Source organism: Hymenobacter mucosus (assembly GCF_900188255.1).
Classification (GTDB): domain Bacteria; phylum Bacteroidota; class Bacteroidia; order Cytophagales; family Hymenobacteraceae; genus Hymenobacter; species Hymenobacter mucosus.
The window spans coordinates 1-57,671 of sequence record NZ_FZNS01000017.1 but is presented as its reverse complement, the minus strand read 5'-3'; the positions used below and the strand labels follow the sequence as shown (position 1 = coordinate 57,671).

The 57,671-nt window shown below is 56.5% G+C and carries 45 protein-coding genes and 1 tRNA gene (1 of these 46 running past the window's edge); 29 read left to right on the top strand and 17 right to left on the bottom strand.

The features are described from left to right. From CHB83_RS22015 to CHB83_RS21980, 8 genes are all read right to left on the bottom strand, one after another. Positions 1-1,486, bottom strand: the 5' portion of a protein-coding gene (locus tag CHB83_RS22015; RefSeq protein ID WP_045689147.1) for a DUF4350 domain-containing protein. The gene continues 452 nt to the left of window position 1, outside the view; only the first 1,486 of its 1,938 coding nucleotides appear in the window; its start codon is at positions 1,484-1,486; its stop codon lies beyond the left edge, outside the window. A 244-nt stretch (positions 1,487-1,730) separates the two neighbouring features. After that, complete coding sequence (locus tag CHB83_RS22010; protein ID WP_055562735.1) at positions 1,731-4,067, bottom strand: glycosyl hydrolase family 28 protein; 2,337 nt, start codon at positions 4,065-4,067, stop codon at positions 1,731-1,733. A 59-nt stretch (positions 4,068-4,126) separates the two neighbouring features. Then, the gene (locus CHB83_RS22005; protein ID WP_089334316.1) at positions 4,127-5,761 is read right to left on the bottom strand and encodes a RagB/SusD family nutrient uptake outer membrane protein; all 1,635 of its coding nucleotides are present in this window, start codon (positions 5,759-5,761) and stop codon (positions 4,127-4,129) included. A gap of 54 nt (positions 5,762-5,815) precedes the next feature. Beyond that, positions 5,816-8,782: a SusC/RagA family TonB-linked outer membrane protein gene (locus CHB83_RS22000; protein ID WP_089334315.1), complete on the bottom strand. Its 2,967-nt coding sequence runs from the start codon at positions 8,780-8,782 to the stop codon at positions 5,816-5,818. 305 nt (positions 8,783-9,087) lie between these two features. After that, the gene (locus tag CHB83_RS21995) at positions 9,088-9,315 is read right to left on the bottom strand and encodes a DUF2905 domain-containing protein (RefSeq protein ID WP_089334314.1); all 228 of its coding nucleotides are present in this window, start codon (positions 9,313-9,315) and stop codon (positions 9,088-9,090) included. A gap of 23 nt (positions 9,316-9,338) precedes the next feature. Continuing rightward, the gene (locus CHB83_RS21990) at positions 9,339-9,779 is read right to left on the bottom strand and encodes a hypothetical protein (RefSeq protein ID WP_055562736.1); all 441 of its coding nucleotides are present in this window, start codon (positions 9,777-9,779) and stop codon (positions 9,339-9,341) included. A gap of 5 nt (positions 9,780-9,784) precedes the next feature. Continuing rightward, positions 9,785-12,322: a type IA DNA topoisomerase gene (locus tag CHB83_RS21985; RefSeq protein WP_045689151.1), complete on the bottom strand. Its 2,538-nt coding sequence runs from the start codon at positions 12,320-12,322 to the stop codon at positions 9,785-9,787. A gap of 118 nt (positions 12,323-12,440) precedes the next feature. After that, positions 12,441-13,436 (bottom strand): hypothetical protein, encoded by a 996-nt coding sequence (locus CHB83_RS21980; protein ID WP_045689152.1) that lies wholly within the window; start codon positions 13,434-13,436, stop codon positions 12,441-12,443. Positions 13,437-14,068: 632 nt separating this feature from the next. On the opposite strand from CHB83_RS21980, the gene CHB83_RS21975 reads away from it, so the two are divergent. Continuing rightward, the gene (locus CHB83_RS21975; protein WP_045689153.1) at positions 14,069-14,497 is read left to right on the top strand and encodes an EamA family transporter; all 429 of its coding nucleotides are present in this window, start codon (positions 14,069-14,071) and stop codon (positions 14,495-14,497) included. Between the two features lie 63 nt (positions 14,498-14,560). Here CHB83_RS21975 and CHB83_RS21970 read toward each other — a convergent pair whose 3' ends face one another. The 5 genes from CHB83_RS21970 to CHB83_RS21950 all read right to left on the bottom strand — a co-directional run bounded on the left by CHB83_RS21970 (position 14,561) and on the right by CHB83_RS21950 (position 19,508). Continuing rightward, positions 14,561-15,538 carry an NAD(P)-dependent alcohol dehydrogenase gene (locus CHB83_RS21970; RefSeq protein ID WP_245855408.1) on the bottom strand — a complete coding sequence of 326 codons (978 nt, stop codon included), beginning with the start codon at positions 15,536-15,538 and terminating at the stop codon, positions 14,561-14,563. A gap of 193 nt (positions 15,539-15,731) precedes the next feature. Next, positions 15,732-16,508 carry a carbonic anhydrase gene (locus CHB83_RS21965; protein WP_089334312.1) on the bottom strand — a complete coding sequence of 259 codons (777 nt, stop codon included), beginning with the start codon at positions 16,506-16,508 and terminating at the stop codon, positions 15,732-15,734. Between the two features lie 105 nt (positions 16,509-16,613). Beyond that, complete coding sequence (locus CHB83_RS23670) at positions 16,614-17,231, bottom strand: hypothetical protein (RefSeq protein WP_143437246.1); 618 nt, start codon at positions 17,229-17,231, stop codon at positions 16,614-16,616. A 147-nt stretch (positions 17,232-17,378) separates the two neighbouring features. Next, positions 17,379-18,779 (bottom strand): sensor histidine kinase, encoded by a 1,401-nt coding sequence (locus CHB83_RS21955; protein WP_089334311.1) that lies wholly within the window; start codon positions 18,777-18,779, stop codon positions 17,379-17,381. Positions 18,780-18,830: 51 nt separating this feature from the next. After that, on the bottom strand, positions 18,831-19,508 hold the full coding sequence (locus CHB83_RS21950; protein ID WP_089334310.1) for a response regulator: 678 nt from the start codon (positions 19,506-19,508) through the stop codon (positions 18,831-18,833). A gap of 652 nt (positions 19,509-20,160) precedes the next feature. Between CHB83_RS21950 and CHB83_RS21945 the strand changes: the two genes are divergently transcribed. After that, complete coding sequence (locus tag CHB83_RS21945; protein WP_045689158.1) at positions 20,161-20,814, top strand: response regulator; 654 nt, start codon at positions 20,161-20,163, stop codon at positions 20,812-20,814. Positions 20,815-20,883: 69 nt separating this feature from the next. Here CHB83_RS21945 and CHB83_RS21940 read toward each other — a convergent pair whose 3' ends face one another. Further along, entirely contained in the window at positions 20,884-21,921 is a 1,038-nt protein-coding gene (locus CHB83_RS21940) for a chemotaxis protein CheB (protein WP_089334309.1), read from the bottom strand. 243 nt (positions 21,922-22,164) lie between these two features. On the opposite strand from CHB83_RS21940, the gene CHB83_RS21935 reads away from it, so the two are divergent. The 23 genes from CHB83_RS21935 to CHB83_RS21825 all read left to right on the top strand — a co-directional run bounded on the left by CHB83_RS21935 (position 22,165) and on the right by CHB83_RS21825 (position 47,476). Further along, entirely contained in the window at positions 22,165-25,203 is a 3,039-nt protein-coding gene (locus CHB83_RS21935) for a CheR family methyltransferase (protein ID WP_089334308.1), read from the top strand. Positions 25,204-25,286: 83 nt separating this feature from the next. Beyond that, positions 25,287-28,070 carry a PAS domain S-box protein gene (locus CHB83_RS21930; protein ID WP_089334307.1) on the top strand — a complete coding sequence of 928 codons (2,784 nt, stop codon included), beginning with the start codon at positions 25,287-25,289 and terminating at the stop codon, positions 28,068-28,070. A 100-nt stretch (positions 28,071-28,170) separates the two neighbouring features. Next, positions 28,171-28,542 carry an STAS domain-containing protein gene (locus CHB83_RS21925; RefSeq protein WP_089334306.1) on the top strand — a complete coding sequence of 124 codons (372 nt, stop codon included), beginning with the start codon at positions 28,171-28,173 and terminating at the stop codon, positions 28,540-28,542. 303 nt (positions 28,543-28,845) lie between these two features. Next, entirely contained in the window at positions 28,846-29,688 is an 843-nt protein-coding gene (locus tag CHB83_RS21920; protein WP_089334305.1) for a phosphatase PAP2 family protein, read from the top strand. Positions 29,689-29,771: 83 nt separating this feature from the next. Continuing rightward, the gene (locus tag CHB83_RS21915; RefSeq protein WP_089334304.1) at positions 29,772-30,188 is read left to right on the top strand and encodes an EamA family transporter; all 417 of its coding nucleotides are present in this window, start codon (positions 29,772-29,774) and stop codon (positions 30,186-30,188) included. A 1,069-nt stretch (positions 30,189-31,257) separates the two neighbouring features. After that, positions 31,258-32,598, top strand: a complete 1,341-nt coding sequence (locus CHB83_RS21910; protein WP_089334303.1) for a phenylacetate--CoA ligase family protein — start codon at positions 31,258-31,260, stop codon at positions 32,596-32,598. Positions 32,599-32,640: 42 nt separating this feature from the next. Beyond that, entirely contained in the window at positions 32,641-33,225 is a 585-nt protein-coding gene (locus CHB83_RS21905) for a TetR/AcrR family transcriptional regulator (protein ID WP_045689163.1), read from the top strand. 2 nt (positions 33,226-33,227) lie between these two features. Continuing rightward, a complete protein-coding gene (gene paaE / locus CHB83_RS21900; protein WP_089334302.1) occupies positions 33,228-34,307 on the top strand; it encodes a 1,2-phenylacetyl-CoA epoxidase subunit PaaE in 1,080 nt (359 codons plus the stop codon). A gap of 752 nt (positions 34,308-35,059) precedes the next feature. Continuing rightward, complete coding sequence (gene paaA / locus CHB83_RS21895; RefSeq protein WP_179225604.1) at positions 35,060-36,019, top strand: 1,2-phenylacetyl-CoA epoxidase subunit PaaA; 960 nt, start codon at positions 35,060-35,062, stop codon at positions 36,017-36,019. Between the two features lie 164 nt (positions 36,020-36,183). Further along, the gene (gene paaB, locus CHB83_RS21890; RefSeq protein WP_045689165.1) at positions 36,184-36,471 is read left to right on the top strand and encodes a 1,2-phenylacetyl-CoA epoxidase subunit PaaB; all 288 of its coding nucleotides are present in this window, start codon (positions 36,184-36,186) and stop codon (positions 36,469-36,471) included. Further along, positions 36,471-37,277 (top strand): 1,2-phenylacetyl-CoA epoxidase subunit PaaC, encoded by an 807-nt coding sequence (gene paaC / locus CHB83_RS21885; RefSeq protein ID WP_218823224.1) that lies wholly within the window; start codon positions 36,471-36,473, stop codon positions 37,275-37,277. The genes paaB and paaC overlap by 1 nt, the downstream gene beginning before the upstream one ends. Then, positions 37,271-37,783 carry a 1,2-phenylacetyl-CoA epoxidase subunit PaaD gene (gene paaD, locus CHB83_RS21880; RefSeq protein ID WP_089334300.1) on the top strand — a complete coding sequence of 171 codons (513 nt, stop codon included), beginning with the start codon at positions 37,271-37,273 and terminating at the stop codon, positions 37,781-37,783. The genes paaC and paaD overlap by 7 nt, the downstream gene beginning before the upstream one ends. Positions 37,784-37,976: 193 nt before the next feature. Further along, positions 37,977-38,762: an enoyl-CoA hydratase-related protein gene (locus tag CHB83_RS21875; RefSeq protein ID WP_089334299.1), complete on the top strand. Its 786-nt coding sequence runs from the start codon at positions 37,977-37,979 to the stop codon at positions 38,760-38,762. Further along, positions 38,759-39,937, top strand: a complete 1,179-nt coding sequence (locus CHB83_RS21870; RefSeq protein WP_089334298.1) for a 3-hydroxyacyl-CoA dehydrogenase NAD-binding domain-containing protein — start codon at positions 38,759-38,761, stop codon at positions 39,935-39,937. Before CHB83_RS21875 ends, CHB83_RS21870 begins: the two co-directional genes overlap by 4 nt. Further along, positions 39,915-40,346, top strand: coding sequence for a hotdog fold thioesterase (locus CHB83_RS21865; RefSeq protein ID WP_089334297.1), 432 nt, complete (start codon positions 39,915-39,917; stop codon positions 40,344-40,346). The genes CHB83_RS21870 and CHB83_RS21865 overlap by 23 nt, the downstream gene beginning before the upstream one ends. 56 nt (positions 40,347-40,402) lie before the next feature. After that, positions 40,403-41,608 carry a 3-oxoadipyl-CoA thiolase gene (gene pcaF / locus CHB83_RS21860; RefSeq protein WP_089334296.1) on the top strand — a complete coding sequence of 402 codons (1,206 nt, stop codon included), beginning with the start codon at positions 40,403-40,405 and terminating at the stop codon, positions 41,606-41,608. Further along, positions 41,605-42,204: an acyltransferase gene (locus CHB83_RS21855; protein ID WP_055562739.1), complete on the top strand. Its 600-nt coding sequence runs from the start codon at positions 41,605-41,607 to the stop codon at positions 42,202-42,204. The genes pcaF and CHB83_RS21855 overlap by 4 nt, the downstream gene beginning before the upstream one ends. A gap of 82 nt (positions 42,205-42,286) precedes the next feature. Then, positions 42,287-42,700, top strand: coding sequence for an Imm50 family immunity protein (locus CHB83_RS21850; RefSeq protein WP_089334295.1), 414 nt, complete (start codon positions 42,287-42,289; stop codon positions 42,698-42,700). Positions 42,701-42,771: 71 nt separating this feature from the next. Continuing rightward, on the top strand, positions 42,772-44,823 hold the full coding sequence (gene paaZ / locus CHB83_RS21845; RefSeq protein ID WP_089334294.1) for a phenylacetic acid degradation bifunctional protein PaaZ: 2,052 nt from the start codon (positions 42,772-42,774) through the stop codon (positions 44,821-44,823). Between the two features lie 137 nt (positions 44,824-44,960). Then, on the top strand, positions 44,961-45,740 hold the full coding sequence (locus tag CHB83_RS21840; RefSeq protein ID WP_089334293.1) for an enoyl-CoA hydratase/isomerase family protein: 780 nt from the start codon (positions 44,961-44,963) through the stop codon (positions 45,738-45,740). Positions 45,741-45,881: 141 nt separating this feature from the next. Then, positions 45,882-46,412: a TetR/AcrR family transcriptional regulator gene (locus tag CHB83_RS21835; RefSeq protein ID WP_045689173.1), complete on the top strand. Its 531-nt coding sequence runs from the start codon at positions 45,882-45,884 to the stop codon at positions 46,410-46,412. Positions 46,413-46,495: 83 nt separating this feature from the next. After that, the gene (locus CHB83_RS21830) at positions 46,496-47,038 is read left to right on the top strand and encodes a hypothetical protein (protein ID WP_143437245.1); all 543 of its coding nucleotides are present in this window, start codon (positions 46,496-46,498) and stop codon (positions 47,036-47,038) included. Between the two features lie 189 nt (positions 47,039-47,227). Beyond that, a complete protein-coding gene (locus tag CHB83_RS21825; protein ID WP_045689175.1) occupies positions 47,228-47,476 on the top strand; it encodes a hypothetical protein in 249 nt (82 codons plus the stop codon). A 209-nt stretch (positions 47,477-47,685) separates the two neighbouring features. Here CHB83_RS21825 and CHB83_RS21820 read toward each other — a convergent pair whose 3' ends face one another. Continuing rightward, positions 47,686-50,430, bottom strand: a complete 2,745-nt coding sequence (locus tag CHB83_RS21820; protein WP_089334319.1) for an alpha-L-rhamnosidase-related protein — start codon at positions 50,428-50,430, stop codon at positions 47,686-47,688. Positions 50,431-50,803: 373 nt separating this feature from the next. Further along, entirely contained in the window at positions 50,804-51,217 is a 414-nt protein-coding gene (locus CHB83_RS21815) for an STAS domain-containing protein (protein ID WP_055562741.1), read from the bottom strand. A 1,062-nt stretch (positions 51,218-52,279) separates the two neighbouring features. On the opposite strand from CHB83_RS21815, the gene CHB83_RS21810 reads away from it, so the two are divergent. After that, positions 52,280-54,511, top strand: a complete 2,232-nt coding sequence (locus CHB83_RS21810; RefSeq protein WP_089334291.1) for a bifunctional alpha,alpha-trehalose-phosphate synthase (UDP-forming)/trehalose-phosphatase — start codon at positions 52,280-52,282, stop codon at positions 54,509-54,511. 140 nt (positions 54,512-54,651) lie between these two features. On the opposite strand, the gene CHB83_RS21805 is transcribed toward CHB83_RS21810, so the two are convergent. Continuing rightward, positions 54,652-54,725 (bottom strand) — tRNA-Ile (locus CHB83_RS21805). Between the two features lie 160 nt (positions 54,726-54,885). On the opposite strand from CHB83_RS21805, the gene CHB83_RS21800 reads away from it, so the two are divergent. The 3 genes from CHB83_RS21800 to CHB83_RS21790 are packed head-to-tail and all read left to right on the top strand — an operon-like array spanning position 54,886 to position 57,425. Then, entirely contained in the window at positions 54,886-55,557 is a 672-nt protein-coding gene (locus tag CHB83_RS21800) for an HAD family hydrolase (RefSeq protein ID WP_052695487.1), read from the top strand. Next, the gene (locus tag CHB83_RS21795) at positions 55,517-56,758 is read left to right on the top strand and encodes a site-2 protease family protein (protein ID WP_245855407.1); all 1,242 of its coding nucleotides are present in this window, start codon (positions 55,517-55,519) and stop codon (positions 56,756-56,758) included. Before CHB83_RS21800 ends, CHB83_RS21795 begins: the two co-directional genes overlap by 41 nt. A gap of 37 nt (positions 56,759-56,795) precedes the next feature. Further along, positions 56,796-57,425: a hypothetical protein gene (locus CHB83_RS21790; protein ID WP_089334290.1), complete on the top strand. Its 630-nt coding sequence runs from the start codon at positions 56,796-56,798 to the stop codon at positions 57,423-57,425. The last annotated feature ends 246 nt before the right edge of the window (positions 57,426-57,671 follow it).

The window sequence follows — 57,671 nt, the reverse complement described above, 5'->3', positions numbered from 1 at the left end:
GCACATCGGCGGGCTGCACGAAATGAGGCGTGGGCGTTTCTTTCTTGGTATCGGGGTCCACAATAATGAACACGTCTACGTTCGCCAATGCGGCGGCCGTTGGGGCGATAGGAACAGTGACGGTTTTGGCCCCTAAGTCGCGGAACTGTTGGCCCCAGAAGTAAAAGCCGCCGTGCGTACGATCCTCCCAAGTGTAGTGCCAGGGCTCCTGCTGGCCGCCAGTGGGGTTCTTGCGCAGCTCGTGGTTGAAATAGTTGTCTATGGCTACTGTCCTGCCTTTGCCCTTGCTGCTTTCGGCGGCCACCTCCATTTCTACACTCGCCAGAATAAAAGGCCCTACGCCTTTCAGGTCGTTTTTACGCAGGGGCTCAGAGAGGTAGTACTCAAAGCTACCGTCGCGGTAGGGGTTGCCTCCCAGGCCTCCCACGCTTACCGTCCCGTTGAAAGCCAAGGCATCCCCGGTTTCGGTAGCCACAAAGGTTTTCACTAGCCCATCGTACCCTTTGCGCGCCACGTCGGCGTACTTCTTGTCGAGGTAGCCCATACGCACACCCTTTTGCAGGAAATACACAAACATGCTGCTACCCGAAGCCTCGGCGTAGTTGCCCTTGCGCGCGGCTTGATCGACCACCAACGACCAGGTGCCCGTTTTGGCATCCTGATACTTGGCCAGCACCGGAGCTAGGCGCTGTACGTCCTTAATGAGCTGTTGGCGCTGCGGGTGGTTCTGGGGGAAGTAGTCCAGCACATCAACCAATGCCATAGCATACCAGCCCATTCCCCGGTCCCAGAAATTCGGCGACTGGCCGGTTTGCTTGTTGGCCCACTTCTGCTCCTTGCTTTCATCGTAGCCGTGGTAGAGCAAGCCTGTTTTGGGGTCCACCAGGTTCTTTTCGATGAGAGCAAATTGCTTCGCTACGTCGTCGAAGCCGGCGGGCTGGTTGAAAACTTTGCTGTACTCGGCGTAGAACGGCTCAGCCATGTAAAGGCCGTCGAGCCACATCTGGTTGGGGTACACCTTCTTGTGCCAGAAGCCACCCGCCTTAGTACGCGGCTGCCCTTCCAGCTGCTTGCGCAGCAGCTGCGCCGCTTTCTGGTACTTCTCTACCTGGGGCACCGACATCTGGCTGAGGGTAAGCAGGGCGTGCCCCGTCGTCAGGTTGTCGAGGTTGTAGTCCTCCAGCTTGTAAGTGCGAATGGTGCCATCGGGCTGCACAAACTGGTTGAGGTCCTTCTGAATGTAGGAGAAGTAGCGCGCGTCACCCGTGCGTTGCCATACGCGCTCCAACGCCTTCAGCATTAGCCCCTGCTCGTAGTCCCAGCGGGCAGTTTTGCGGTTGCCAATAACAATGGAGTCGGGGTGCCAGCTAATAAAGGCATCGGCCATGCGCTGCGACATCGGCCGAGTGGTGGTGCTGGCAGTTTGAGCTTGCGAAGAAAGCGAGGCTACTACTAAACCGGAAAGGAGAAAGCGACGAGAGAGCATGAGTAGGGAAAGTTAAGCTAGAGCCCAAAGCCTGTTTTTCATCTTCTTGGACACAGGCTGAGGCATAGTTGATAGGGGTTGGGTACCAAAGAAGATTGGCTACGCATACCCACCCAACCAAAGCTGCGGGTGGAGCTGATGCTTGAGCCCACTTTACCGATGCTATTAGCAGCACACGGGCCCACAACCCAGTTGCGCCAAAGCGCAACCACCCCTTCTCCATGGAAAAGGGGTGGTTCTTTTTTTACAGTTTAGATACCGTTACAACCTTTTTAGACACCTTCTGACCGATTTCCACGTCCTTCTTGGCGGCTTTGGTGTTCGTGTTGCGCAACGTCACGGCCTTGCTCCGGTCACCGGTCACGCGCAGAAGCAGCTCGGCGCCGGGCGTGTAGCGAATGTTGTCGAGGCTGATGTTGCGGCTGTTTTGCACTTCTAGTACGGGCTTGGTATTATCCGAAATCAACGTCACGTTTTTGAGGCGGATGCCGTCTGCCTCCTGGCATACCAGACCTTTGTTGCACTCCAGCACGGTGTTTTCAATATCCACGTCCTGAATGGCCATTTCCGGCAAGCCCCGCACCAGAATACCGGTGTTGGCACCTTTGCAGGTTACATTCTTTATGCGGAAGCCCTTGAACTGCGGCGTACCAGCATTCAAGGGTTCCGCCTTGATTTCCGGAATGCCGTAGGCATCACCGTTCACCTGCACGGGGTCCTTGGCCGCGTAGTACATGTCGAAAAGAATAGCTTCGCCTGCAATGTCGGTCATGTCTACGCCGTCCACGAAGATGTTTTCGACTACCCCCCCGCGGCCCCGGGCCGTCTTGAAGCGCAGGCCTACGTCGGTGCCCATGAAGGTGCAGTTATACACGTACAGGTTGCGCGCCCCACCCGACATTTCGCTACCAATCACGAAGCCACCGTGGGCGTGGTACACTTTCGTATCACGAATGATGAAGTTCTCGGTGGGAATGCCCCGCTTGCGGCCCTCCTCGTCGCGGCCCGATTTGATGCAGATACCGTCGTCGCCCACGTCAAACGTGCAGCCTTCTACCAAGCCAGTACGGCAAGATTCCAGGTCGAGCGCGTCGGTATTTTGGCCGTACCAGGGGTTGCGCGCCGTCACGTTGCGCAGGGTAATGTTGTCGCAGAGCAATGGATGGATGGTCCAGGCCGGCGAGTTCTGAATGGTAAAGTCTTCCAGCAGAATTTGCTTGCAGCGCTGCAGACTTAGCATGTTGGGCCGCAGGAAATCCTTGAACTCTTGGTATTTGCTGTAATCGGGCTGCTGACCAGCCGGAATTGTCCAAGGTTTGCTGAGCGTAGAGCCCTTAAGCGAGCTAGCCGATGGATACCAGGTAGTACCCTTCTCATCCACTACCCCACCCGACTTCACCAAGCGCTGCCACTGACCGGCGTTTAGCTTTTCCTTTTTCACCATGCGCCACGCGTCGCCGGCACCATCAAAGGTGCCTTCACCGGTGATGGCAATGTTTTCCAGGTCGTAGCCAGAAATGGGCGACTGGTTACGTACGGCGTCCTCACCTTCCCAGTTGGTTTTGATGAGCTGGTAGTCGGAGAGCTTGTTGCTGAACTGCACCAGCGCCCCGCGCTGTACGTGCAAGTTCACGTTGCTTTTCAGTTGAATGGGGCCCGTGAGCCACAAGCCGCGCGGTACAAGTACTACTCCACCCTGCTGGCTGCAGGCCTCAATGGCTTTGCGGAAAGCTTCCGTGTTGAGGGTTTGGCCGTCGGCCACGGCCCCGTACTTACGGATGTCGAACGTGTCTTTGCGAAAATAAGGTTGCAGCACAACGGGCAGGTCGTAGCTGTACTTGCCCGTGAAAGCCAGGGGCTTCAAGTGGCTAGCTAAGCCTAGGTTGAGCTTTTTCACGTCTTGGGCTACCAGCTGCGCTACCCGCTCGGCACCGTAGGCCGAGAAGTGAGTGTTGTCGAGCTTGGTGTTGTTGGCGCCATTCTGGTAGCTCCAGAACAAGGGCTTAGAGCCGGCGTCGCCGAGTTGGGAGTACATGGCCCAGCTGGTTTCGTGCAAGTCAATCAGAGGCACTTTGTGGGCCTTGGCCACGGCCTTTACTACCGCCGGATACTCGCCGTGGTCGTCCTTGCGCTTGCCCTGGTCATCGAAGTAACGGCGGCCTACGGGCGTGAGCAGCACTGGATTGGCCCCCTTGGCACGGGCTTCCTGTACGTAGCGGGTCAGGTTTTGGCGGTAGGCCGTTTGGGGCGCAGCGTAGCGGGCCGTGTCCTCCTGCTTCGAATCGTTGTGGCCGAACTGAATAAACACCCAGTCGCCAGGCTTAAGCTGCTCCAGCACCTTGGCCCAGCGTCCTTCGTGGCGGAAGTTGCGGGTGCTGCGGCCGTTCATGGCGTGGTTTTGCACGGCCACGTTCTCGTCAAAATACTGGCGAAAGTACATACCCCAGCCGCGCTCCGCTTTGTCCAGGGGCTTGTCCGACATAGTTGAGTCGCCGACAAGGAAAATGGTGGGTTTCTTGTCCTCCGCCGGCCGGAAAGCCAGCAGCAATAGCGCGAAGAACAAAATGACAAGTTGTTTCATGGGAAAGAAAAAAGCCTGGCCGGACCAGCTTACAGCCAGCCCGACCAGGGTATGAAGGGTTATCTGTAACCGGGGTTTTGAGCGAATTCAGATTTGTTGATGACTGCATCCAGTTGGCGCTGCGGAATCGGTCGTACCAGGTGAAAATCTTGAATGCTGGCCCCGGCATCGGGGTTGTACTTTTTCACCCGCTCCAAGAGCTTACCGGTCCGTTTCAGGTCAAACCAGCGGAGTTGCTCACCGCCCAGTTCGCGGCCTCGCTCATCCAGGATAAAGTCCAGGGTTACATCGGTAGCCTTGATCAGCATGTCGGTTTCTTTGCCCGGAATGGCGGCGCGGCGCCGTACCACGTTTATCAGCTCGGCCGCCTTCGCCGAATTGCCCGCTTTGAACTCCGCCTCAGCCGCCGTCAAGTACACATCGGCCAGACGAATCACGTAGGCGTCGCGGGCGCTCTGCTCTTCGGCAATGGTGGGGCGCGTGGGGTCCATGAATTTCTTCATAGTCATGTAGTGAATCCGGTCGCCACTGATAATACCGTTGGGCCGATACACGGCGCTTTGGTCCCAAATGCGGTACTTCTTCTGGGCCTTCACCGAGGCCGGAATGATGTACTTGCTAGCTACCACGGCCGTGTCGCCCACGGCAATGCCAGCTACGGCCCGGTTTGCGAGCCACACCGTCTGGAAGGTAGCGGCGTAGCGGGCGTCAACCTTCTCATTGAACAGGTTCAGATAGAAGAGAGAAGGCATGAAGCGGTTGAAGGGACGACCGTAGGCAACGTCGCGGATGACGCCGGGCTGGTCGTCGTACTTCATCAGGAACAGCAGATGACCGTTGTTGCCCCCGCGTGAGTGCCCTTCCGGATAGAGTGCAGGGTCTACCCTGTCGTTTACGCTCAAATCCTTGGAATAATTGATGGCCCACAGAATCTCCTTGTTTTCAAGGTTGCTCATGGACCACAGATCGGCAAAGCGGGGCTGCAAGGCGTAGCTGTAGCTGCTAATCACCTTCTGGGCCAAGTCGGCGGCCTCACGATTCTGGCCGCGGGTAAGGTACATTTTAGCAAGGAAGGCCTCGGCGGCGGGCTTCGTTACCCGGCCGTAGTCGGTGGTGGTGGTAGGCAGGTTAGCCACGGCCACGTTCAGGTCTTCAAAAATCTGCTTGTAGAACGTTTCTACCGGCGTACGATTGGCCGTATTTTCGATGGCCGTTACTTCGGCCGTGCTCAGGTGCACGCCACCCCAGGTTTCTACAATCTGCCAGTTGTAGAAGGCCCGCAGAAAACGCAACTCCCCTTCGCGGGTTTTCTTCAGCGCATCCGTCATACCGGAATTTCCTATCCGCCCAATACCGGAATTGCAGATGTTGACGGCCGTATACAGCTTACCCCACAGCTCGTTGAGGGCGGCGGAGCTGCCCTGCAAGGTGGTGTACTCCGTCAGGTCGGGGTTTACGTCGCCGGCGCCGCGCTGCCACAGGTCGGTGCCCATTTCCGAAACACTGTAGCCGTTTTCCTTGCCATACCACCAGCGGGTGTAGGAATAGGCGGCATTCACCAGAGTTTCAAAACCGGCAGGTGTGCTGTACACCGCATCGGCAGTAAGGCCGGAGGGGTTATATTCTTCGAGCTGCTTTTCACAGGCGGGCAGCGTGAGCGAGAGTACTCCGGCGGCCAGCAGCAGTTTCAGCATATGTTGAGTGGAGAAGTTCATCTTTCTAGTCAGCGTTAAACTACCTCTATCCTCTTAAAAACCTAGGTTGATACCAGCGGTCAGCACCCGCGGAATGGGCGTGGTGATGGCGCCACCCCGCTCGGGGTCGTAGTTGTCGATGTGGCTCAGGGTGTAGAGGTTCTTGCCCTGCACGTACACCCGCAACGACGACATGTGCAGCCGCGAGGCCAGGCCTACTGGAAACGTGTACCCCAGCGTAGCGGCCCGCAGCTTGGCGTAGGAGCCGTTTACATAATCTAGGGTAGTGCCATACAGGGCGTTGCGCAGCGTAGACTTCGAGAGGCTGGCGTCGGGGCGGGGGTAGTCGTTAGAAGGGTTTTCGGGAGTCCAGTAGTTCTGGACGGAGCTGTTCTCGATGCCCTGCGGATCGAAGAAGCCGTTGTACTCGTAGTTCAGCGTCTGGCCCACGCGGGCAAACAGCTGCAACGACAAATCGAAACCTTTGTAGCTGAAGTCAGTGTTGAAAGACCCGCTCCATTTCGGCACGGTAGTGCCCACCACCTTACGGTCATCGGTAGCCGTAATGCGGCCGTCGCCGTTTAGGTCGCGCACCTTAATCTGGCCGGGTTTCTGCCCAAACTGCTTGGCCTGATCCGCCTCATCGGTCTGCCAGACACCAATCTTCTCGTAATCGTAGAATACGCTGACGGGTGAGCCAATAAACCACCGGTTGTTGATGTCGTTGCCCGAAACGGTCAGCTCCGTAATTTCCTCTTTGTTCTTAAACCAGGTCAGGCCCACGTTCCAGCGGAAGTCGTCCTTCTCAATTGCCAGTGCATTCAAGCCTACCTCAATGCCACGGTTGCGGGTGCGGCCGGCGTTTTCCGTCACCACCGAATAGCCAGTAGTGGCGGGCAGCACGCGGTTCAGCAGCAAATCTTTGGTGCGGGTGTCGTACACATCCACAGTACCCGTCAGGCGGTTGTTCAGCAGGGCAAAGTCGAGGCCGAAGTTGAGCGTATTCGACAGCTCCCAACCCAGTTCCTTGTTGCCGATGCGGTTGGCAAAAGCGTAGGCCGGCGAGGAAGTTTCGCCAAAGGCAAACGGTATGCGCACCAGCAAGGACTGCGTGGAGTAGGCCGGAATATCATAGTTGCCAGCGCGACCATAGCTGGCCCGCAATTTCAGGTCCGTCACGAGGGATAGGTCCTTCATGAAATCCTCTTCGATGATGCGCCAGGCCACGGCCGCCGAAGGGAAAAACGCCCACTTATTGCCCGGCGCCAGCACCGAAGAACCATCGGAGCGGCCCGTGAGCGTGAGGAGGTAGCGGCTCTTGAAGTTGTACTGCACGCGGCCCGTAAACGAAATCAGCTTACTGTCTACGTACCCACTGTTGATGCCTACTTGCTGATTGGCGTTGGCTAGGGCGTAGTACCCTTGGTAGTCCAGGAGCTGATTGCGGCCCTGCGCGGTTGAGTTTTCGGTGTTGAACGTAAGCAGAGACGTTACGCCCGTGGCAGTAAGGCTATGGTTGCCGAACGTTTTGCTGTAGTTCAGGATGTTCTCCCAGCTCCAGTTGGTCAGGAAGTCGGTACCGTAGGAGGACTGGGCCACCGACCCGTTGCGGTCCAGCGTATTGGCACCCTGGTAAATGCCGGTGCGGTTGTTGGAAAGCGTCAGGCCCAAGTTGGAACGCAGGTTCAGGCTAGGCAGAATCTGGTAGCTGGCGTAGGCCGTGGTGAACGTGCGCGTCGTGCGCACGTTGTTCTGGTAGTTGCCGGGCTGCTCATCAATGAGGGGGTTAATGAAATTGCCGGCGTTAGGAAAAACCTCCAGGTTGCCTTTCTCATCATAGGGCGTCAGCAAGGGGTTAATCTTGTTGGCCTGGTTGGTAGGGTCGCGGCGGCGGTTTTGGTTAAAGTAGGTCAGTTGGCTTTGCAGGCCTACCCGCACCTTGGCGTTGATTTCCTGATCGAGATTAAAGCGAATGGAATACCGGTTCAGGTCGTCCATCCGAAACAAGCCCTTCTCATTGAAGTAGTCGAAGGAGGTATAGAACTTGGTTTTATCGGAGCCGCCGGAGAGGCCAATCTGGTGCTCCTGCTGCACGCCCTGGCGCAGCAGCATATCCATCCAGTTGGTGCTCACACCATTGGCGATGTTCTGGATTTCCAGGGGGGTAAAAATCTTAGCGTCGTCGGCGGGGCTGCTCCAGGTACCCGTGGTGCGGTTGGCTTCGCGCTTCTGCGCCACGTAGGCCGCCGCGTCGCTCACCCGGGGGTAGTACACGGCATCCGTCACGCCGTAGTAGGAGTTCACGGTTACGCGTGGCTGACCGGCCGCCCCCTTTTTCGTAGTCACGATGATAACCCCGTTGGCACCCCGAGAACCGTAGATGGCGGTGGAAGCTGCGTCCTTGAGCACTTCCATGCTCTGGATATCATTGGGGTTGATGTCCTGAATGGAATTGTATTGCACCCCATCCACAATAAACAACGGCCCGTTTTGCGCCGTGATGGAGCGGTTGCCGCGCACGGCAATGTTCACGCCCGAGCCCGCCGATCCACTGGTCCGGGTGATATCCACGCCGGGCAAGCGGCCTTGCAGGGTTTCCATCACGTTGGCCGACGGTACCTTCTTGAGGTCTTCTTCCTTCACCGAAACAATGGCCCCGGTTACGTCGCTCTTCTTTACTTGGCCGTAGCCGATTACTACTACCTCGTCCAACGCCTTTTCGTCAGACTTCAGGGCGATTTTCAGCTGCGTTTGCGAGCCCACATTCACCGTTTGCGGCACGTAGCCAATGTAGCTGAAGGTTAGGACCACGTCGCCGGTAGCAGGCACGGCCAAACTAAATCGTCCATCGCCATCGGTGGTAGCACCAGTAGTAGTGTTTTTCACTACCACCGTCACGCCCGGCAATGTTTCGCCCGAGGCTCCGTCGAGTACTCGTCCCTGTAGCTGGCGGGTTTGCTGCGCTACCGCAGACACCGCAGTACCAAGCACCAGGGTACCTAGTAGTAAACTGTTTCTCATGGTGGGGAATTTTGATTAGTCGAAGAAAGAGCAGCCAGGCCTAGCAGAGTAAGCCCTCACTAATGTTAGAGGAAACCCCACCGTTTCCTACCCATCAGCTAGCTGATTATTTCCGCAATCGTTATCGGGAACGTTGCCAGTGCTCAAAAACGGGCTTTTTGACCGCTCACTTCGCGCTATTCCAGAGGCTCTCCACTACAAATACACCACTACGGGTACTTGTATAACGTCCTATCAAAATTGCATTTACACCATACTTCACATTCGCACCGGCCCGTACTATCTTGCTCTGTTCAGGGTCGGCATTACCCTAGCCGCCGCACCAGCCACAGGACTAGGCTGACCACTATACTCAGCAGCAGCATGGATACAATAGGTGCATACAAGCGGAAACCCGGCCGCTCCACCCGAATGTCGCCCGGCAGCCGCCCAAACCACCCCAGCAGCGAGCCGCCACCCAGCCATAGGAAGGCCCCGAAGGCTACCAGCACAAGGCCGAGGATAACGATAGTTTTACCGAGTTGAGGGTTCATAAGGAGTTACTGTTTGTAGACGATTACAGCCATTCAAAAAACCTGTCCCACCAAGTTATAATGGGGTCTATTCCAACTTGCGTTCCGGTATACGGCAAAGAATAAACGATTTTAGGGATATGGACATATCCGTGCAGCGGCAGTAGCTCCAATAGTATTTCTAGCAATTCTGGCGCAGTAACATCTTCTTCAGCAACCGCGGCCATAGACCCAAAATTGCTGAATCGCACTACACTCAGTTGGTCGTAGGAAGGCGACCGAATCTGGCTGTGGAAAGAGGCATCTTGAATCTGTTGTCCTGTCTCGACAGCAAAAATCAAATTAGTAGCCTTCTCTAAAGCCTCTACAAACTTTTGAAAACGAGCTATTTCTTGACTATACTGAAAACCAGCAGGATACTCCCAACTTTTGGAAGTATCCTGCTGCTTCAGTAACAAAAGCAATTGCTCAGAAGTCGGCGGCATACTCTTTACCCCTTATTATCAAACACTGGCTCTATCCTACCCTCCGCGCCTACCTGCAGGGCCGCTTCGTAGCGGTTGCCGGTTTTGGAGGAGATGAAGCCCCGGATGACGCCGGTTTTGCCTTTGCGTAGGAGCTGGTTCATTTGTGCGTCAGTGAGGGTCTTGCCGCCCCACTCAAACGGAACACGGAACTGGCAGTCCTCGCGGAAGCGGGAACAGCCCCAGGCACTTTTGCCTTTCAGCATCTGGCCCAGGCGGCACACGGGGCACGGAATCTGGCCGGGGTCGGTGGCGGTGGTGGGCTTGCTTTCGGCGGCGCGCACTAGCTCCAGCGTATGCTGAGGCGTGAGCTTGATGGCCGCACTATACTTGTTGCCCGCATCATCCAGAAACCCTTGCATCACCTGGGTACGGCCCTTCTTGAGCAAGTCTCCTACCTGCTTATCCGTAAGCTTCTTGCCTTCATAAGAGGTAGGGAGGCGCAACTGGCAGCCTTCGCGCCAACGCGAGCAGCCAAAGGCGGTTTTGCCGCGTAGCACATGACCGCTGCCGCAGGCCGGGCACGGGCCTAGCGCACCAGGCACAGCCGGGGTAGCCGCAGCAGCGGGCATTGGGCGAGGGTTTGCACCTTTAGCGGGGGTAGCAGCTTCGGCAGAAGTTACGGTTACGGCGCGGCCTGAGCCATCTTGCTTTACCTCGTGCACCATTTCGCGTACCAACTGCTTTAGCTCGCCCAGAAACTGCTCCTGGTCTAGCTGGCCGCTTTCAATCTGGCGCAACTTCTTTTCCCACTGCCCCGTCAGTTCCGCTGACTTCAGCGTGGGGTTGCGGATCAGGCCGATGAGTTCAACGCCGGTAGACGTGGGTACTATCTTCTTTTTGTCGCGGCGGATATAGCCCCGCTTGAACAGTGTTTCGATGATAGCGGCCCGCGTAGATGGTCGCCCAATACCATTCTCCTTCATGGCTTGGCGCAGTTCTTCGTCGTCTACGTTACGGCCCGCGGTTTCCATCCCGCGTAGTAGCATGGCCTCTGAGTACTCGCGCGGAGGCTGGGTCATTTTAGAGTCGAGCCGAGGCTTGTGCGGGCCGCTTTCGCCCTTCTCGAACGAGGGCAGCACGGTGTTTACCACATCGTCTTCGCCTTCGCCCGCCGCTTTCGGAGCCGAGGGTGCCTGCTGCTTTTCAGGGTCGCCGTACACTATCCGCCACCCCGGATTAAGAATCTGACGACCCCGTACCCGGAAGGTGCGGCCCGCCGCTTCCGCGGTTACGGTTGTGTTAGACACTTCACAATCGGGATAGAAGGCCGCCAGAAAGCGCCGTACGATGATATCGTACACGCTATGCTCGGTGCCGCCCAAGCCGCTAGCACTAGCCCCAGTGGGAATGATAGCGTGGTGGTCGGTGACTTTGTTGTTGTTGAATACCTTTCCTGATTTCTTGATCTTACCCGCCAGCAGCGGAGCAGTAAGGCTATGGTAGGCCCCCAGCCCGCGCAGAATACCCGGAATTTTGGGGTACTGGTCGTCGGGCAGGAAGGTAGTGTCTACGCGAGGGTAGCTTACCACCTTCTTCTCATACAGGCTTTGGACCGTCTTGAGCGTGTCTTCCGCCGATAAGCCCAATTGGTTGTTACACTGCACCTGCAAGGAAGTCAGGTCGAACAGGGCCGGCGGCGTTTCCAACCCCTTTTTAATTTCAACGCTGGTCACCGTCAGGGGCACGTCCTTTACGGCGGCCATGGCCGCATCGGCTTCCTCTTGAGTTACGAAGTAGCCACGCGCTTTCAGGCGAGCTTTCTCGTCGGGCTCATCATCTTCTGCCTTGCCTTTCTTGGGCGGAGCTACGTGGCTGAACATGGTGCCCCGATACTCCGTGCGCAGCACCCAGTAGGGCTCGGGTTTAAAGTTCTGAATTTCGTGGTAGCGGTCTACCAGCAGTGCTAGTGTGGGAGTTTGCACGCGTCCAATGCTGAGCACTTGGCGTTGACCGGGAGCGTACTTCAGCGTAAACAGCCGGGTGGCGTTTAGGCCCAGCAGCCAGTCGCCCACGGCGCGGCTTTTGCCAGCTTGGTAGAGCTTCTCAAATTCGGCTCCGTCGCGCAGGTTGGCAAAGCCCTGGCGAATAGCTTCTTCCGTGAGGGAGGAAATCCAGAGGCGCTTAATGGGCTTGCGGTACTTGGCTTCCAGCAGCACCCAGCGCTGAATAACCTCTCCCTCCTGCCCCGCGTCGCCGCAGTTAATGACTTCCTCGGCGGCAGCCAGCAGGTTTTTAATTACCGTAAACTGACGCACCACGCCATCGTCGCGGCGCATCAATTTAATGCCGAAATTCTCCGGCAGCATGGGTAGGTCGTGAATGCTCCAGCGCTTCCACTCGGGGCGGTAGTCCTCGGGTTCCCGGAGTTGGCAGAAGTGTCCAAACGTCCAGGTTACCTGGTAGCCGTTGCCTTCGAAATAGCCATCCATTTTGCGGTTGGCACCCAGTACCTGGGCAATTTCGCGGGCTACGCTGGGCTTTTCGGCAATACAGACTTTCAAATCGTTGATTCTCGCTGATGAGTAAAGATGCTGCAACTAAGTCAGCAGGGAATCAACAAAGATAACAGGAGAAAAAGTCGAATTTCGGAGCAGGTGTGTGCAGGGCAGATGGCGCAGGCTAGGAAGCCGACGCCAGTTGGGGTTGATCGGCGGTGACGAAATGGTAGCGGACCTCGTAAAAGCCCGAGTTAGAAAGGCGGTCGAGCATGACAACGCTCTCAATCTCGAAGGGCAACCCGCGCGCCGCCACCCGAATGGGGTTTAGGGTGCGTTGCAGAGCTATTTCCTCGCGGGCCATGTTGAGCGCGGCTTTTTCGGTAGCGGCCTGCACCCGCACGTAGTAGAGGTTTGCCAACGGAAACTGCTGGTGCTCTCGCACCTCTCCGTCCCAGTTGTCGAAGTTATCGAGTTCAGCGGGGAACGCACTGCCGTATCGCTCGTTGAGCACCTTTTGCTTTACGGGCTGGTAGGCCACAGGCGTGTTGAGGTGGTAGGTGAGCAGGCGCACGAACTGCTCGGTATCCAGTCGTGCGGCTTGCCCTACCAGGGCTCCTCGGTGGTACAGGCCAAATAAGTCTTCCTGCTCGTTGTGCGTTATAACCACACCGGTTTTGGCGGCCACCTGCTTCAGCTCATCGGCGTAGGCTTCTGGGTCAGTATATAGTTGGCCCCAGGGAGTTTCCGCAGTGATAATAACCCCAAACTCGTGAGGAGGCGTGAGCACCATGGTTGATGCGTTGTTGGCCTCGAATATGCGGGGATAATGCTGCTTGAGTTGGCTGAAGGAAAGGCTAGCGACCCATAAGGCTAGCGTAGTACGGTGCAGCCGGAACGTACCTGCTTCACTTGAGATAGAATAGCCGAATGAAGTAAATTGGCTGGGCTGTGTAAATGGCAAGCTGATAAGCTGGGGCTCATTTTCGGAATTTACTCCGAAAAAGCGCGGGTGGCCTTGCTCTCCCAATTGTAGAATATGTGGTCCGAACGGCACATTGTCCTGCATAGGCTGATTGCCAGCACTGCGGTAGCCAGCATCCTGCTTACGCACTTCATTTGCTAGCTGTACCAGCGCGTCGTACGAAAAAAGCTGCTCTATTTTTCTTAAACCGTGCATACCGGTTGCAACTAAAACATTGGATTTTACGGCAATATATTGCGGTTTTTTTAATTAACTACAATTAATAATACAACATATAGTTCCCATAGTTATATACTACTCCTCTTTTTACTGTTCAGCTATCCACATTTTTTAAGCTAGTGCCCTGATTGTGAGCCTTAAATAGAACTATTCCTTTCCAGTTGCTTCGCAAAAAATTTATTATCAGCTAGTTCACTCTGAAATATTAGTTATTCTCACCTTGCATTGTACCGTGTTATAAGATTGTTTATATATCAGACTAGCACAAATATTATATGGTAGCAATATTGCCAATTGATTCTTTATCAGAACTATCAGCTTGAGGCTTCTCCAGAGGAACATGACTGTATAAACGCCTTTCTGTTGGTAGTTAGCAGCTAGGAGCAGCCATTTTATCTACTCATAAAGGTCTAAAATTCAATATTATATATTTATTATAATACCTTATCATTCATGCATGGGGTGCTATCAAACGAACAGAACGACTAGCGGTGTCTCAAAATGAGACTTATATAAATAACTTTCAATCTACCAGTTAAAATCCAAATGACATATCGGCTAAACCTTCTGCACTTGCGTATCTGATAGTCAACGCATTTTCTGTTAGTATGTGGGTAGTTTTTTCGTTGCTGGCCGCGCTGTCGGCAGCAGTAGTCGTCACTCTTTCCAAACTGGGAATTAAGAATGTCGAATCAAGCGTAGCCTTTGCAATTCAGTCCATCCTGATTGTGGGAGTAGCCTGGGGAGTAGTAGCCTGGCAGGGGCACCTAGGGCAAGTCACGCAAATTGACCGCCGCACATGGCTCTTCCTGATTGCAGCGGGTATTATCACGTGTTTCTCTTCCTTGTTTTCCTTCCAAGCCCTGAAAATGGGCCAAGCCTCCCGTACTTCGTCATTCGACAAAATTTCTCTGGTGTTCTCTATTCTGCTGGCGACCTTCTTTCTGAAAGAAAAGATAACCTGGCAGGTAGTGGTGGGAGCAGCTATGATGGCCGGCGGCGCTATACTAATTGCCTTTACCAAGCCAGCCGAGTAAGTAGCCCACGGGAAGATAATGCCCTCAGGGACTACTTATCTACTCGTGAGCTACCCAGGCTTCCTACACAGTAAGCACTATTTTGCCGGCAACCCCGCCCGCTTCGCTGAAGCGGTGCGCATCGGCAGTTGCCGATAAGGGGAAGGTCTTGGCAATGACAGGGCGAATGGTTTCAGCTTGTAGCCACGCCGATAGTAGGGCCAGATCGGTGCCCCGCTCCTTAGCCATAAACACGTAGCTGGACTTAGTCGAGAAGACCGAGGCAAACTTATCCAGCACGACGGCAGCCGGATCTGGAGTAGTGGTCACGTAGCGGCCATTGCGACGTAGTGCTTCTTGGCAGGCCGTAAAGCTACTTTTACCAGCGGCATCAAAGATGAGGTCGTAGCGGCTCACATCGTGCGTGAAGTCGTGCTCGTGGTGGTTCAGAACGCGGTCGGCACCTAGGCTACGCACCAACTCCACGTTGGCGGGTCCGCACACGCCCGTTACTTCACCGGCCCCTAAAGCCTTAGCTATTTGTACGGCAAACGTGCCCACGCCACCAGAAGCCCCATTAATGAGCACTCGGTCGCCAGACAGAATTTGGCCGTAGTCGTGCAGGCCTTGTAGGGCAGTAAGGGCGCCCAGCGGTACAGCACCTGCTTCCTCAAAACTCAGCCGCTCCGGAATGAATGCTGCAACGGACTCTGCCAGCAAGGCGTACTCGGCATTGGCGTTGCCAGCCCCATCATTGGGCATGCCGTACACCCGGTCACCAACGCGGAAGCGGGTCACATTATCGCCTACTGCGGCTACCTCCCCGGCAACATCACGCCCCGGAATCTTTGGAAACTTGTACCCCGTAATAAGCTTCAAGTCGCCCTGACGAATTTTCCAATCGACGGGGTTGACGCTGCTAGCGCGCACCCGCACCAAAATTTGGTTTGCTTTTGGCGTGGGAGTAGGTTGCTCGCCATAGCGGAGCACCTCAGCAGAGCCGTACTCTTCAAAATAAATGGCCTTCATGGGCAGAATCAGCAAGTGAGTAGGCTGAGGCATACGCAGAAGCTAGGCCCGCAGGTTCAGGCAGCCATAGTAGTACAAGCCTAGGCACGGCACACGGCTACACTACTGCTCCATTTTTCCTTAACTACTGGTCATAAAAAAACCACCGTTCCCAATGGGCACGGTGGTTCCACACATCGAAAGCGCACTCCCCTCAGACTACGCCCGATGATGCTGAGCTGCGCGGCTAGTTAGCCTTCGACAGCGAATTCTTTTGTTCTTTATGATTCTTGCTGTTCTGCTGATCTTGGTTTTGGGGGTTCATCAACGGAGCGTGGTCTTTGGATAGCTCCTGGCCTACTTGCTCCTCCAGTACTTCCTCGGCGTGCCTCATAGCCTCGGTGCCGTAGATGTGCTCCAACTCAGTAATTAGGTTGTCTTCTACCTCTAAGTCTTTTAGAAGGCCTTCCTTGATATCGTACACTAGCCCGTGTAGGCGTGGGGGCTTGCTCCCCTTGCGGGCGTTTTGAATGATGCTGGTTTTGCTCAGGTTACGTACCTGCTCAATCACGTTCAGCTCTACAAGACGACGCAGGCGCACTTCCTCATCCTTGATGCGCAGGAACTCCATTTCGTGCATCCGAATTACGTCGCGGATGTTCGTCAGCCACCCGTCAATCAGTCCGTACTGCTTGTTGGCAGCTGCGGCAGCTACCCCACCACAGCCGTAGTGACCTACTACCATAATATCTTCTACACCGAGCACTTCCACAGCGTACTGTAGCACCGAGAGCAGGTTAAAGTCAGTATTGATGACTAGGTTGGCGATGTTGCGGTGCACGAACATTTCGCCGGGGCCCGTACCGGTAATAGCCGAAGCAGGTACCCGAGAGTCAGAGCACCCAATAAACAGGTACTTAGGCTTCTGGCCATTAGCGAGACGGTTGAAGAAATCGGGGTCTTCCGCCCGCTTAGTTTCTACCCACTTCTGGTTATTCTCTAGAATGGACTCGATACCTTTCATGTGTGTTGTTATGCGTGGTTGGGTGGATTGTGAGACAAAACAGAGCGGGCAAGGCAGAGGCTATTTGCAGATAGCCTCTGCGTACACACCGTCACTCATCGGCGGCTAGTGCCCCAGTACTTGTAGCTGCGGAATGGCGCGCAGTTCCAAGTTGATACCGCGCTCTGGGGCAGAGAGGCGGAAATTTTCAATCGTTTCTACTGCATCATAGTCGATGAAGGGGGCAGGGCCATCAATCATAGTATGAGGGTGGACAGGCACCTCGCTCAGAGTTTTCCCGATGCTGACTTTGTTCGGGAAAAAGACGTGCTCAGCTAGCTTGAAGTAGATGGGTGCGGCCGTAGGTGCCGCGGCGCTTTCACTACCGGCGCGGGCTACCCCTAACAACAACTGCAATACCCCAGCCAGTACCGTAGCAGCCAGCACTACCTCGAAGGTGCCCAACTGCTGAATAGCACCTCCCATAATGACCGCAAGACCAGACGCAGAGCTGATTAGGTTTAGCGGCGCACCACTCCCCCACGCCACTATAAGCTCACTGATAAAAACCGGCAGCGGTGCGCCCAATTCCAGAGAAATGCCTAGACACAGCGGCAGCACCATCAGAGACAACCCTAGTCCGGACGGAATACCGTGTCCTAACATGTGCCGGTAGCCACCAGACGAGGCGGAAACCACCGGGCCAGCAGACGGAACAGTCGGAACCGATGCAGTCTTAATCATGAGGAGGGGAGTGAGAGGGCGGAGTAAACCTAGGAGTTCATCCTAGACTTACTGCAAGTCTATTTCCCCGTCGTTAATACTGAGTTAAAAGAGAATTAAAAGTAAATTAAAAATAACTGCTTTCCCTTTATCACTTGTAAATCAACATTATGCAGCCGGAAGTATTAGCGTAACAGTAGTACTTTTCCCTAATTCACTTTCTACTTGTACATCTCCTCCGTGCAGGGTCATTATCTTGGCAGTAAGTGGCAAGCCAATGCCGTGACCGGGAACGTTACGTACCGCATCGGAGCGGAAAAAGGGCACGAAAACCTGCTGGCGGTCGGCCTCACTCATGCCAACTCCCTGGTCGCGCACTTGCAGGCACACCCGCCCGGCGGGGGCAGTAAGCAGGGCTACAATTGGGGCAGAGCGGCCCTCCGAAAATTTACAGGCGTTTTCCAGCACATTGAGGAAGGCGGAGAGCAGCAGGGCCTCGTTGCCTCGCACGCCGTACGTTACCGCCCGGGGCGGGCCAGTTGGCTCTCGGAAGTCCAGATCGACGCGGGAGGTAGGGTGGCGGCGCAGCACTTCCTCGTGGGCCTGAAGGAGCAGTTCATCTAGGCGCACCAGGGTAAGGGGCACCTGGGAAGGGTCGTCGGAAGCGCGGGCAATCTGGAGCAGACCGTTGGTGAGGTCTTTGAGCAGGCGAGCCGCATCAAGGGTACTTTGCAGCACGCTGCGGTATTCTTCCGGGCTCCGCTCTTGTTGCAGCAAGGCTACTTCCAGCTGGCCAATGAGCACGGTGAGGGGGGTACGCAACTCGTGGGAGGCGTCGCGTACAAAGGTCCGCTGGCCGGCGAAAGCCGTTTCCAGCCGGTCGAGCAAGCTATTGAAGCGTTGGGTAAGCAGAGACACTTCATCCTGGTCATCTCCTTGGGAAAGCCGACGGTGCAGGTCGGAAGCGGAGATGCTGTCTACCTCGCGCACAATGCGCTGCATGGGCCGCAAGGCCAGCCCGGCAAAGAACAGCCCCCCTACCCCCGCAATCAGAAAGGAAGCTAGCAGGCCCGTGGTGAGCACGGTACGCAGTTCGTTGAGCTTCTGGCGGCTGTCGGCATCTACCGAAGAAGCTACCACTACGAAGTCGCCCCGGTGAGCGTCGCGGTAAAGCAAGCCTACCGTCTGGCGGTAGTCCGATTCCAGCACTACTTCGCGCCCATCCTTGCGCACATCCTGCAAGAAGCTTTGAAGGTCAGACTTCTGCCCTACTCGGCCCTCCCGAAACACTACCCGGTTTTGGGCGTCGAACACGCGCACTTCTTCCTCGGGCAGGGTGCGGTAAAACTGGCGCAGGTAGCGGCGGTAGGAAGCCTGGCTGGCCTCGTCGCCCCGGTCGGTGCCATCTAGGTACACGTGGGCCACAATGCGGGCGCGCGCAAAGAGGCTTTCCGTAAAGTACTCTCGCCGGGAGTGGTAGGTGAAAAAGTAAATCACCAAGGAAAACAGCAGCAGCGTGAACCCCAAGATGGCCGCAAACTGCAGTGCCAAGCGAATTCGGATGGACATAGAGCGGTAGTAAGTGCGAGGTAGGAAACAGCAGGCTTTGGGCGCGGCTGGCTACTCTTCCTTCATCACGTAGCCCATGCCTACCAGAGTATGAATCAGCTTGGGCGTGAAGTCTTTATCTATTTTCTTACGCAAGAAGTTAATGTACACGTCGATAACGTTAGAGCCGGTATCGAAGCTGGTTTCCCACACGTGCTCCAGAATATCTACCCGCGAGATGACGCGCCCCTGGTGGCGCAACAGATACTCTAGAAGGGCAAACTCCCGGGCCGTGAGCTGGATGAGCTGCCCCGCCCGCTGCACCTGCTTGCTGGCGGGGTCCAGGGTAAGGTCGGCGAGGCGCAGCAAGGCTTGGGCCGCGGGGGCTTCGTGGCGGCGGCGGGCCAGCGCCCGAATGCGGGCCAACAGTTCCTGAAAAGCGAAGGGCTTGACGAGGTAATCGTCGGCGCCAGCGTCGAGGCCCCGGATTTTGTCGTCGGTTTCGCCCAGGGCCGTCAGCATCAGAATGGGCACGCCCGCATCGTGAGCCCGCACCTGGCGGCACACATCAAGGCCGCTGAGGCCGGGTAGCAGCGTATCGAGGATAATTAAGTCGTACTGACCCGCTAAGGCTAGACGCAACCCCAGCAGTCCGTCCGGGGCGAGGTCCACGACGTGCTGCTGTTCCGTGAGTCCTTGGTGTAGAAAGGAAGCAACCTTAGGCTCGTCTTCAACCAATAGTATTTTCATGGGCAGGTTCTACGCAGATTTGAGCCGGCAAGGTAGGCACAAGCGGCCAGAGCCTTATTGTAGGCAGGTCGGTCATCTCCCCTACCCTTCGGCTCGCAACGATAAGGCGTAGGCTCTAACCTACCTAGCACGCAAAGCCTTACCCGTTGTGGTTGTTTACTAGCGCAGAACTAATGCTAGCAAGAGGCTATCAACTAAACAGCCAAGGCAGATTATAGCGGAGCCACTGTGGCCCTAGGCAATGGGTGCTTGGGCACCTACGAGCCAATACCTGCACCTAGGCTGACTGTACTTCCTAGTGGAGAACTACATGTACCGGCCAGCAACTACCGAAAAGCCACGGAGCAGTGCCCAGTAAGCGCCTAATACTGCCAGTTCTTACCGCCTTTGCCTGCTAGCTGGCCTTAGGTAGCAGGCTTTTTCCTAGGCAACGGGTTCAGAGTACGCACATCTTTTCAACAGGAAACGCAACGGGCAAACGCTGATGCGGAACTGGCTTGTATCAGCAGGGAAGCTACTGCCAAGGTAGGCGGGTAGCTATTCGCGTACCCACTAAAAATAGACTGGGTATTCTCCGCAAAAAGCGTAAAATACTCGTCCCTGACTCGGCGAACTGCCGTTTAATAGAAATATCCTTTTCTAGCATCCAGATATGATTCGAGTAATTCTTGTTGATGACCACGTTATCGTCCGGGACGGCGTCCGGGCTCTGCTTTCGGGCCAGGAGGAGCTATCTGTAGTGGGTGAGGCGGGCAACGGCCGTGAGCTGCTGGAGCTACTAGCAACCACGGCCGCCGACGTGGTAGTGCTCGACGTGAATATGCCCGAAATGGATGGTCAGCAGGCCACGGTGCACATTCAGCAGCAGTTTCCGGAAGTGCGGGTGCTGGTGCTCTCCATGCTCGACAACGAGCAGTATGTGATGCAGATGCTGGAAGCCGGCGCTATGGGCTTCGTGCTCAAAAATGCGGGCCGCGACGAATTGCTTTTTGCCATTCACTCAGTAGCCTCGGGGCGGCAATTCTTGAGCGCCGAGCTGGGTTTGGATATGCTGCACAAGCTGCACGCCCTCACCGTGGGGGGTGGCTCACTGAAAGACGTCAAGCAACAGTCGCCCCTCTCGCGCCGCGAACTAGAGGTGCTGCGCCTGATTGCTGAGGGCCTAACAACCAACCAAATAGCCGACAAGCTCTTCACCAGCAAACGGACTATTGAAACCCACCGGCAAAACATCATCGAAAAAGCCCAGGTAAAAAACACGGCCGCACTCATCAAATACGCCGTCATGCAGGGCCTCGTGAAATAACTATCGCGTAGACCTGCTTTTCCAGGGTAAGTTGTAGGGCGGGCTAAGCCGGCTAGGGGCTTCCTGAGTTTAGGCTACCTCTTCTTCCCGGGAACCATCGGGACGGCCGGTGTGGGCTTGGCCGTTGAGTAGAAACTCGCGCAGGCGGTTTACGTGCTGCTTGGTTTCTTCCAGCCGCTGGGCCTGTTGGGTATTCCACCCTTGGCTGTTGCCATGGGTAGCCATGCTGCTGAGCAGGTTTTTACGCTCCTCCATCATGCGCAGAGCTACCCACAGGGTTTCCTCCATAGACTTCTGCGACTTGTCTAGCAGGGCATTGGCCGTGAAAGCGTGCCCCGTGTGGCAGCGGTAGCGCAGCACATTGCCGTGCTTAATTTCCCAGAGCGCCCCCCCGCAGTCAGGGCAGGTGAGAGGCACTGGGTGGCCTAGCTTGTCTACTTCCTCCGTAGTGCCCACAATGCGCTCGGCAATAGCGGCTTCTATTTTCAGATCCTCGGGAACGGAATCAAGACCCGGTTTTTGTGAAGTTGGCATACCCACTAACTCAACTAATACTCTACCCATCATATCCAACGGCAGCACATAATCGACGGCCACGTTGCGCAAGGCGCTTTCGGGCATGCTGGAAAATTCAGCATCTACGGGGTCCTGCACGACGGCGGTACCACCGCAGCGCTTAATGAAGTCCAAACCAGCGGTGCCGTCGTGCAGCAAGCCGGTAAGCACTACGCCCACCACGTTGGGGCCGTAGGCCACGGCCGCCGAACGAAACAGGGCATCGGCGGCGGGGCGGTAGTTATTTTCGCGGGGGCCTTTCGTTACCAGCAGTTGGTGTTCCTTCACCAGCAGGTGCCGGTCGGCGGGGGCTAGGTAGAGCACCCCTTCTCGCAGTGGCTCTCTGTCTTGAGCCAGCTTGCACTCCAGGGCGCTATGCTGGTTTAGACGCTCCACCAGGGGCTGGCCCGACGATTCGGGGGACAAGTGCTGCACAACCAGCACGGCCGCCGGCAAGCCCGCCGGCAACTGAGCTACCAAGCGCACGAGGGCGGGCATACCACCAGCGGAGGTACCAATTACAATAACATACGCGGGGCTTGACACAGTCATGGGAACCAGAAACAACGTAATAGGACTTCTAAAATAGAAGCCCCTGAACCAATACGATAACGTACGCAGAGCCGGACCTATCGGATACTACGGTGGAGATTTGCGAGGTTGCTCACACTATATTTTCCCACCCCAGCCTCCCTGGGCGCGTGCATTTCGATACTTTTGACTTTACTACTTCTTTCTTGCCCGCTCTGTCTGCAGCTACTTATCTCCAGGTAGCTTGCCCGTTGCTCTCCCTACATGACGCCTACTACCAACCCAGTTCGTCAGGACGAACAGGAAACCACTACCGAGGAAATGGGCGTGGAAACGCCCGTCACTGAGCGGCGGCCACGTGCCAATTCTATGCCCCCGCCCGATAAATTCCCAATTGTGGCGCTGTGCGGCTCGGCGGGTGTCATTGATGCGCTGGAACGCTTTTTCACTCACCTCACGCCCCACTCGGGTATGGCGTTCGTGGTGGTTACCCACCTACTCCCCGACCAGGAAAGCAAATTAGCGCAAATCGTGCAAGGCTTTACGGCCCTGCCCGTGCTAGACGTGGAAGACAGCGTGAAGCTGCGGCCCAACCACGTGTACATAATACCGCCCAACCGCGACCTGAGCGTGCTGCACGGCAGCCTCTACCTGCTGACGCCAACCCAACCCGCCAGCCAGCGCATGCCCATCGATTTTTTCCTGCAAAGCCTGGCTAAGGATGCCCGGGAGCGGGCCGTGTGCGTCATCCTCTCGGGGATGGGCTCCGACGGAAGCATTGGCCTGAAGCTGGTGATGGAGAACTTTGGGATGGTGATGGTGCAGGACCCCGCCACGGCCCGCTTCGATGCCATGCCGCGCGCCGCCCTGGCCACCGAGTTTGTTGACTTTGTGCTCTCGCCGCCCCTGATGCCGGCCAAGCTGCTCGACTACGTAGACCGCCCCCTGATGGGCCGCCCCCTGCGCGAGACTGAAAAGAATGAGCCATCGAAGCCGACGCACGCCCTACAGAAAATCTTTCTGCTTATTCGTCAGCAAACCGGCCACGACTTCAGCTACTACAAGCGCAACACGGTATTTCGGCGCATTGAGCGCCGCATGAACGCCCACCAAATCAAGGAGTTTACTACTTACGTGCGCTACCTCCAGGAAACTCCCCAGGAGGTGGAGCACCTATTTAAGGAGCTGCTGATTGGGGTGACCAAGTTCTTCCGCGACTCCGACGCCTACGAGAGCCTCAAAACTCACCTGCGCGACGTCATCAAGACCAAGGACACCGACTCCACCATTCGGGTGTGGGCGCCCGGCTGCTCTACCGGCGAGGAAGCCTACTCCCTGGGCATGACCCTGCTGGAGCTGCTGGATGAAGTAGAGCCTTCCCGCTACCTTAAGCTCCAGATTTTTGCCACCGATATTTCGGCCGAAGCCGTGGACTTTGCCCGCGTGGGCCTCTACACCGAAAACATCACGGGCGATGTGAGCCCGGAGCGGCTCAAGCGGTTCTTCCACAAGATGGACGGCCACTATCAAATTCGGAAGGAAGTGCGCGACGTGGTGGTATTTGCCCTGCACAATATCAACAAGGATGCCCCCTTCACCAAGCTGGACCTGCTCTGCTGCCGCAACCTGCTCATTTACCTGAGCGCCGAGCTACAGCGCAACCTGATGCCTGTATTCCACTACGCCATCAACCCTGGGGGGCTGCTGTTTCTGGGACCGAGTGAGAACATCACTACTTTCCAGGATTTATTTCAGCCAGTAGATGTAAAATGGAAGATTTCGCGGCGCACCAATGTGGCGTCCTCTCTTCCCCTGCTGATCAACTTTCCGTTTACGATGTCGCGGCAAGCGCACCCGCTTCCGCACCCTTCCGTTGTTATGTCTGCTACCGTCACTGGCCGCCGCGAAAGCGGACCATTTGCAACCCAGGTCCAGAAAACACTCCTAAGTGCGTACGCGCCGCCGGCGGTAGTCATCAACCCCAAGGGCGAAATCCTGTATGTGCACGGTCGTACGGGCAAGTACCTGGAGCCCGCCCCCGGCCTGAGCGGTATGAACCTCTTTGACATGGCCCGCGAGGAGCTGAGCTTTGAGATTAGCGGGGCCGTGCACCGGGCTATTCAAACCCGCCAGGGCGTAGTGCTCGACAACGTGCGGGTGCAAACCGAGGCGGGCCAGCAACTGCTGCGCCTTTCCGTGACGCTTATGGAGGAACCCGATGTTCTTGCCGGCCTGCTGCTGGTAGCCTTCGAAGATCAGCCCACCCCCCGCAAGGTGCGCCTCAGCAAAGGCCCCGGCGGCGACCTGAGCCGCGACGCCGTAGTAACGGCCCTCGACAAGGAGCTGCAGTACACCAAGCACCGCCTCCAAACGACCATTGAGGAAATGGAAAGCTCCTTGGAAGAGCTCAAGAGCACCAACGAGGAACTTCAGTCGGCCAACGAGGAGCTGCAGAGCACCAACGAGGAAGCCATGACCAACAAGGAGGAAATGCAGAGCCTCAACGAGGAGCTGATGACCCTGAACACCCAGTACCTGGCCAAAACCGAGGAGCTGGCGCAGGCGGCCAACGACATGAAGAACCTGCTGGACGCCACCGAAATTGCCATCATCTTCCTCGACAACAACATGAATATCAAGCGGTTTACTCCACCAGTAGGCCGCATCATCAACCTGATGCCCAGCGACATGGGCCGCCCCCTTAGCCACTTTGCCGCCAACTTGCGCTACCAGCACCTAGTACGCGACGTGCAGCAGGTGCTGGCCCGCCTTACTAGCGTGGAAGCCAACATTCAGGCTACCTCCGGCGAGTGGTACACCATGCGCATCCTCCCCTACCGCACCCTCGATAACTACATCAGCGGGGCCGTCATCACCTTCACGGAAGTAACGGGGCTGAAAAACCTGGAAGCTCAGCTGCAAGCCAGCGTGCAAATGGCGGCCAGCCTCAAGGAAACCCTGCGCCAGGCCGTAGTGGCCCTCAATGACAACCTCACCATTGCCTTCGTCAACGACTCCTTCGCGCAGATTATCGGCTCTACCATGGCCGAGCTACAGGACGCTTCCTTGACGGTAGTAGGCCAGGGCGCCCTCAACCAGCAGGTGCTGCTAGACGCCACGCGCCGCCTATTTAAGGACGAGGACCCGGCAGCGGAGTTCACCAACGTCGTATTGGATACTACCCTGCCCAACAAAGGCTACCACCGGCTTACCCTCTACGGCCGCCGCCTGCTCTACCAGGGCGCCCCTACCAACCGGGTGTTGCTGGGCATTGAGAAGGTAGAGAAGCTGGACGCTAACTAAGCTCCTCTATAACTCAAGGGTATGTGGTGCGTACGCCCGAGTTACCGACCTACGTCCCTACGCTTTCTTTTATCTGGTATTCTATGAGCGAGCCTGAAAACGAGACTGGCCGCCCCACCCCCGACAAGCGGCAGCATGCCCTACAGCGACTACGCGAACAAGCTGAACGGCTACAGCACGTAACCCAAAGCTTACCCGATGGTACGCCTGCTTCGGTGCAGCGCTTAGTACAGGAAATGCAGACCAGCCAGATTGAGCTGGAAATGCAGTACGAGGAAGTGCAACTAGCTCAGGCTGAGGCCGAGTTGTTGCGCAAGCAGTATGAGGACCTCTACGAGTTTGCCCCGGTAGGATACTGCACCCTCACGGAAACTGGTGTAATTGAGCAGCTCAATATGCGCGCCTGCCAGTTGCTGGGCCTTGTGCGCAACAATGCCAGAGGCCGCCGCTTGGCCCTGTTTGTGGCACCAGAGTGCCGGGAAGAGTTTAGCGACTACCTCACGAGCTTGCGCCAAACAGGTACCCGCCAAGTATGCCACCTACACATGGTCAACGCCGAATCCGTACCCTTGTACATTCGGGTAGAAGGACAAGTGTGGGACGATGCCGCCACGGTGCCCACCTGCCGCTTGGCCCTGATTGATGTAACGGCGCAGCATCAGTTTCAGCAGGCCCTGGAACTAAGCGAGCAGCACTTTCGCATCCTGTTCGACCAAAACCAGGATGGTATGCTGCTCATGCGCGACAACCGCTTTGTGGACTGTAACCAGGCTGCCCTTCGTCTGTTGGGCCTGCGCAGCAAGGAGGAGCTGATTGGCCGCCACGCCTCCGTATTCTCGCCCGAGCGGCAGGCCAATGGCCAGTTTTCCCTGTTGCAAGCCGATGTGTACTGGGAAGAAGCCATTCGGCGGGGCCACTGCCGCTTTGAGTGGATGCGCCTGCGGGCTACCGGGGAGGTATTCTGGGAGGACATTCTGCTCACGGCCGTGCCCGACCCCGAAAACCACGGCCGTTTGATGGTGCACGCCATCTGGCGCGACATCACGCTCGAAAAGCAGGCTTCGCGGCGGGTTCAGGAAAGCGAAGAGCGGCTACAAATGGCCCTGGCGGCTTCCGACACCGGAGTGTGGATAATTGACTACACCACCAACCAGGTAACGTGGGATTTTCGCTCCCAGCAGATATTTGGGCGCCCCTTCAGTGCCGACCCGGCCCCGTTCCAAACACTTCAGGAGGCCATTCACCCCCATGACTTAGCCGGCGTAGCGGCTGCCCTGGAGCGCGCCGCCACCGATAACATCCCCTTCGATTTGGAGCACCGCATTGTGTGGCCCGATGGCACGGTGCGCCACTTGGCGGCCTTTGGGCGGGTACTGCGCGGAGACCGGGGCCAGCGGGAGCGGTTTGTGGGCCTGATGCGCGACATTACGGACCGCCGCGAAGCCGAGGAAGAGCTGGGCTACAAGAACCGCCTGCTGGAGCACATCTTGCAAAACATGCCCTTGGCACTTACCCAGCTGGCCCCCACCGACGAGTACCTGTCGGCTACGGGTGCGGGCTTGCAACGCCTTGGCATCACCGGCGACGACTTACTGGGCAAATCTAGCCGCACGTTGTACCCGCAAATGGCGCCCAGCATCACGGAGCTGCTAGCGGGCAAGCAGGTTTCTTTCCTAACTAAAATACCGCTGGCGGAAAACGAAGAAGCCTACTACCAGAGCTACGGCTTCTTCGATGAGCACCGCCAGGAGGGCGTGTGCTTCTCCATTGACGTGACGGAGCTGGAGCAAGGCAAGGAGCGCCTGCGCAACGAGCAGGAGTTCACCAAGAGCGTTCTTAATAGCACCATCGACATAGTAGTGGCCCTGAATGCCAAGCTTCACGTGACGGCCTGGAACGACAAAGCCGCCGCGCTGCTCCACCGCACCGAGGCCGAGGCCTTGGGCCAGCCCCTGGCCGTGGCCCTACCCGGCATAGCCACTGCCCCCGAGCTGCAACCCCATATTGAACGGGCACTAGCCGGGCAGCCCTCGGCCTATGCAAACTGGCCGGGCCAGCACCAGCCCCTTATTTTTGACCTCAACTTTGTACCCCTGGAAGGCCCCGATGGCAGCAGTGGCGTACTGCTCATTGCGTGCGACGTGACGGAGCGGAATGCCTTGCAGGCGGAAACCACCCAACTCAAGCTCCGCCAGCAAAAGGAGGTACTATCGGCCATTCTAACCACCCAGGAAGAGGAACGTCGCCGCATTGCGGAGGGCCTGCACAACGGGGTGGGCCAGCTACTGTACGCTACCCGGCTCAGCCTCGACAACATGCCCACGTCGGAACCGGTGCGCACCAGCCAGCGTCTCCTCGACGAGGCCATCCGGGCCACGCGTAGCATTTCTTTTGAGCTAACCCCTGGCATTCTGGAAGACTTTGGCTTAAGCACCGCCTTGCGGGAGCTGGTGAAACGCGTGCCGGCTCGCCACCTCGCCGTAGACCTCAACCTCACGCACCTGGACGAGCCCCTGCCCCGCCTCCTGCAAATAGCCGTGTACCGCATTGTGCAAGAGCTGCTCAGCAACGTGATGAAGCACGCCCAGGCCCAGGAGGTATTTGTGCAGGTAGCCCGGGCGGAAGGCATCGTACACATCAGCGTGGAAGACGACGGCATCGGCTTCGACCCCGACGCCGAGCGGGTCGAGCAGGGTATTGGGCTGGCGGGTATTCGCACGCGGGTAGAGCTACTCAGTGGCACCATTACCATTCGCTCCCTGCTGGGGCGGGGCACTACCGTTAGCCTTGAGCTACCCCTGCCAGCGTCCGAAGAGTCTGGTTCTGCGACAAATAGCAAGCGGAAATCAGGAAAAACACGGAGCTAAAATTCAGCGTTTCCCCCCTATTACCTCGTCCAGTGGAAAGCGTACTTTACTGACAGCTTGCACGCAGGCTTTCCCGGTCACTTTTCTCCCCTCCCTGGACATGGACACGAATCGATTGACGCTGTATGCGGGGGGTAGCCCCGGTCGCATGGGCTTGCAGTTGCGCGGACCTTGCGCCACCATTGCCGATGCGCAGGAGCTAGAGCAACGATTACGACGGCTGCTCAGCACGGGCATCACCATCCTCTGGATCGACTGTCGGCAGCTCAGCTACCTAAACCGCACGGGGCAACGCGCCTTGCTCAACACCGAACGGTACGCGCGTACCGTGGGGGCTACGTTGTTTTGGTGCGGGCTGACCAATTCTGTCTTGGAGGAGCTTCGGTCCTATGGCATGCACTTGCTGATGCGCATTTTGCCGGCTACCAGCTACATGGGTCCGGTAGAGTTTTTGCGTACTCCCCTGCACTAGCACCTTCCAAGGTGGCTACGGAGTAGATGGCACGTTTTCATTACTAGGCCTACCATAACTCACGGTGCATGTGGCAGCACTGCTAGGCGCATAGCACACGCCTGGTAATCACAACATAACATTGGCTTAACGATTACGTAACCCAAGCTTGCTGTCTGGCTGTCTGGTTTGCTGAGCGGCAGATCAGACAGCAAGCTTTTTTTTACTCATATTGTACTGAGGCAGCCCCGGCACGCAGTTACTACCCAGCCTGGGGCAGTACGGTACCTGGTGGTCGTAGCAGGTGTTGAAGCATTTTCGTTGATGAAGTCTCGTTTATACCAGGGCGTATTGGGGGTGGCTATCTGGGCCAGCTCGTTTACTACTAGTAGTGCACAGGTACTACCCACCGTACCTGCCGACACTACCCACAAGTTTGAAAATCCAAGTGGCGTACCCACGGTAGTAAAGCAGCCGTGGTACAAGGGCAAGCTGGTAAAAGCTACCGTCGTGCCGGCCGTTCTCATTGGGTACGGGGCTTACACCTTCAATGGGGGGGGCTTCTACACGAACCAGGAGGCAAACCGCGACATTCATAAGGTATTTCCCACCTTCCGCACCCGCGCCGACGACTTCCTGATTTTGGCGCCCTACCTGGAGTTGGGGGCTGTGGCCCTGGCCGGGGTAGAGTCGCGCAACGACCGAATCAACATTGGGCTGGTGGTGCTCAAGAGCGAGGCTATCATGCTCACCAGCGTTTTTCTGGTTAAGAACTTAACCCGCGAAACCCGCCCCGATGGCTCCGACAACCTCTCGTTTCCCTCGGGCCACACTGCGCAGGCTTTCCTGGCGGCTAGCATTGTGCACAATGAGTTCCGCGACCGAAGCCAGTGGTACGGCATTGGGGCGTATACCATTGCCACGAGCGTAGCCGCCCTGCGCATGATTAACAGCAAGCACTGGCAGAGCGATGTAGTGGCCGGGGCCGGCTTCGGTATTTTGTCTGCCCACTTGGGCTACCTCACGCACCGCAACCGATGGGGCCGCAAACCCACGCTCCCCACCGGCATGAACTTCCGGCCTACCTGGCTGCCCAACTATTCCATGGGCGCTACCACCGGGCTGAGTGGGGCACCAGGCTTTAGCTTTACTTGGCAGCCCCAGTAGCTGCTCATGCGCGCACAGCCATAGCCTTGCAGAGTTCTACCCCGTAGTAGAGTCTCCGAGGCTATTTCTTTTCTCTGCTTTTTATGTGGTGGATCTACGCGCTACTCTCCGCACTCTTTGCGGCTCTCACGGCCGTTATGGCCAAAATTGGCATCAAGGGAGTAGACTCCAATTTGGCTACGGCGGTGCGCACCGTGGTTATTCTTGTGCTAGCCTGGGGTATTGTGTACTTCCGGGGTGGGCTAGAGCAGGTACACACCCTCACGCGCACCAACTTGCTATTTCTGGGCTTGTCGGGTCTGGCTACCGGGCTTTCCTGGATTTTTTATTTCCGCGCCCTACAACTAGGCAAGGTGTCGCAGGTTGCCCCCGTCGATAAGCTGAGCGTAGCCCTAGCCATTCTTCTTTCAGTGGTGTTCTTGGGCGAGCAGCTCACGTGGCAAGCAGGCATTGGCGCCGGCCTTATCATCGTAGGCACCCTAGTCTTGATTTGGGGATAGCGCGCACCTACTACGCTTCTTACTCTGACTACGAACTGCTACTTGCACTAGCTCAGTACAAGCATGCCTATTCAGCACAGCTTAAAAACAGGCCGGCCGAACCAGAAGCGTCTTCTGGTTCGGCCGGTTGCATTTGTTTCGGATCCCGATGGCAGCCAGTTGTGGGAATTGAGCTGATCGGTTGTCAACGAAATTGCCGGACTAGGTGGGAATTCATCCGGTAATCAGAACGTGGGAATTAGGCTTTCTTAACGGGTGGGGTTGTGCTGAAAGCCTGTGCAATACTACAAAGGATTTTTTACAAATGGTAAGTGATTGGTCATTTTTTATAAGTATTCACTCACCTTACAAAAGGCATTTTCCAAATCTATGCACATAAGCATCTGTTTTACAAACAAATAACTATAAAAAACACACATCCACCATATTTCCCCTTTAAGCAAAAAGCCAAAATTTTGTAAGTATCATCCAGTGGTTCATCACCAGTTCCCCACAATATGTAGGCGCTTCATTTGGTGAATTAATGTTTCTACTTACCTCATTTATGGGGCCTTTGGGTGGCTGCCGCACCAGAAGCACCTATAAGGCACTAGTAGCGGAGAAATATCTAGCTGTATTACTTCTGCTATGAACACGCGGATTGGCGTCCTATTGCCCAAGGTCAGTTACAAAATAGAGGAGGCTAAGTTGTCACTTCCCATCAGATCAAGCTAAGGAATGTGACTAGCAAGCAGTGGCACCATCCCATAGTGTTTCTACCCTAGTGTATATAGCATCATGCAACAGGCAAAGGCCTAAATAGCTTTCAGCCTTCTCACACTACTTACCTCAGGAAAGAACTACCATACCCACTTATAAGATGATCGAATAGGTAGATATAATGGCAGTAAACATCGTTTTTTCTTTTGTAAGTGATTACACACTTTGCATGTAACTAGGGCAAAAGCTGACTATACGCAGTGAAAAGGCAGTCGCCCTTCTTACTATTTTCTCAATGCAAACTAACAAACATTCGTTTGCTATAATTAGTTAGTACCTTGCTGCTCCTGCCACTCTTCTTGCCCCACCCATGCTATTCAACCCCGACATAGAACGCCTGCCGCTACCGCAGCTTCGGGCCTTGCAAAATGCTCGCCTGAAGGAGCAGGTGCAGTATGTGTATCAGCGGGTGCCGTTTTACCAGCAGAAGTTTGATGCCCTAGGTATTAATCCTGCCACCTTCCGAGGCCTAGAGGACCTGCCACAATTGGGCTTCACCAAGAAAACAGACTTCCGCGACAACTACCCGTTTGGCTTGTTTGCGGTGCCCCAGCAGGAGGTAGCACGCCTGCACTGCTCTAGCGGCACCACCGGTAAAGCAACGGTAGTAGGCTACACAGCCGAGGACCTGGGCATATTTGCGGAGGTAGTGGCGCGCTCCTTGGCCGCGGCGGGCTGCCGACCGGGCATGAAAATGCAGAATGCCTACGGCTACGGCCTATTCACGGGCGGCCTGGGCATTCACTACGGCGCCGAAAAGCTGGGCCTCACGGTCATTCCCGTATCGGGCGGCAGCACCGACCGGCAGCTGCAGTTACTACAGGATTTTCGGCCCGAAATCATTTGCGCTACTCCTTCCTACGCTCAGGTATTGGCTGAGGAGGTCAAGCGCCGTAGTATTCCGCTGGAAGCCATTAACCTGCGCTACGCAGTACTGGGGGCCGAGCCTTGGAGCGAGGCCATCCGTCACCAAGTACAGCAGGGTCTCAAGGTAGAAGCCACCAACATCTACGGCCTTAGCGAGATTATCGGCCCAGGTGTGTCTCAGGAAGATGCGGACGAGCGGGGCACGGGCAGCTACATCTGGGAAGACCACTTCTACCCTGAAGTGGTAGACCGTGAAACTGGCGAGCCGGTGGCGGAGGGTGAGTATGGCGTATTGGTACTTACCACGCTCACCAAGAAGGCCATGCCCATTCTGCGCTACTGGACCGGCGACATCACTACTATATACTACGAGCACTCTTACAAGCGCACCCACGTGAAGATGGCCCCCATCCGGGGCCGCGCCGATGATATGCTCATCATTCGCGGCGTCAACTTTTTCCCTACGCAGGTAGAGGACATCATCAGCACCCTCGACCACGTGAGCCCCTGTTACCAGGTAGTAGCCTCGCGCCAGGGCAGCATGGATGAGGTAGAAATAAGCGTGGAGGTAGACGAGCAACTGATGCGCCAGCTAGGCCTCGAAACACTAACCGAGGAGGTTGTGCAACAGCACGAGTGCCTACAGAAGTTGAAGGGCGCTTTTGCCAAGAAAATCAAGGACAACATTGGCCTAAGCATGAAAGTGACGCTGCTTGGCTGCGGGCAACTGCCGCGTAGTGAAGGCGGCAAATTAAGTCGCGTCAAAGATTTGCGCAATCTTTAGAAGGCCGTTGGCGTACGGCTACTGACCTTCTACTTCCCACCTATGATTACGACACGCAAAACCAACAAACGGCAGCTCATCCTGGAAGAAGCGGCTAAGCTGTTCAAGCAAAAAGGCTTTAGTGGCACTTCTATGCGCGATTTAGCCGGCGAAGTGGGCATTGAAGCCGCTAGCATGTACAACCACATCAAGTCTAAAGACGAGATTCTGGAGCTGATTTGCTTCCGCGTGTCGAGCACTTACATTTCCCAGTTGGCCGAAATAGAAGCCACTGCCGCGCCGTACGTCGAGAAAATCAAGTCCCTGATTCGTCTGCACATCCGCCTCATGATTGAGGACGGCGCGGCCGTATCGGTGGGTAATCACGATTGGAAGTACCTGCGAGAGCCTGCCCTCACGGAGTTCAAGCAAGCCCGCAAGCAGTACGAAAAGGGATTTGCCGCCCTGATTGAGCAAGGCATTGCCGCAGGCGAGTTTCAGCCCGTCAACGTGTCGGTGGCCCTGTTCACCATTCTGTCGGCCGTGCGCTGGGTTGAGCTCTGGTACCGTCCCGGCCGCGAGCTATCGGCCGAAGAGTTGGAAGACAACATCATTACCATGCTCCTCACCGGGCTGGAGAAAAAGTAGTTATGAGTCGTTTTCATAAAGTTAGAATCAAAAGCATCGTGCGCGAAACGCCGGACTGCGTGAGCGTATCCCTGGATGTGCCCGCCGACCTGCGCGAAACGTTCAGGTTCACCCAGGGCCAGTACCTCACCTTCCGCCGCGAGCACGAAGGCGAGGAACTGCGCCGTTCCTACTCCATTTGCAGCAGCCCCCTCGATAATGAGTGGCGGGTAGCCATTAAGAAAGTACCAGAAGGTCGGTTTTCCTCCTTGGCCGTGGAAACGCTGCGCGTGGGCGAGGAGTTGGAGGTGATGCCTCCTATGGGCCACTTCTACACCGAGTTGCACCCCGAGCAGCAGAAGCTCTACGTAGCCTTTGCGGCGGGTAGCGGCATTACGCCGGTGATGTCCATCATCAAAACGGTGCTTTTGACCGAGCCGCACAGCCGGGTGTATCTGATTTATGGAAACCGGGGGCGCAACTCCATCATTTTCAAGGAGGAGATTGAGGCTCTGAAAAACCGGTTCGTAGACCGCCTCAGCGTGTATCACATCCTCAGCCGCGAGCAGGGCGACACCGACCTGCTGTTCGGCCGCATCAACGCCGAAAAAGCTCGCTTGTTCTTACAGAAGATTGTGCCCGCCCGCGAGATTGACGAGTGCTTTCTCTGCGGCCCCGAGGAAATGATTAACGACGTGAAGGACGTGCTGGCCGAGGCTGGGGTAGCCCCCGAAAAAATCCACTTCGAGATGTTTGGCTCCGCTGGTAACGCTCAGCGTGCTGCCGCCCGCCAGGCCCAGCGACCCGCCGGCCAGGATGACAAGCACAGCCAGGTGACCGTGCAACTAGAAGGCACCAAGCGCATCCTAGAAATGTCGTACTACGGCGACACCATTCTAGATGCCCTGCTTGAAACCGGCGCCGATGCGCCCTACTCCTGCAAAAACGGCATGTGCAGCACCTGCCGCTGCCGCGTAACGGAAGGCACCGTAGAAATGGACGTTAACTACTCCCTCTCGGACACCGAAGTGGCCAAAGGCTACGTCCTTTCCTGCCAGGCCCGCCCTACTTCGGAAAAAGTGGTTGTGGATTTTGACCAGTAAGACCAAAGACTAACCCCCTCCTTTAGAAAATAGGAGTTGAGGTAGGCTAAAGCAATGCAAGCATTGGCTTTTGACTTCGCATTAATTATTAGCCGATAGCATTATGCATAATAGCTTGTTTATCTGCTGTATAGGTTTGATAGTTTTTTTCTTGGCAGCCTGTGAGGCTACTGGTGGATCTGAACAGACGATATTAAAAAACTCTGCCCACCTGGAAGGCCGCTGGAATTATGACTCCATTGGACTCGATTGTTATAGTGCCGATTTAAAGTACCAAGGTGGTAGCACTGAGCCGGTGCGAGCCGGTGCCGTTCTTACTATTGGGCCAAACAGTTGGGTGTACTCCGGCAGCTTGCACGAAACACATGATTATACCTGCAATGGGCAAAAGCTAATTCTACGCCGCATAGGCGATACTAGAATGGTTCGGAATGGCTACATCGTACCGGAGAGTGTTGGGCAAGCAATAGGCCGCCCTAGTCAGCATGACATTGTACTCCTTACCTCTACCCGATTGATTGTGCGCGATAGTGTAAATGCGGTTAGTTCAAATTGTGGTCCAGGAAGGTGTTTTTGCGTAGTCAGATTCTACTACTCTCGTTAAGCGCTATTGCGTTCCTAGGGTCATCCTTATATTATACGGACTGAGGAAACACCTCTTTTTGCTGCCCCACCAAGCAACAAAAGCTTCATAACCCAAACTTTTCTCTACATTTAACTAACGAATGTTAGTTAATCTTTGTTTAAGAGGCATGGAAACGCTAGAACTCACCCAGGAAGAACAGTTTCAGGCCCGCATTGACGCCGATATGCGCATTGAGCCCAAGGATTGGATGCCCGATGCCTACCGCAAAACCCTGATCCGGCAGATTTCGCAGCACGCGCACTCTGAGCTGGTGGGCATGCTGCCGGAAGGCAACTGGATTACCCGCGCCCCTTCACTCAAGCGCAAATCCATTCTGCTGGCTAAGGTGCAAGACGAAGCCGGCCACGGCCTCTACCTCTACTCCGCCGCTGAAACCCTAGGTACTTCCCGCGACCAAATGCTGGCCGACCTGCACTCAGGCAAAGCCAAGTATTCGAGCATTTTCAACTACCCTACCCTCAGCTGGGCCGATATGGGCTGCGTGGGCTGGCTCGTAGATGGCGCCGCCATTCTAAACCAGGTACCGCTCTGCCGCACCTCCTATGGCCCCTATGCCCGCGCCATGGTGCGGGTGTGCAAGGAAGAGAGCTTCCACCAGCGCCAGGGCTTTGAAATCATGCAGACCCTGTGCGAGGGCTCACCGGAACAGAAGGCCATGGCCCAGGAAGGCCTCAACCGCTGGTGGTGGCCCACGCTGATGATGTTCGGCCCCAAAGATTCGGAATCACCCAACACGGCCCAGTCGATGAACTGGCGCATCAAGCGCTTTACCAACGACGAACTGCGCCAGAAGTTTGTGGATATGATGGTGCCCCAGGCCGAGTTCCTGGGCCTCACCGTACCTGACCCCAACCTGAAATGGAACGAAGCCAAACAGGGCTACGACTTCGGCGACGTAGACTGGGAAGAATTCTGGAACGTGGTGAAGGGCAACGGTATGTGCAACAAGGAGCGCCTGCAAGCCCGCGTACAGGCTCACGAAGAAGGCGCTTGGGTGCGCGAAGCTGCCCTGGCCCACGCTGAGAAACGCCAGCAGCGCGAGGCCGCTAAAGCAGCAGCAGCCTAACCTGTAGAAACCCGTCCTGTTACGCTAGTCAAGATATTTTGCTTGAATGCGGAGGTTTCCACCCACCCTCCGCCCGCGAGATACCGTGGCAAGCGTAGCAGGACGGCCAATTTTCCTGGGTCTACTACCTCCCGAGACCTTAGCTTTCAAGATTCAACCGCATCATGTCCCAGAAAGAATGGCCGCTGTGGGAAGTTTTCATCCGCAGCAAGCAGGGCCTCGATCATAAGCACGTGGGCAGCCTCCACGCCGCCGACGCTGAAATGGCCATCCAGAACGCCCGCGACGTGTATACGCGCCGCCTCGAAGGCGTGAGCATTTGGGTGGTGGAATCTAAGCACGTGCACGCCTCCAACCCCGACGACGCACAGGCTTTTTACGAGCCAGCCAACGATAAAATCTACCGCCATCCGACCTTCTATCAGGTGCCGGATTCCATCAAGCACATGTAATGATGACGGACCCCACAATGCCCTCTCAAGCCGCGGCGGCCAGCTCCCCGGAAACCCCGACCCAGCTGTTTCACTACGTGCTGCAACTGGCTGATACCAGCCTGATCCTGGCGCACCGCCTATCAGAGTGGTGCGGGCATGGGCCTATTCTGGAGCAGGACCTGGCCATGGCCAACATTGCCCTGGACTTACTGGGCGAGGCGCGCAGCTACTACCAGTACGCCGCCGAGTTGGAAGGTAAGGGCCGCACTGAGGACGATTTGGCCTACCTGCGTAGCGCCGTGGAATATCGCAACCCGCTGCTGGTAGAGCAGCCCAACGGCGACTTTGCCAGCACCATCCTGCGCCAGTTTATCTACGACGCATTCCACTACCACCTGTTACTTCAATTGAAGTCGGGACCCGATGCGCAGCTAGCAGCCATTGCTGAGAAATCGGTGAAGGAAGCAGCCTACCATATCAAGTGGAGCTCGGAGTGGGTCATTCGCCTAGGAGACGGCACGGAGGAAAGCCGCCGCCGCGTGGAAAAAGCCATAGAGAACCTGTGGCGCTATGCGGGCGAGCTGACTACCCCTTCTGCCACCGAAAAAGCGTTGCAGGCTGCGGGCTTCCTGCCCGACTATGTTGCTATTCAGCAGCAGATAGACGCCCACGTAGTCCGCGTATTCGAGGAGGCAACGCTGCCTGTGCCCCAGGGCGTGTTCATGCAGAAAGGTGGCAAAGATGGCCGCCACTCCGAGCACCTAGGCTACCTGCTGGCAGAGCTGCAATATCTTCAACGGACCTACCCCGGCTTGCAATGGTAGAGCACCTAGCGGCACCCACTGAGGAGCACATCTGGCAACTGCTGGAGGAGGTTTCCGACCCGGAAGTGCCCGTGCTCAGTATTCTGGACCTGGGCATTGTGCGCGCGGTGCGGGTAGCAGGTGAGGAAGTCCACGTCACCATCACACCTACCTACTCTGGCTGCCCGGCCATGAACACCATTGCTACCGAAATCCGGCTGCGGCTGCTTTCGGAAGGTATCACCAAGCTGCACATCCACAACCAGCTTAGCCCAGCCTGGACCACAGATTGGATGAGCCAAGCGGGCCGCGAGAAACTGGAAGCCTACGGCATTGCCCCCCCCGTTGATGGTACTGCCACCGGCCATTTGCTCAACCTGTTTGGGGCTGACACGGCCGTCCGCTGCCCGCTCTGCAAGTCGGAGCATACGCACCTGGTTAGCCAGTTCGGCTCTACTGCCTGCAAAGCCCACTACCAGTGCGACGACTGCCTAGAGCCCTTCGACTACTTCAAATGCCACGCCTAATTAAAGCTAGAAGCTAGTTCCCCTCCTCAGTTGAGGAGGGGCTAGGGGTGGTTGACTATTCGTTGAGCACCCTCTAATGCTAGCTCTAGCAACTGTTCCATCAGCATCAACCACCCCTAGCCCCCTCTGCCTGATGCGCAGAATCATCAGCGGAGGGGACTAGCTTCTAGCTCTCGTAAACTCCCTACTACTCATGTCCGAAACTCCTTCCCTGCTATTCTCGATTGATGGCGGCGTTGCTACCATCTGCTTCAACCGGCCCCAGGTTTTCAACAGCGTCAACAGAGAAGTGGCGCTGGCGTTGCAGCAGCACTTGCGCGAGTGCCAGCAAGACCCGGCCGTGCGCGCCGTGCTACTCACTGGCACCGGTAAAGCCTTTTGTGCTGGTCAAGACCTGGCAGAAATTACGGGTCCTGATAGTCCCGAGGTAGCCGAGATTGTAGAGAAGCTGTATAACCCCATCGTGGAGTTGATTCGGGCCTTGGAGAAGCCGGTGGTAGCGGCCGTGAACGGCGTAGCCGCTGGCGCCGGTGCCAACCTGGCCCTCGCCTGCGACATTGTGGTAGCGAAGGAATCGGCTTCGTTTATTCAGGCGTTCAGCAAGATTGGCTTGATTCCCGACAGCGCGGGCACTTTCTTCCTGCCCCGCCTCATTGGCATGCAGCGCGCTTCGGCCCTTATGATGACTGGCGACAAGGTATCGGCCGCCGAAGCCGTGCAGATGGGCATGATCTACAAAACCTTCCCCGACGAGACCTTTGAACAGGAAGCCTTGGCCTTAGTGAAGAAGCTAGCCGCCATGCCCACCAAAGGCTTAGCTTACACGAAGGAACTGCTGAACGTATCATTCAGCAACGACCTGACCCAGCAGTTGCGCTACGAAGCCGACTTCCAGCTGCGGGCCGGTGCCACCGCCGATTATAAGGAAGGCGTAGCAGCTTTTATGGAGAAACGTCAACCTAGCTTCACAGGTCAATGATTGTCGGCATCATTGGGAGTGGGGCCATGGGCGCGGGCATTGCCCAGGTGGTAGCCACCGCGGGCCATACCGTACGCCTCCTCGACCAGAACACCCAGGCCCTGCAACGCGCTGGCCATTCGATTCAAGGCAGCCTCACGAAGCTAGCTGAGAAAGGTAAGCTGACGGCTGAGGCAGCTACTGCCATCTTCGGTCGCCTGCAGCTTACGGAAGACATCCATTCTTTCTCTGACTGTGAGTTGGTTCTGGAAGCCATTGTGGAAGACCTCCCGGTGAAGCAGCAGCTGTTTCGGGAGGTAGAGCTACTGGTATCTGATACGTGCATCCTGGCGAGCAACACCTCGTCGCTATCTATTGCATCTATTGCCGCGGCTTGCCAGAAGCCGGAACGCTTTATTGGGATTCACTTTTTCAACCCTGCTCCTCTTATGCAACTGGTTGAGGTGATTCCGGCCGTGCAAACGCGCGCCGGGCTGGCCGAGGAGGTGCGCGGCCTGGTGCAGAGCTGGGGCAAGTTGCCCGTACTGACCAAAGACACGCCGGGCTTCATCGTAAACCGCGTGGCGCGGCCGTTCTACGGCGAGGCCATCCGGGTGCTGGAAGAAGGTATTGCCGATATGGCGACCATCGACTGGGCCATGACGGAGTTGGGTGGCTTTCGCATGGGGCCGTTTGCCCTGATGGATTTCATCGGCCACGATGTAAACTACCGCGTTACGGAGTCGGTTTTCACGTCCTTCTTCTACGACCCGCGCTACAAGCCTTCCTTCACCCAGAAGCGCCTGTTTGAGGCGGGCTACTACGGACGCAAGTCGGGCCGCGGCTTCTACAGCTACGCCGACAGTGCTACACCGCCCCAGCCTACCCGCGACGAAGCCCTAGGCCGCTTGGTGCTCAACCGCATCTTAGCTATGCTCATCAACGAAGCCGTGGATGCGCTAGCCCTGAACGTAGCATCGAAGCAAGACCTGGAGCTAGCCATGACCAAGGGTGTAAACTACCCGCAAGGCCTACTAGCCTGGGCCGATGCACTCGGCCTCGAAAACGTGCTCCAGACCCTGGACAGCCTCTACGACGAATACCACGAGGACCGCTACCGCGCCAGCCCGCTCCTGCGCCGCATGGTGAAGGCCGGCCAGACTTTCTTTCAGCATGAGCCAGCCGCCAGCCACTAACAGCCCAGCGGAGGTCGTGAAGGACCGGATGCTGCAGCATGACGCCTTTAGCAAGCTGCTCGGGCTAGAAGTAGATGAGGTGGGACCAGGGTACTGCCGTTTGCACTTCACGGTGCGGCCCGACATGCTCAACGGCTTTGCGGCCCTGCACGGCGGCGTTACGTTCTCGGCGGCCGACTCGGCGTTTGCCTTTGCCTGCAACAGCCACGGCCGCCAAAGTGTGGGCCTCACCGTCACCATCGACTATCTGGAGGCTGGCAAGCTAGGCGACGTCATCACGGTGGAAGCGCGGGAAGAAGGTCTCAAGCATAAAGTAGGCGTGTACCAGATTCGCGCCACCAACCAGTACGGTGTGGCGTTAGCCTTATTCAAGGGCACCGCCTACCGCACCAGCAAGGAAATATTGTAAAAATGAATGAACGTCATGCTTCGACAAGCTCAGCATGACGGTTGATAGCTAATAAAATGAACCAAGCCTATATCATCGACGGTATCCGGACGCCCATCGGCAACTTCGGCGGCACGCTGTCCGCTGTTCGTCCCGATGACATGGCGGCCCTGGTTATCCAGGAACTCCTGAAGCGTAATGCCACAGTCGATCCGGCCGCTATTGCCGACGTTATTCTGGGCTGTGCCAACCAAGCAGGGGAGGATAACCGCAACGTGGCCCGCATGGCGTTGCTGCTGGCGGGTCTGCCTACCTCCGTGCCCGGCGAAACCGTGAACCGCCTCTGCGCCTCGGGCCTTTCGGCCAGCATTGCTGCCGCCCGCGCCATCCAGAGCGGCGACGGGGACTTGTTCATCTCCGGCGGGGTAGAAAGCATGACCCGCGCGCCCTACGTCATGTCGAAGCCAACCAAAGCCTTTGGCACCGACTCCAAGATGTATGATTCCAGCTTCGGCTGGCGCTTTGTGAATGCCCGGCTGGAGGAGCTTTACGGCACTGACGCCATGGGCGAAACGGCCGAAAACCTCGTGGACCAATACCACATCAGCCGCGAAGACCAGGACCAGTTTGCCTACGACTCCCACCAGCGGGCCGGCCGTGCCCGCGACTCGGGCCGCTTTGCCGAGGAAATCGTACCCGTGGCGATTCCCCAGCGTAAGGGCGAGCCGGTGCTGTTTGCGGAGGACGAGTTCATCAAGTCGAACACTACCCTCGATGGGCTGGCCAAGCTCCGCCCCGCCTTCCGAAAGAACGGCTCCGTAACGGCCGGCAACTCCTCGGGCCTGAATGATGGCGCAGCAGCGTTGCTGCTGGCCTCAGAAGCAGGTATTAAGCAGCATAACCTTACCCCCCGAGCCCGCATCGTGAGCATGGGGGTAGCGGGCGTGGAGCCGCGAACCATGGGTATCGGGCCCGTGCCAGCGTCGCAACAGGCCCTGAAGAAGGCTGGCCTTACGCTGGACCAGATGGATATCATTGAATTCAATGAGGCCTTTGCTGCCCAAACGTTGGCCTGCGTGCGCGGCCTAGGCTTGGAAGGCAGCGACCCGCGCATCAACCCCAACGGGGGCGCCATTGCGCTGGGCCACCCCCTAGGCATGAGTGGGGCCCGCATCCTCAACACGGCTGCTCTGGAGCTGCACAAGCAAAACAAGCGCTACGCTCTTATCACCATGTGCGTAGGCGTGGGCCAGGGCTATGCTGCCATCATCGAAAAGGTATGATCTACGCGTTCAATGGCTTCGTTCCGGTAGTACATGAGTCGGCGTTTGTGCACCCGCAGGCGGCCGTGACGGGCAACGTCATTATCGGCCGCAACGTGTACATCGGGCCGGGCGCGGCCATTCGCGGCGACTGGGGCCAGATCATCATCGAAGACAATTGCAACGTGCAGGAAAACTGCACCGTGCACATGTTTCCTGGTACCACTACCCGGCTCAAGGAAATGGCCCACATCGGCCACGGCGCTATTATTCACGGGGCTACTGTGGGCCGCAATGTGCTAGTAGGCATGAATGCCGTGCTCATGGACCGCGTGGAAATCGGCGACGAAAGCATCATCGGGGCTCTGAGCTTTATCAAAGCCGATGAGGTGATTCCGCCGCGCAGCCTGGTAGTAGGCAATCCGCACAAAATCATTCGACAGGTCAGCGACGAAATGCTAGCCTGGAAAACGGAAGGCACCCGCATCTACATGCAGCTACCCGCTGACCTTCACGCTACCCTACAGCCCTGCGAGCCCCTGCGTGAAGTACCCGCCGACCGACAAGTGCAGCAAGGCGGTTACCAGACATGGGCTGAGCGCAAAGCCATTGATTAGGCTCAAAAACCTGAAAGAACGTCATGCTGAGCCCCGCGAAGCATCTCTCTCACTTCGTCTGGCTTAAAGCACTATTAGTATTATGAGCAAAACAGAAAGTCCAGCTGTCAGCCAAATAGTCAATGCTGAGATTGTGCGTGAGTACTTTGGCTACTGGCCAGACTTTCATGATGCTGAAATTACTAAGGTCACCTTCCAAGCTCATCCAGGTTATCGAGCCTCAGTAACGTTCGTAATTGCTGCTTTCGAAATGACCAGAGAAGTTGATGAAAGAGGCCACTACATACTCACAAAACATTGTGCTATAGAAATTCAATTTACTGGCATACAAGAATTAACGTTCGATTATTTCAGTCACCAAAACGTCATTTTTGAACTCATATTCGAAGAAGCCGGGAGTAACGTCGAATGCCGATTTGTTTCCTCCGTCGGATTAGATGCATCCATTGTTGCTGAGGAAGTACTGGTACTAAGCTTAACCCCAACGAACGGGTAGCAACTGGTCCTCCGCCTATCTCCGGAACGGTGCATTACCCCCTTCATTCTCAAACCTCCTACCCCTCCTATATGACTCCCACCCTCGAAAATTACGCTCTGGGCCGCTGGATGGCGGGCACGGGCGAGCAGCACGAACTACACGATGCTTCCACTGGCGAAGTCATTGCCATTGCCAACGGCGAAGGCCTCGATTACGCGGCAATGTTCGACTACGCCCGGCGTACCGGCAACCCGGCCCTACGCAAGATGACCTTCCATGAGCGCGGCCGCATGATTAAGGCGCTAGCCCTGCATCTGGACAGCAAAAAGGAAGACTTCTATACACTCAGCTACCGTAGCGGCGCTACCCGCGCCGACTCCTGGATTGACATCGAGGGCGGCATCGGCAACCTGTTTGCTAACGCCTCCCTGCGCCGCAAATTCCCAGACAAGCCGTTCTACGTGGAGTCGGACCCGATTGCGCTGTCGAAGGCGGGCAACTTCATGGGACACCACATTATGGTGCCCAAGGAGGGTGTGGCAGTGCACATCAACGCCTACAACTTCCCCATCTGGGGTATGCTGGAGAAGATTGCCGTGAATCTGCTGGCCGGGATGCCCGCCATTATTAAGCCGGCCGTGCCCACTGCCTACCTCACTGAAGCCGTGGTGCGCGAAATTATTGCCTCCAAGATTCTGCCGGAAGGTGCCCTGCAACTCGTGTGCGGCACCGGCCAGGGCATCCTCGACCACGTGACCTACCAAGATGTAGTGACCTTTACGGGCTCAGCAGAAACAGGCCGCAAGCTGAAAGCACACCCCCGGGTTATCTCGGAAGCCGTGCCTTTCACCATGGAAGCCGACTCGCTGAATGCGGCGGTGTTAGGGCCGGATGCGGTGCCAGGCACCGTGGAGTTCGACTTGTTTATCAAGGAAATCCGCAAGGAGATGACGGCCAAAGCAGGTCAGAAGTGTACTGCTATCCGCCGTGCTATTGTACCGGAGAACCTGCTGGAAGACGTGCAGATTGCCCTAGGCAAAGCGCTGGGCCAAACTGCCGTAGGCCATCCGCAGGCGGAAGGTGTGCGCATGGGTGCCCTCGTGAACATGACCCAGGCCAACCGCGTGCGGGAGCAAGTGCGGGAGTTGGCCAAAAACACACCCATCGTGTATGGCGACCTGGACAACGTGCAGGTAATTGGCGGCGACTGCAAAACCGGTGCGTTTATGTCGCCGATTGTACTGCTGAACCCAGACCCTTTCAAGTTCACCGACAGCCACGAAGTAGAAGCCTTTGGCCCCGTTGCTACTCTTATGCCTTATAAGAACTTGGACGAGGCTATTACGCTCTCGAACATGGGTAAAGGCTCCTTGGTGTGCTCCGTAGCTACCAACGACCCACGTACCGCCCAGGAGTTTGTGCTGGGCGCGGCTACTCACCACGGCCGCATCCTGGTTATCAACGAGGAAGTAGCAAAGGAAAGCACGGGCCACGGCTCCCCCCTACCCCTGCTCATTCATGGAGGCCCCGGCCGCGCCGGGGGCGGGCAGGAAATGGGTGGTATGCGTGGCGTAGAGCACTTCATGCAGCGCGTAGCCATTCAGGGCTCCCCTTCCATGATTACGGCCATAACGGAGGTGTACCAGCCCAAAGCCAAACAGACGGAGCGCGACAAGCACCCCTTCCAGTACTACTTCGAGGAGTTGGAAATCGGGCAGACCTACACCACTCACCGCCACACCGTGACGGAGGCCGACATCACGAATTTCGCCCAGGTATCGGGCGACAACTTCTACGCCCACGTGGATGCTACCTCCCTGGAGGGAACCTTATTCACCGGGCGCGTGGCCCACGGCTACTACATCCTGAGCAAGGCTGCCGGTATGTTCGTGGACCCGCGCAAAGGCCCAGTGCTACTTAACTACGGCCTCGACGAGTGCCGCTTTACTAAGCCCGTGTACCCTGGCATGACCATCGGCGTGAAGCTGACCGTGAAGGAGAAGATTGGCCAAGAAAAGCGCGATGCGGAGGACGTAGCCAAAGGCATTGTGCGCTGGCTGGTAGACGTATCGGATGAAACCGGCGAAACCGTAGCCGTGGCTACTATTCTTACTATGGTGAAGAAAAAAGACCAGGCCTAAAAGCCAGCGTCTGCCGCGCTGAGCGGGCGCGAAACGAAGCCGCTATACCGCGTCCGTTCAGCACCACTACTACAACCACTCGCCCAGACAGCGCCCCGCCATCACTCCGGCCGGGTGCGCTTTACTTACTACCTCCCATGACTGCTGCTACTACCCTCACGGCTGGCCGTGTTGCCACTTCTACCACTCCGGAAGGCATTGCGACCATACGTTTCTTTCATCCTAGCCACAACTCGTTACCCAGCGCCCTGCTTATTGAGCTAGCAGATACCATCACCAGCGTGGGGCAGGCGGCCGATACCAAAGTCATTGTGCTGCAAAGCGAAGGCGAAAAAACCTTCTGCGCCGGTGCCAGCTTTGATGAACTGCTTGCCATTGAAAATGAAGCCCAGGGCCTAGCGTTTTTCTCAGGTTTCGCCAAGGTGATTAATGCCTGCCGCACCTCTCCCAAAATCATTATTGGCCGGGTGCAGGGCAAAGCCATTGGCGGCGGCGTGGGCGTAGCGGCAGCCACCGATTACTGTTTTGCTACCCCCCAAGCCGTTGTAAAGCTTAGCGAGCTTGTAGTAGGCATTGGTCCTTTTGTAGTAGGGCCAGCGGTAGAGCGTAAGATTGGAGTAGCCGCTTATGCCCAGCTAGCCTTGGACGCCGCCGAATTTCGCTCGGCTGCGTGGGCGGAGCAAAAAGGATTGTATGCCGAGGTATTGGACTCTATTGAGAAGTTAGATGCCGCTGTACTAGCTTTAGCTACTAAGCTGGCAAGCTACAACCCAGCAGCCCTCACCGACCTCAAACAAGTTCTGTGGGCGGGTACTGAACACTGGGGTACTCTCCTACCAGAACGAGCCGCAATTAGTGGTCGGCTGGTACTTTCTGATTTTACCCGACAAGCTATTCAACAATTCAAAACCCGCTAAAAACGCTGCAAGCCTAATAAAAAAAGAAAAAGCCCCGCTACGCTACGTTGGCGGGGTTTTTTCTAGTATTATTGCTGTCTGTTGTTGGCTTAGCCATGACGATTATGCGTCAAGGCCCGATGCCTGCCAATTCACAAGCCCATGGACAGCCGCAAACAGATTATTGCCCGGACCGCCTTGAAGCTATTCGCTGACAAGGGATTCGATAGCACTTCTACTCAGCTTATTGCGAAGGACGCCCAAGTGTCCGAAGCTCTGATATTCAAGCACTTTACCAGCAAAGTGCAATTGCTGGAATACCTCATTAAAAGCGGGTATAAGCGCATAATTGAACAAAACCGGGGCCGCCTTCAGGAAAATGACCCCTTGCTGTTCGTGCACAAGATCATTGAACTACCGTTCGAGCTAGTGCGCGAAGAGCCTGAATTTTGGAAGATGCAGTCGCGCTTGGTTGATGTAACCCTGTCGCAGCAGCAGCACGACCGGTTTTTACAGCCTATCACGCCTCTCTTGGAGAAAGCATTCCGCCAGCTTGGCTACCCCAAGCCTGAGCAGGAGGCTGCCATGCTGCTGTTGCTAGTGGAAGGCATCTGGAAGCACCAAGTAACGCAGGCGCAAGCCGCTGACCCCGCTATGGTGGAGTTCATCAAAGCAAAGTACGCCTGGCAATAAGTAACGAATTGGTAATGCGGGCCATTGATTTTGTGTATCTTCCCGCTCCCAACCTTCACTGGCCGCATTGGTGGGCCCTTGCCATGAAGCATTGTATTCCGCTCTTCATCTTGTGTGCACTTAGCTGGGTGCCGACCTATGCTAGCAGTGGTGTAGTAACGGGCCCTCCAGCCCGGTCGGCCGCTTCCGCAAGCCGCAACAGTGAGTTGCCTGCCGAATTACGGACGGCATGGTTGGGCTCCCCATTGAAGCGTTTTCGCCACTTGGTGCCCGAGCGGCGCGCGTTGCCTTCGCATATCAGTTACTACACGCAGTCGGGCGAGTCACTTACCATTGGTGGCTACCGGGTTACGGGAATTAGCTACGGGTTCTACAAAGACCAACTCTGCTGTATTGAGTTGCGGGTGCTGGGTCAGGCTAACTGCCAAGGCTTGTACTCCCTGATGGCCCGCGCCTACGGTCCTAGCCGTGCCCTCACCAGCTCTAGTCAGCAGTGGGTTAATCCGCAGGTGAGCTTACTGTACACGGAGATGCCTAAAGGATATGCTACAGTAGTGTTATCCAGCACTACCCTGGTAGCACAATATCGCGCCGATTTCTTGGTGCCGATAAATACTGCCGTATAACTAATCATTTTCTGCCTAGCCTACACATAGCAATGCCTTAGCCTAACCGCTAAGGCATTTTTGTTTGCTCTTAGTACATGAACCAGGACGGCAACTGCTCGTATAGCTGAAGGTAGGGCCCGCTTAGGCTCCTGCTCTACAGTGGGCCTCTCTGCCCATTCCATTCCTTCACCAGCAACCACCCTTCCCATGGCAGATACTTCGCAAAACACCCCCGAAAACACCGACGCCACCCAGCCCAACGGCCAAGAGGCCATCTACCCCGGCAACGACAGCCAGCAGACCGTAGCAGAACAGCGCGGCCCTGGTGCTCAGACCCGCGGCCTCGACCCCAACGCCATGCACCTACACAGCGCGGCCAAAGGTGACGAAGACTACATCAATGGCGATATGCACAAAGACGACAGCGTGCAGAAGCCCGAGCAGGACAAACTGTAAGGGCAGCATAAAGCGCGGTTCTACACGCATTCTGGCCGGAACACTCTAGCAGTGTTCCGGCCAGAATGCGCTAGTCCGTTTGTAGAGTGCGTTGTGCTTTCTTCCTGAAAAGAAAATAAACAGCCATAGAACTAAAGATTGCATACACCAGAACGGCCTCACTTAGTAGCAAGGCCGTTCTGGGGTGTAAGAAATAGTTGGCTCCTGGCTTACTGGATTCGGGTTAAACGTAGGTAGTCGAGCATGGCTTGGTTTACCGCCCCGTTCATATTGGTATTGGCGGGTTCGTAGGCGAGGGTGAGGACCTGGCTACCCTTCTTCAACCGAACTGTCACTGGGTTTGAGAAGCCCCAATTCGACCATTCGTCTACTCCCCGCTGAGGCAGCACTACGGTGCCAAGCTGCTGATCACCAAGGCGCAGGGTGCGGATGGCGCACTGATTATTGGTGTTGATAGGCCCATTGCCGTTGGCATAACGGAAATCAATAGCATAGAGGCCGTCAGCGGGCACCACCACGGGTATAGTCAGGGTCTGGTTGGTGGTAGTGCTGATTTCCACGAAGCCCGCGCCGCTGAATCCCTTATAGGGAAGAGCAGCCTTGGGGATAATAGTTTCGAGCTGCGTTTCTCGGCTGAAGCCATTGCCCCGCACGGGCAGCGGCTCGCTGGCAAACGATTCCAGCCCATGCCCATTTAGGGCCACTACCTGGTACTCGGCGTAGGAACCGGCGGGCACTACGAAGCTGGTTTCGGTGGTGCGAGCGGCGAACTGACCGTTGCGCAATACTTGATAGGCTTTAGCATCAGCTTGCGGCGTCCACGTTAGCCGCCCGTTAGCGTAGGTTACGCTGGGCGTTTCGGGAGAAAACAGGTTAGCTACCCGGTTCACGGCGGCAGCTGCCGGGGCTTGGCTACGCAGTACAATCCGTACCTGGTGCTGGCCCGTTAGTGTAGCGGGTACGGCGGCATCAGGCAGGGGCTGACCATCAAGAGTAATTGTGCTGATTTCGTTGCCGAAGCCCTGCACGTCAATATCGAGCACCGCTCCCCGGTACTTAAAACCGGTTAGTTGGCGACTACCCTGCAGGGCTTGGGGCACGAAGGGGCGAAACACAAGGCGGTCGGGCTGGAAATCCATGCCGAATAGCACCTTGTACACCATACCTAAGCTGCCCGACAGGCTCCAGAGCATGTTGCTGGAGTTGATTTGGGTGCCGGCAAAGTCCCCGTTCTGCGCTACGTAGTTCTCCTTATTGGTTAGAAACACGGCAGCCGGTCGGTAAATGGCCGCCAGGCTTTCTAGCACGGCCTGCTCGTTGCCAGCCTTGGCAGCAGCTAAGGTCCAGAAGCTCTGCACAAAGGGCCACACGGCATTATTGTGGTAAGGCGGGATACCCGGAATCTGCGGGTAGATGCAGGCAATGCCGTAAGGCGTGGTGGGCGTTTGGGCTATTATCTGCTGAGCCCTACTGCCTTCGGCCACGCCAAATAGTACGCTCAGGGCCTCGCCCAGCGCCTCCGCCCGCGGCGACACAACCAAGCTGGTGCGCCCATAAAGAAACTGCCCGTAGTAGCCCTGCTTGTCTAGCCACAGGTGCTGATTGATGCCCTGCTTGATACGCGCTGCCAGGGCACGGTGCTTAGTAGCTACAGCTGCCTCGCCGAGCTGCTCGGCCATCTGGGCCAGTACTTGGTTGGCTTGAAAATGTACGGCGTTGGTGCCCAGGTTTTCGCTCTGGTAAATATCCACGGGCTGCATCCAGCGCGGGTAGGTTTGCTCGCGCCAGTCCAGAAACGACGATTCGCCCCGCACGAGGCCAGATTGGGCATCGTAGGCGTTCTGCTGGTCGTCCTCAATCGACTTTTTGATGATAGGGTACACCTGCCGCAACCAAGCGGGGTCGCCAGTCACTTTGTAGATTTCCCAGGCTGCCGTAGCCCAAATAATGCGGTCCGTAGAGCACGGGTAGGCGCCGCCGGTGCCCGTATCCTGAATAATGCGCCCCTCGGGCGACACCTTGCGCAGGAGGCTGTTCATAGCCACTTGGGGTTGCAGCGTGGCCTGGGCCAGAATAATGCTGTAGCTGATGTCACGCGTCCAAACCCCAGCCCATTCCTTACCCGTGCGGAAGGTGCTGTCGGGTTCCACGGCGCGCCGCGCCTCTTCCAAGGACAGGTTGTAGAGCGCGTCCAACAGCGGGTAGGGAGATTTCAACTGAGGAAAGTCGGCCGTGTTAATGGTTTGCTGCCACTGCCCAGCGGTGGTTTTAGCGGCCGTAGGCGCATTCAGCACCAGCGTCACCTCGTAAATACCGTCGCCATCGGGGTCTTTCAACTCCAGTTCGGGCTTGTTGACCAAGTTATCGAAGTCCCAGCTTAGGGGCGCAGTGTTACCAGCCACAAATACGTGCTTGAAATCCTGCTGATACAGCTTCTCGCCCCGATAGGTAGTATAGTAGCCTTGCTTCTTGAAGGCTGCCAGCACCGGCCGCAAGTCCAGCCGAATTTTCAGTTTCGTATTTGGAGCTAAGTAGGTGTTGGAGGGCACAGGCGTTTGATCCACGTAGTGTTGCCCGAAGGTGAGCAGGGGCGTTTCTACCTCGGTGTTGCCTGGTTTTGGCAAGGCCACCAGCCTATGGTTTTGCCCGGGGGCCAGTTCATTATCCTTGCCATTGAGGCTGAACTTGAAGTCGATCTGCGGGCTCTGAAACTCGTTGGCGGGGCTTTGGTAATTGGAGGTTAGCTCGGTGCGCGAAACGGCACGCGCTACGTACGGCCCCTGCTCTACTCGGTCGGCGTAGAGGGCGTACTCCCCAGATTTCCAGATGAGCGGCGCTTCGGTGGCAGAAGCAGCAGTAGACGACACCATAGTGGCAGCAGGTTTCGGGGTGTGGCAGGCGCTTAGTAAGGTAGCGGCCGCTAACACACCCAGCGGAAAGGAACGGTATTTCATGCGCTGGTGGGGTAAAGCAGGCAGAGCGGGAGCGTAGAGGCTGAGTTGCGGCAGAAAGGTAAGGCGAGTTTTTTCGTGCTTACCGATCTGAGCAGCAGAAGTGCGCGCTGGGCAGCCATCCACTGATGGCACTATCCGTTGGTAGGACTATAAAATTACGGGTTTCGCCCCGCATAAGCCCGTAGAAATTCGGAAGCAGAAGGCTGCCAGAAACACTTTGAAGTAGTGTAGTTCTGCTCTTGCCTAGGGCGCCCACCCATGGCGTGGCACTTCTTCGCCTACATCCTGCCTACCTAAAAACTATTCGTATGCGCACTGCTCAGCCATCGGGCTCTGGTGGAAAGCGGGATAGGCCACGGCAACATTCGCCAGGCTAGCGGTTTTCGCCTCGTCGGACTAGCTGCACCGTTGCCGGTAAGTTCTCCTCTAATAGTAGCAATGGCCCGGCATATTCCTTGGCTGTGCGTACATACAGCAAGGAGTAGAGCCCGCTAGTGCGCAACTGCTCACCTACCAAGGCATTCAAACCGCACCAAAACAGGCAAATACCCGCTGTACGGGCAAGATTATCGACATGCAGGAGGGCCCGCTGGCCTTGCCAACTCAGGGTTTCCAGGTGGCGACAGTCTAGCCACAGGCACGGTAAGTCTCGCTGCCGAAACTGCTGGATTATCTGTTCCAACGCTTGCTGCAGGTATACCGCTTCCGCAGAATCGGCGCAGCCACCGCGCAAGCTTACCCCTGCGCAATCCTGCTTCCCACTCACATAAATGGCTAGCTTCCTCATCCCAACTACAGTACTAGTAGCATCAATAGCGGGCAAAGCTATTGATCTGGCGAGCGGCCTTCGCCCCAGAAAACACTGATTTTGGGTGCGGCTAATCCGTAAATACTGCGCCAACAAGTACGGCTGCTAGCCTTGCTTTTACTCTCTTGTATGCCGCCCCAAGGCTCAAATCCATATTTCAACGGCTGTGAATTCTGTATTTCTTCTCTGGCCCTGCTGAGGTTGCTGCACGTTTTAAATAGGGTACCACCTCTCCGTCTACCCTATAAAATTCGCTGCTTCCCCTGCTGAAGTGGCGTTTTTTCCCTTCCGCTTCACCACTTCGTACTGGTTGCGTTGCTCTACGCGGGGGCTCATGTACTATCAGTTGTCCTTGAAAGATGGCAGCGGCCATATAGCGCCCTGGGTCGTGTCGTTGCTGCTGTTGCAGCTTGGTAAGGAGCCCAGGGTGCGCTGGCAACTACCCACTACGTTTGTACCTTCTCAGATGCTGGAATGCCTGGAATCTGGTACGCTGCCGCTAGTTCCTGCCCACCCTAATATGCGCCCGAACCTACGGGGATGCACTGACAGGTGGGCTGCTTCAGCTTGGATTTAGTGGCCAAATGCTACGCGCCTACTTCCGCTTACGATGACTTCAGGAAGGCAATGAAAAAGCATGGGAGCTCACTCCATCAGGCGGCCAGGCCCGTTGGCACCAGCATCCTTAGTGGCACGCTACGAGGTATTTGCAACGGCCAGGCTACTTGCGCAAAGCAGGGTTGAATACGCACTTGCCGAAGCGTAAAATACGTATTTATAGCGCCCTCCGCTGCACTTGGCCTGCCGTACAAAAGGGAAGCTTTTCAGTATTCGCGCTTGTGCACAATGGAGGGCTACGCCTAGGTAGTACTGCCTGAGTTAACCAGGCTCTTCGCCGCCAGGCGAAAGCAGCAGTGGGCAGATTACCTCTAGCAAGCCGGGGTACATGCCAGGCTAGCGGGGACTGAGAAGCAGTTGCCAGATTCCAATCAAAACTTCGACAACGGCCGTGTCGGATGATGTTCTCATCCCATTTGTGTTATGTCCAGAACCATCATCATCTCCAACCGTCTGCCCACGAAGGTGCAGCGCACTGCCAAAGGTCTCACGTTTCAACCAAGCGAAGGAGGCTTAGCCACCGGGCTGGGGTCAATTTACCAATCGGGTGATAACGTATGGGTAGGCTGGCCAGGGCTGTTCGTGGAAGACCCGGCAGAAGAGCAGCACGTCACCGAGCAGCTCCAGCAGGACAGTATGGCGCCGGTATTTCTGACGGAAGCAGAAATCCGCGACTTCTACGAAGGCTTCAGCAACTCCACGCTCTGGCCTACCTTTCACTACTTCAGCCAGTACGCCACCTACGAACAGGCCCACTGGGAGGCCTACGTGGCCGTCAACGAGAAATTCTGCCAGGCCGTGCTGGCGCTGGCCGGCCCCGACGACACCATCTGGGTGCACGACTACCAGCTGCTGCTGCTGCCCGAAATGCTGCGCCGCGCCCGCCCCGAGTGCACCATTGGCTTCTTCCTGCACATTCCCTTCCCGTCTTACGAGATGATCCGGGTGCTACCCTGGGGAGCCGAGTTATTGCAGGGCATGTTAGGTGCCGACCTCATCGGCTTCCATACCTACAGCTACATGCGCCACTTCCTGAGCGCCGTATCGCAGATGTTGGGCTACTCTTCCCAGAACGGGCAGATTGAAACTCCCAGCCGCACCGTGCTCGTGGACGCCTTTCCTATGGGCATCGACTACCAACGCTACGCCGATGCGGCTGCGTCGGAGGCAGCGCAAGCCCATGCCCGCACCTACGGCGCGGCTATGCACGGCGCCCGCGTTGTCCTGTCCATCGACCGGCTCGACTACACCAAAGGCATTTCCTTACGGCTGCGAGCCTTCGAGGAACTGCTGCACCGCTACCCCAAGTGGCATGAACAAGTTAGCCTACTCATGATTGTGGTACCATCCCGCGACCAGGTAGCGCAGTACGCCGCTTTAAAAGAGGAAATTGACGAGTTAGCGGGCCGCATCAACGCGCAATACAGTACCATCAGTTGGACGCCCATTCACTATTTCTACCGCTCCCTCCCGTTCGAGGAACTGGCTGCCTTGTACCGCTTAGCCGATGTAGCCTTGGTAACGCCCGTGCGCGACGGGATGAATCTAGTGGCGAAAGAGTTTGTGGCCAGCAAGGCGGACCAGCGCGGGGTGCTGATCTTAAGTGAGCGGGCTGGGGCGGCCCAAGAGCTATCGGATGCATTGCTCATCAACCCCACTGACACCAACCAGCTGGTTGAGGCCATGCACGAGGCTCTGTTGATGCCCGAGGAGGAGCAAGTACTACGCATGACCCATATGCAGACGCTAGTGCAGCAGTACAACGTGTTTGCCTGGACGGAGTTGTTCTTGAATCGCCTGACGTACAGCAAGATCAAGCAGCTCACCCTGTCTACCGATGCTCTGGATCAGGAAGGCCGCCGCCAACTGCTTCAAGATTACCAAGCTGCTCCGCGCCGTTTGCTACTTCTTGATTACGATGGCACCTTGGTCTCTTTCCACAAAAACCCGCAGCATGCCCGCCCCAATGCTGAATTGCTGGAGCTTCTGCGGGCCCTGGCCGAAGATCCGCAAAACCAAGTGGTTATCATTAGCGGCCGCGACCGGGCTACGTTGGATAAGTGGTTAGGGCATCTTCCGCTCGAATTTGTTGCCGAGCATGGCGTATGGCTGCGCCGGGCTGGCGAAGACTGGAGCCAGTTTCAGGATATGCGAGCCGAGTGGAAACGTGAGTTCCGCCCAATTTTGGAGCAGTATGTGAATCGCACCGCCGGTTCCTTCATCGAAGAAAAGGACTTCTCCTTGGTATGGCACTACCGCCGCGCCGACGCCGAACTGGGCGCCGTACGAGCCCGCGACCTGCTTAGTCATCTCGCATTCATCACGACCAACACCGATTTGCAGGTGCTGGAAGGTAATAAGGTATTAGAAGTGAAGCCTAGTGGCCTCAACAAAGGTACTGCGGCGCAGCAGTGGCTCGGGGCTACTCCGCCCGATTTTATCCTAGCAATTGGCGACGACCGCACCGACGAAGACACCTTCCGGGCCTTACCACCGGAGGCGTACACTATCAAGGTGGGCAGTACACCCCGCTCATTTGCCCGGTACTGCGTGAGCAGCGTTGCCGAAGTGCGCCAGCTATTAAACATGCTGCGCGGCTATTCTGGAAACACGCTTCCTTCACAAGCCCTCATGGCCACTACCGCACATTCTTAATCCTACCACGAATAAGAATGCTCAAGAGAACACTCCACTGGCTACCAACGTGTATGTCACGTGTCCCTTCTTAGTAGAGACCATATAGAAAATAAAAACCCCGTTAGAGATATCCTAACGGGGTTTTCAATTGAATAAGGTGGGCCCAGCTGGAATCGAACCAGCGACCTACTGATTATGAGTCAGTTGCTCTAACCGATTGAGCTATAGGCCCGGCGCGAAACCTCTCAGCAACTGGTTGGTTTCAGCTGTGCAAAGCTCGAAGTTTGTGCGCGTAATTGCAATTTCCGCCGCAATATTTGGCGCAATACTCACGTATTGGGCTAGCCAGCAGTTGCGTCTTTGCCACACTACACTTTATCTATCAACACCTTATGCCTCACAAGCTACCTCACCTGCTCTTCGATTTTGGTGGTGTTATTATCAACCTTAACTACGACCGAACGCTGGAAGCTATGCGCCGCCTCTCCCGCCGTGGCAGCACCATTGCCTTCACGCAAGCGGCGCAGGCCGAGTTGTTTGATTTGATGGAGACAGGACGACTAACGCCGCAGGAGTTCCGCGACGGGTTGCGCAAGCACTACGAGCTGGAGGCTTCCGATGAGGAACTAGATGCTGCTTGGAATGCCATGCTGCTGGATGTACCCGCCGAGCGTCTAGCTCTTATTGCGGAGTTGCGTGCGCAGGGCTACCAGACGGCGTTACTCTCCAACACCAACCAGATTCACATTGACGCTATCAATGCGGTGCTGAAAACAGAGTACGGCTTTGCGCACGGTATTGCCGATGCTCTGGACCGCGTGTTCTACTCCCAGCAAGTGGGCCTTCGTAAGCCAGGAGAGGAAATATTTCGCCATGCTCTACAGGAGATGAACTGGAAGGCGGAGGAAACGTTGTTTATTGAAGATAGCCCGCAGCACATTGAAACGGCCCGCCGCCTGGGACTTCACACGCTGTTCTTGGCCCCGCCCCTTACCCTCACTGACGCCCTACCCGCTGCCCTCCGTGCCTTCGAACGAGACGCCTCCGCTCCTCCCCTTTCCTGATGCTTCTACCCCTGGCTTTCTTACTCTCGCGGAGGAAGCAGAATTGGCATTTGTGCAGTACGAAAAACCCGAACCACCCCGGTGGCGCGTGTATTTGCTACACCTGAGTTTATTCCTCATCACCTTATTTACGACCACCTTAGCTGGCGTTTCTATTACGGCTGGCCGGCTAGATGTCATCCGGCCGGATGTGCTGTGGCAGTTACCCACCAACCAGTGGTGGGCGTGGCTAGAGCCAGGGCTGTGGTTTAGCATCCCTTTTCTGGGAGTACTCACGGTTCACGAATTTGGGCACTACCTCACGGCCCGCCGCAACGACATCAGCGCCACACTACCTTATTTCCTGCCATTTCCGCTTGGCATTGGCACCTTCGGAGCGGTGATTCGCATTAAGGAGCGCATATTTTCTCGGCGCGAATTTTTTGATGTAGGGTTGGCGGGTCCTTTGGCGGGCTTCGTGGTAGCCGTGGGCGTACTAGTGTATGGCCTAACGCACTTACCTTCCCTGGAGTACTTGTACCAGATTCATCCCCAATACCGCTTGTACGGGGCTGAATATGCCCGCTACGTATACCCCCCCGGTCGAGCCGTAGGCGAGGTGTTGGCCCAGCCCTTGCTATTCCAGCTGTTGGCTATCTGGCTTGCCGATCCGCTTCGCCTACCTCACCCCAATGAAATAATGCACTACCCGGTACTGGTTGCGGGGGTATTATCGTTGTTTTTTACGGCGCTCAACCTGCTACCTATTGGGCAGCTAGATGGGGGCCACATCCTGTACGGGCTGCTAGGGCGCCGCCGGGCGGGGCGCGTGTCGGGAATGCTGTTTTGCGCCTTTATTTTCTATGCCGGGCTTGGGCTATTTTCGCTGCAATCCGACGCAGAAACGTGGTTGTACTGGTCAGTACCCTACCTACTATACTTGGTAGCCGTGTTTTGGCGGGTACTACCCACCCGCCGCCGGGTACTCCTGCTGGCCCTAGCCGTGGGGGCGGCGCAGGTGGTGGTGGCTTCAGCCTGGCCCACTGCCGAGGGCAACCCCGCTTGGTTGCTGTTTGGGCTGTTGCTGGGCCGTGTTACGGGCGTGTATCACCCCGGCGCCCCCGACGAGCGGGCTCTCTCGCCCGGTCGGCGCGTGCTGGGCTGGCTAATGCTCGCTATTTTTGTTCTTTGTTTTACTCCTTCGCCGTTCGTCTTTCGATGAACCGTTTACGTGCAAGCAGTTGCTTGCCGCTTTGCTTATGCCTTCTACTCCCACTCAATTTCTGCTGGGTGATACTTTTTTGGAACTGAAAGCCGAAGGGCTACTGGTGCGACAGCGCAATAGTGCCGTGGGTCTGGAAATGGAGGTGCCCTACGAGGAAATTCTTCCCGTGCGCACCCAGCAGCAACCAGCCCGGCAAATCAAGTCCTTTGTGATATACATCTTGTCGCTGCTGGCGGCTAGTACGTACCCCTGGCACGCCTGGGTGAGCACGGGCCAAACAAAGCACCTGATCATGTGGGGGCTGCTGCTGGCCCTATCGGCCCTGAATACGTGGCTGCGCTACGACACTCTCTGGCCCGCCTGCACCCTTCATACTGCCCGCCTTACCCTCCGGCTGGGCCGGCGTCCGTGGCGATTTCGTGCCTTCCGGGAGTTTGCCGTAGCGCTGGAGCTGCGCGCCACCGACTACCTACGGCAGGAGTATGCCCAGATCAATCCGCTAGGTCCCATTGACTACCAATTGCACCGGCTACGGTGGCTGCATCACCTGGATGTACTCACGGCCGCTGAACTTCAAACCCTCAGTACCCGCCTTACCGGCCGCGTGTCGCTGGACCCACTGAAACTCATGGGCCAGGAGTTAGAAACGCCCTACGTCAACTAAGAAGAGGCAATCTGGTATAAAAAAGGCCGGTCGGGGCTGGCTGATGCAAGATTGCATCAGCCAGCCCCGACCGGCCTTTTTTAGGTGGACTGGTACTAAGTGGTCAGCTAAAAGTAACCGTATACTCAGTTCCGACTCTGGGCATGAGGTAGTCGAGCTTGTCGCGTAGGGTTTGCTCGGTGCGATAGTCGTCCGGGGTGAGCCAGTAGTGCTTGCAGCGGTGCCAGAGGATTTCGATCAGGTTCA

Excerpts from the sequence above, each read along its gene's own strand:
- CHB83_RS21980 (WP_045689152.1), bottom strand. The coding sequence starts at position 13,436 with ATGCACGGTTTAAGAAAAATAGAGCAGCTTTTTTCGTACGACGCGCTG.
- CHB83_RS22005 (WP_089334316.1), bottom strand. The coding sequence starts at position 5,761 with ATGCTGAAACTGCTGCTGGCCGCCGGAGTACTCTCGCTCACGCTGCCC.
- CHB83_RS21955 (WP_089334311.1), bottom strand. The coding sequence starts at position 18,779 with ATGTCCATCCGAATTCGCTTGGCACTGCAGTTTGCGGCCATCTTGGGG.
- CHB83_RS21905 (WP_045689163.1), top strand. The coding sequence starts at position 32,641 with ATGATTACGACACGCAAAACCAACAAACGGCAGCTCATCCTGGAAGAA.
- CHB83_RS21915 (WP_089334304.1), top strand. The coding sequence starts at position 29,772 with ATGTGGTGGATCTACGCGCTACTCTCCGCACTCTTTGCGGCTCTCACG.
- CHB83_RS21970 (WP_245855408.1), bottom strand. The coding sequence starts at position 15,538 with ATGCCTCAGCCTACTCACTTGCTGATTCTGCCCATGAAGGCCATTTAT.
- paaA (WP_179225604.1), top strand. The coding sequence starts at position 35,060 with ATGGAAACGCTAGAACTCACCCAGGAAGAACAGTTTCAGGCCCGCATT.
- paaZ (WP_089334294.1), top strand. The coding sequence starts at position 42,772 with ATGACTCCCACCCTCGAAAATTACGCTCTGGGCCGCTGGATGGCGGGC.
- CHB83_RS21950 (WP_089334310.1), bottom strand. The coding sequence starts at position 19,508 with ATGAAAATACTATTGGTTGAAGACGAGCCTAAGGTTGCTTCCTTTCTA.
- CHB83_RS21840 (WP_089334293.1), top strand. The coding sequence starts at position 44,961 with ATGACTGCTGCTACTACCCTCACGGCTGGCCGTGTTGCCACTTCTACC.
- CHB83_RS22010 (WP_055562735.1), bottom strand. The coding sequence starts at position 4,067 with ATGAAACAACTTGTCATTTTGTTCTTCGCGCTATTGCTGCTGGCTTTC.
- CHB83_RS21830 (WP_143437245.1), top strand. The coding sequence starts at position 46,496 with ATGAAGCATTGTATTCCGCTCTTCATCTTGTGTGCACTTAGCTGGGTG.
- CHB83_RS21910 (WP_089334303.1), top strand. The coding sequence starts at position 31,258 with ATGCTATTCAACCCCGACATAGAACGCCTGCCGCTACCGCAGCTTCGG.
- CHB83_RS21790 (WP_089334290.1), top strand. The coding sequence starts at position 56,796 with ATGCCTTCTACTCCCACTCAATTTCTGCTGGGTGATACTTTTTTGGAA.
- CHB83_RS21855 (WP_055562739.1), top strand. The coding sequence starts at position 41,605 with ATGATCTACGCGTTCAATGGCTTCGTTCCGGTAGTACATGAGTCGGCG.
- CHB83_RS21835 (WP_045689173.1), top strand. The coding sequence starts at position 45,882 with ATGGACAGCCGCAAACAGATTATTGCCCGGACCGCCTTGAAGCTATTC.
- CHB83_RS21820 (WP_089334319.1), bottom strand. The coding sequence starts at position 50,430 with ATGAAATACCGTTCCTTTCCGCTGGGTGTGTTAGCGGCCGCTACCTTA.
- CHB83_RS21935 (WP_089334308.1), top strand. The coding sequence starts at position 22,165 with ATGACGCCTACTACCAACCCAGTTCGTCAGGACGAACAGGAAACCACT.
- CHB83_RS21995 (WP_089334314.1), bottom strand. The coding sequence starts at position 9,315 with ATGAACCCTCAACTCGGTAAAACTATCGTTATCCTCGGCCTTGTGCTG.
- CHB83_RS21920 (WP_089334305.1), top strand. The coding sequence starts at position 28,846 with ATGAAGTCTCGTTTATACCAGGGCGTATTGGGGGTGGCTATCTGGGCC.
- CHB83_RS21875 (WP_089334299.1), top strand. The coding sequence starts at position 37,977 with ATGTCCGAAACTCCTTCCCTGCTATTCTCGATTGATGGCGGCGTTGCT.
- CHB83_RS21870 (WP_089334298.1), top strand. The coding sequence starts at position 38,759 with ATGATTGTCGGCATCATTGGGAGTGGGGCCATGGGCGCGGGCATTGCC.
- CHB83_RS21800 (WP_052695487.1), top strand. The coding sequence starts at position 54,886 with ATGCCTCACAAGCTACCTCACCTGCTCTTCGATTTTGGTGGTGTTATT.
- CHB83_RS21945 (WP_045689158.1), top strand. The coding sequence starts at position 20,161 with ATGATTCGAGTAATTCTTGTTGATGACCACGTTATCGTCCGGGACGGC.
- paaC (WP_218823224.1), top strand. The coding sequence starts at position 36,471 with ATGATGACGGACCCCACAATGCCCTCTCAAGCCGCGGCGGCCAGCTCC.
- CHB83_RS21940 (WP_089334309.1), bottom strand. The coding sequence starts at position 21,921 with ATGACTGTGTCAAGCCCCGCGTATGTTATTGTAATTGGTACCTCCGCT.
- CHB83_RS21850 (WP_089334295.1), top strand. The coding sequence starts at position 42,287 with ATGAGCAAAACAGAAAGTCCAGCTGTCAGCCAAATAGTCAATGCTGAG.
- CHB83_RS21825 (WP_045689175.1), top strand. The coding sequence starts at position 47,228 with ATGGCAGATACTTCGCAAAACACCCCCGAAAACACCGACGCCACCCAG.
- CHB83_RS21975 (WP_045689153.1), top strand. The coding sequence starts at position 14,069 with ATGTGGGTAGTTTTTTCGTTGCTGGCCGCGCTGTCGGCAGCAGTAGTC.
- pcaF (WP_089334296.1), top strand. The coding sequence starts at position 40,403 with ATGAACCAAGCCTATATCATCGACGGTATCCGGACGCCCATCGGCAAC.
- CHB83_RS21815 (WP_055562741.1), bottom strand. The coding sequence starts at position 51,217 with ATGAGGAAGCTAGCCATTTATGTGAGTGGGAAGCAGGATTGCGCAGGG.
- CHB83_RS21930 (WP_089334307.1), top strand. The coding sequence starts at position 25,287 with ATGAGCGAGCCTGAAAACGAGACTGGCCGCCCCACCCCCGACAAGCGG.
- CHB83_RS23670 (WP_143437246.1), bottom strand. The coding sequence starts at position 17,231 with ATGATTAAGACTGCATCGGTTCCGACTGTTCCGTCTGCTGGCCCGGTG.
- CHB83_RS21990 (WP_055562736.1), bottom strand. The coding sequence starts at position 9,779 with ATGCCGCCGACTTCTGAGCAATTGCTTTTGTTACTGAAGCAGCAGGAT.
- CHB83_RS22000 (WP_089334315.1), bottom strand. The coding sequence starts at position 8,782 with ATGAGAAACAGTTTACTACTAGGTACCCTGGTGCTTGGTACTGCGGTG.
- CHB83_RS21865 (WP_089334297.1), top strand. The coding sequence starts at position 39,915 with ATGAGCCAGCCGCCAGCCACTAACAGCCCAGCGGAGGTCGTGAAGGAC.
- paaD (WP_089334300.1), top strand. The coding sequence starts at position 37,271 with ATGGTAGAGCACCTAGCGGCACCCACTGAGGAGCACATCTGGCAACTG.
- CHB83_RS21810 (WP_089334291.1), top strand. The coding sequence starts at position 52,280 with ATGTCCAGAACCATCATCATCTCCAACCGTCTGCCCACGAAGGTGCAG.
- paaE (WP_089334302.1), top strand. The coding sequence starts at position 33,228 with ATGAGTCGTTTTCATAAAGTTAGAATCAAAAGCATCGTGCGCGAAACG.
- CHB83_RS21925 (WP_089334306.1), top strand. The coding sequence starts at position 28,171 with ATGGACACGAATCGATTGACGCTGTATGCGGGGGGTAGCCCCGGTCGC.
- CHB83_RS21965 (WP_089334312.1), bottom strand. The coding sequence starts at position 16,508 with ATGAAAGGTATCGAGTCCATTCTAGAGAATAACCAGAAGTGGGTAGAA.
- paaB (WP_045689165.1), top strand. The coding sequence starts at position 36,184 with ATGTCCCAGAAAGAATGGCCGCTGTGGGAAGTTTTCATCCGCAGCAAG.